Source organism: Paucibacter sp. KBW04 (assembly GCF_003852425.1).
Taxonomy (GTDB): domain Bacteria; phylum Pseudomonadota; class Gammaproteobacteria; order Burkholderiales; family Burkholderiaceae_C; genus Paucibacter_A.
Map to the genome: position 1 here is coordinate 225162 of NZ_QAJN01000010.1, position 57238 is coordinate 282399.

50 protein-coding genes (2 of these 50 only partly in view) are annotated in these 57238 nt (G+C 64.3%); 28 read left to right on the forward strand and 22 right to left on the reverse strand.

Annotated elements, in window-relative coordinates; all coding sequences use genetic code 11:
* Window positions 1-826: the 5' portion of an alpha/beta hydrolase gene (locus DBR47_RS13025; RefSeq protein WP_124451060.1), read on the reverse strand. 83 nt of this gene lie to the left of the window's left edge; 826 of the gene's 909 nt are visible here — the first part of the coding sequence; its start codon is at window positions 824-826; the stop codon falls past the left edge of the window.
* A 122-nt stretch (window positions 827-948) separates the two neighbouring features.
* On the opposite strand from DBR47_RS13025, the gene DBR47_RS13030 reads away from it, so the two are divergent.
* The gene (locus DBR47_RS13030) at window positions 949-2097 is read left to right on the forward strand and encodes an iron-containing alcohol dehydrogenase (protein ID WP_124450685.1); all 1149 of its coding nucleotides are present in this window, start codon (window positions 949-951) and stop codon (window positions 2095-2097) included.
* Between the two features lie 254 nt (window positions 2098-2351).
* On the opposite strand, the gene aceA is transcribed toward DBR47_RS13030, so the two are convergent.
* The 4 genes from aceA to DBR47_RS13050 form a co-directional block, all read right to left on the reverse strand.
* Window positions 2352-3653, reverse strand: a complete 1302-nt coding sequence (gene aceA / locus DBR47_RS13035) for an isocitrate lyase (protein ID WP_370454913.1) — start codon at window positions 3651-3653, stop codon at window positions 2352-2354.
* A 520-nt stretch (window positions 3654-4173) separates the two neighbouring features.
* A complete protein-coding gene (locus tag DBR47_RS13040; RefSeq protein WP_124450687.1) occupies window positions 4174-4776 on the reverse strand; it encodes a MarC family protein in 603 nt (200 codons plus the stop codon).
* 198 nt (window positions 4777-4974) lie between these two features.
* Window positions 4975-5946: a site-specific tyrosine recombinase XerD gene (xerD, locus tag DBR47_RS13045; RefSeq protein WP_124450689.1), complete on the reverse strand. Its 972-nt coding sequence runs from the start codon at window positions 5944-5946 to the stop codon at window positions 4975-4977.
* A complete protein-coding gene (locus DBR47_RS13050; protein WP_231512289.1) occupies window positions 5900-6895 on the reverse strand; it encodes a tripartite tricarboxylate transporter substrate binding protein BugE in 996 nt (331 codons plus the stop codon). Before DBR47_RS13050 ends, xerD begins: the two co-directional genes overlap by 47 nt.
* 177 nt (window positions 6896-7072) lie before the next feature.
* Here DBR47_RS13050 and DBR47_RS13055 point away from each other — a divergent pair, with 177 nt between their 5' ends.
* Window positions 7073-7972, forward strand: a complete 900-nt coding sequence (locus DBR47_RS13055) for an AEC family transporter (protein ID WP_124450691.1) — start codon at window positions 7073-7075, stop codon at window positions 7970-7972.
* On the opposite strand, the gene queG is transcribed toward DBR47_RS13055, so the two are convergent.
* Complete coding sequence (gene queG / locus DBR47_RS13060; protein ID WP_370454914.1) at window positions 7932-9071, reverse strand: tRNA epoxyqueuosine(34) reductase QueG; 1140 nt, start codon at window positions 9069-9071, stop codon at window positions 7932-7934. The genes DBR47_RS13055 and queG overlap by 41 nt on opposite strands.
* Here queG and tsaE point away from each other — a divergent pair.
* Both tsaE and DBR47_RS13070 read left to right on the forward strand, forming a co-directional pair.
* Complete coding sequence (gene tsaE / locus DBR47_RS13065; protein WP_370454915.1) at window positions 9063-9569, forward strand: tRNA (adenosine(37)-N6)-threonylcarbamoyltransferase complex ATPase subunit type 1 TsaE; 507 nt, start codon at window positions 9063-9065, stop codon at window positions 9567-9569. The two genes, queG and tsaE, sit on opposite strands and share 9 nt — an antisense overlap.
* A 14-nt stretch (window positions 9570-9583) precedes the next feature.
* On the forward strand, window positions 9584-11179 hold the full coding sequence (locus DBR47_RS13070) for an N-acetylmuramoyl-L-alanine amidase (RefSeq protein WP_231512290.1): 1596 nt from the start codon (window positions 9584-9586) through the stop codon (window positions 11177-11179).
* A 442-nt stretch (window positions 11180-11621) separates the two neighbouring features.
* Here DBR47_RS13070 and DBR47_RS13080 read toward each other — a convergent pair whose 3' ends face one another.
* The 3 genes from DBR47_RS13080 to DBR47_RS13090 all read right to left on the reverse strand — a co-directional run bounded on the left by DBR47_RS13080 (window position 11622) and on the right by DBR47_RS13090 (window position 16458).
* Complete coding sequence (locus DBR47_RS13080; protein WP_197047045.1) at window positions 11622-15071, reverse strand: S41 family peptidase; 3450 nt, start codon at window positions 15069-15071, stop codon at window positions 11622-11624.
* 28 nt (window positions 15072-15099) lie between these two features.
* Window positions 15100-15741: a VTT domain-containing protein gene (locus DBR47_RS13085; RefSeq protein WP_124450695.1), complete on the reverse strand. Its 642-nt coding sequence runs from the start codon at window positions 15739-15741 to the stop codon at window positions 15100-15102.
* A 63-nt stretch (window positions 15742-15804) separates the two neighbouring features.
* Window positions 15805-16458, reverse strand: a complete 654-nt coding sequence (locus DBR47_RS13090; RefSeq protein WP_124450697.1) for a DedA family protein — start codon at window positions 16456-16458, stop codon at window positions 15805-15807.
* 70 nt (window positions 16459-16528) lie between these two features.
* Between DBR47_RS13090 and mutL the strand changes: the two genes are divergently transcribed.
* The 6 genes from mutL to DBR47_RS13120 all read left to right on the forward strand — a co-directional run bounded on the left by mutL (window position 16529) and on the right by DBR47_RS13120 (window position 25732).
* Window positions 16529-18523, forward strand: coding sequence for a DNA mismatch repair endonuclease MutL (mutL, locus tag DBR47_RS13095; protein WP_124450699.1), 1995 nt, complete (start codon window positions 16529-16531; stop codon window positions 18521-18523).
* Window positions 18524-18584: 61 nt separating this feature from the next.
* Window positions 18585-20435: a pseudouridine synthase gene (locus tag DBR47_RS13100; protein WP_124450701.1), complete on the forward strand. Its 1851-nt coding sequence runs from the start codon at window positions 18585-18587 to the stop codon at window positions 20433-20435.
* A gap of 20 nt (window positions 20436-20455) precedes the next feature.
* The gene (gene miaA, locus DBR47_RS13105) at window positions 20456-21382 is read left to right on the forward strand and encodes a tRNA (adenosine(37)-N6)-dimethylallyltransferase MiaA (protein WP_124451074.1); all 927 of its coding nucleotides are present in this window, start codon (window positions 20456-20458) and stop codon (window positions 21380-21382) included.
* Window positions 21379-22056, forward strand: a complete 678-nt coding sequence (locus DBR47_RS13110; RefSeq protein WP_197047046.1) for an ABC transporter ATP-binding protein — start codon at window positions 21379-21381, stop codon at window positions 22054-22056. Before miaA ends, DBR47_RS13110 begins: the two co-directional genes overlap by 4 nt.
* Window positions 22053-24614: an ABC transporter permease gene (locus DBR47_RS13115; RefSeq protein WP_124450703.1), complete on the forward strand. Its 2562-nt coding sequence runs from the start codon at window positions 22053-22055 to the stop codon at window positions 24612-24614. The genes DBR47_RS13110 and DBR47_RS13115 overlap by 4 nt, the downstream gene beginning before the upstream one ends.
* Complete coding sequence (locus DBR47_RS13120; RefSeq protein WP_124450705.1) at window positions 24611-25732, forward strand: lipocalin-like domain-containing protein; 1122 nt, start codon at window positions 24611-24613, stop codon at window positions 25730-25732. The genes DBR47_RS13115 and DBR47_RS13120 overlap by 4 nt, the downstream gene beginning before the upstream one ends.
* 13 nt (window positions 25733-25745) lie before the next feature.
* Here the strand turns inward: DBR47_RS13120 and DBR47_RS13125 are convergent, their stop codons facing one another.
* The 5 genes from DBR47_RS13125 to DBR47_RS13145 form a co-directional block, all read right to left on the reverse strand.
* Entirely contained in the window at window positions 25746-26552 is an 807-nt protein-coding gene (locus DBR47_RS13125; RefSeq protein ID WP_124450707.1) for a GGDEF domain-containing protein, read from the reverse strand.
* A 141-nt stretch (window positions 26553-26693) separates the two neighbouring features.
* On the reverse strand, window positions 26694-28268 hold the full coding sequence (locus DBR47_RS13130) for a DHA2 family efflux MFS transporter permease subunit (protein ID WP_305037016.1): 1575 nt from the start codon (window positions 28266-28268) through the stop codon (window positions 26694-26696).
* 8 nt (window positions 28269-28276) lie between these two features.
* Entirely contained in the window at window positions 28277-29554 is a 1278-nt protein-coding gene (locus tag DBR47_RS13135) for an efflux RND transporter periplasmic adaptor subunit (RefSeq protein WP_124450709.1), read from the reverse strand.
* Window positions 29555-29603: 49 nt separating this feature from the next.
* Complete coding sequence (locus DBR47_RS13140; RefSeq protein WP_197047047.1) at window positions 29604-31082, reverse strand: efflux transporter outer membrane subunit; 1479 nt, start codon at window positions 31080-31082, stop codon at window positions 29604-29606.
* Window positions 31083-31143: 61 nt separating this feature from the next.
* Window positions 31144-31728, reverse strand: a complete 585-nt coding sequence (locus tag DBR47_RS13145) for a MarR family winged helix-turn-helix transcriptional regulator (RefSeq protein ID WP_231512291.1) — start codon at window positions 31726-31728, stop codon at window positions 31144-31146.
* 172 nt (window positions 31729-31900) lie between these two features.
* Here DBR47_RS13145 and DBR47_RS13150 point away from each other — a divergent pair, with 172 nt between their 5' ends.
* Window positions 31901-33760, forward strand: coding sequence for an ABC transporter transmembrane domain-containing protein (locus DBR47_RS13150; protein WP_124450715.1), 1860 nt, complete (start codon window positions 31901-31903; stop codon window positions 33758-33760).
* Window positions 33761-33784: 24 nt separating this feature from the next.
* On the opposite strand, the gene DBR47_RS13155 is transcribed toward DBR47_RS13150, so the two are convergent.
* From DBR47_RS13155 to DBR47_RS13170, 4 genes are all read right to left on the reverse strand, one after another.
* Window positions 33785-34243 (reverse strand): hypothetical protein, encoded by a 459-nt coding sequence (locus tag DBR47_RS13155; RefSeq protein ID WP_197047048.1) that lies wholly within the window; start codon window positions 34241-34243, stop codon window positions 33785-33787.
* 135 nt (window positions 34244-34378) lie between these two features.
* On the reverse strand, window positions 34379-34993 hold the full coding sequence (locus DBR47_RS13160) for a DUF4136 domain-containing protein (RefSeq protein WP_124450717.1): 615 nt from the start codon (window positions 34991-34993) through the stop codon (window positions 34379-34381).
* Window positions 34994-35067: 74 nt separating this feature from the next.
* Window positions 35068-35682 carry a hypothetical protein gene (locus DBR47_RS13165; protein ID WP_124450718.1) on the reverse strand — a complete coding sequence of 205 codons (615 nt, stop codon included), beginning with the start codon at window positions 35680-35682 and terminating at the stop codon, window positions 35068-35070.
* Between the two features lie 80 nt (window positions 35683-35762).
* Window positions 35763-37505 carry a YbaY family lipoprotein gene (locus DBR47_RS13170; RefSeq protein ID WP_197047049.1) on the reverse strand — a complete coding sequence of 581 codons (1743 nt, stop codon included), beginning with the start codon at window positions 37503-37505 and terminating at the stop codon, window positions 35763-35765.
* A gap of 542 nt (window positions 37506-38047) precedes the next feature.
* On the opposite strand from DBR47_RS13170, the gene DBR47_RS13175 reads away from it, so the two are divergent.
* Genes DBR47_RS13175 through DBR47_RS13185 form a run of 3 tightly spaced genes read left to right on the forward strand, consistent with a single transcriptional unit; the run spans window position 38048 to window position 43813 of the window.
* On the forward strand, window positions 38048-39250 hold the full coding sequence (locus DBR47_RS13175; protein ID WP_197047050.1) for an efflux RND transporter periplasmic adaptor subunit: 1203 nt from the start codon (window positions 38048-38050) through the stop codon (window positions 39248-39250).
* 16 nt (window positions 39251-39266) lie between these two features.
* On the forward strand, window positions 39267-42407 hold the full coding sequence (locus tag DBR47_RS13180; protein WP_124450724.1) for an efflux RND transporter permease subunit: 3141 nt from the start codon (window positions 39267-39269) through the stop codon (window positions 42405-42407).
* Window positions 42404-43813, forward strand: a complete 1410-nt coding sequence (locus DBR47_RS13185) for an efflux transporter outer membrane subunit (RefSeq protein WP_124450726.1) — start codon at window positions 42404-42406, stop codon at window positions 43811-43813. Before DBR47_RS13180 ends, DBR47_RS13185 begins: the two co-directional genes overlap by 4 nt.
* 6 nt (window positions 43814-43819) lie before the next feature.
* Here the strand turns inward: DBR47_RS13185 and DBR47_RS13190 are convergent, their stop codons facing one another.
* Window positions 43820-44164 carry an RT0821/Lpp0805 family surface protein gene (locus tag DBR47_RS13190; RefSeq protein WP_197047051.1) on the reverse strand — a complete coding sequence of 115 codons (345 nt, stop codon included), beginning with the start codon at window positions 44162-44164 and terminating at the stop codon, window positions 43820-43822.
* A 159-nt stretch (window positions 44165-44323) separates the two neighbouring features.
* Here DBR47_RS13190 and DBR47_RS13195 point away from each other — a divergent pair, with 159 nt between their 5' ends.
* Genes DBR47_RS13195 through xth form a run of 4 tightly spaced genes read left to right on the forward strand, consistent with a single transcriptional unit; the run spans window position 44324 to window position 47075 of the window.
* Window positions 44324-45157 carry a thymidylate synthase gene (locus DBR47_RS13195; RefSeq protein ID WP_124450730.1) on the forward strand — a complete coding sequence of 278 codons (834 nt, stop codon included), beginning with the start codon at window positions 44324-44326 and terminating at the stop codon, window positions 45155-45157.
* Window positions 45154-45651, forward strand: a complete 498-nt coding sequence (locus tag DBR47_RS13200; RefSeq protein ID WP_124450732.1) for a dihydrofolate reductase — start codon at window positions 45154-45156, stop codon at window positions 45649-45651. Before DBR47_RS13195 ends, DBR47_RS13200 begins: the two co-directional genes overlap by 4 nt.
* Window positions 45652-45690: 39 nt before the next feature.
* Complete coding sequence (locus DBR47_RS13205) at window positions 45691-46269, forward strand: DUF4337 domain-containing protein (protein WP_124450734.1); 579 nt, start codon at window positions 45691-45693, stop codon at window positions 46267-46269.
* A gap of 41 nt (window positions 46270-46310) precedes the next feature.
* Window positions 46311-47075: an exodeoxyribonuclease III gene (gene xth / locus DBR47_RS13210; protein WP_124450736.1), complete on the forward strand. Its 765-nt coding sequence runs from the start codon at window positions 46311-46313 to the stop codon at window positions 47073-47075.
* A 27-nt stretch (window positions 47076-47102) separates the two neighbouring features.
* Here xth and DBR47_RS13215 read toward each other — a convergent pair whose 3' ends face one another.
* Both DBR47_RS13215 and DBR47_RS13220 read right to left on the reverse strand, forming a co-directional pair.
* A complete protein-coding gene (locus DBR47_RS13215) occupies window positions 47103-47486 on the reverse strand; it encodes a cytochrome c (RefSeq protein WP_124450738.1) in 384 nt (127 codons plus the stop codon).
* A 23-nt stretch (window positions 47487-47509) separates the two neighbouring features.
* Window positions 47510-48757 (reverse strand): sulfite oxidase, encoded by a 1248-nt coding sequence (locus DBR47_RS13220; RefSeq protein ID WP_124450740.1) that lies wholly within the window; start codon window positions 48755-48757, stop codon window positions 47510-47512.
* Between the two features lie 281 nt (window positions 48758-49038).
* On the opposite strand from DBR47_RS13220, the gene DBR47_RS25020 reads away from it, so the two are divergent.
* From DBR47_RS25020 to DBR47_RS13270, 10 genes are all read left to right on the forward strand, one after another.
* Entirely contained in the window at window positions 49039-49503 is a 465-nt protein-coding gene (locus tag DBR47_RS25020) for a type IV pilin protein (protein WP_305037017.1), read from the forward strand.
* Window positions 49497-49973: a prepilin-type N-terminal cleavage/methylation domain-containing protein gene (locus DBR47_RS13230; protein ID WP_124450742.1), complete on the forward strand. Its 477-nt coding sequence runs from the start codon at window positions 49497-49499 to the stop codon at window positions 49971-49973. Before DBR47_RS25020 ends, DBR47_RS13230 begins: the two co-directional genes overlap by 7 nt.
* An 8-nt stretch (window positions 49974-49981) precedes the next feature.
* On the forward strand, window positions 49982-50419 hold the full coding sequence (locus DBR47_RS13235; RefSeq protein ID WP_124450744.1) for a type II secretion system protein: 438 nt from the start codon (window positions 49982-49984) through the stop codon (window positions 50417-50419).
* A gap of 2 nt (window positions 50420-50421) precedes the next feature.
* Window positions 50422-51165: a PilW family protein gene (locus DBR47_RS13240; protein ID WP_124450746.1), complete on the forward strand. Its 744-nt coding sequence runs from the start codon at window positions 50422-50424 to the stop codon at window positions 51163-51165.
* Between the two features lie 3 nt (window positions 51166-51168).
* On the forward strand, window positions 51169-53013 hold the full coding sequence (locus DBR47_RS13245) for a hypothetical protein (RefSeq protein WP_124450748.1): 1845 nt from the start codon (window positions 51169-51171) through the stop codon (window positions 53011-53013).
* A 192-nt stretch (window positions 53014-53205) separates the two neighbouring features.
* Window positions 53206-53652, forward strand: a complete 447-nt coding sequence (locus DBR47_RS13250; protein WP_305037018.1) for a type IV pilin protein — start codon at window positions 53206-53208, stop codon at window positions 53650-53652.
* Entirely contained in the window at window positions 53649-54134 is a 486-nt protein-coding gene (locus DBR47_RS13255) for a prepilin-type N-terminal cleavage/methylation domain-containing protein (protein ID WP_231512292.1), read from the forward strand. Before DBR47_RS13250 ends, DBR47_RS13255 begins: the two co-directional genes overlap by 4 nt.
* A 10-nt stretch (window positions 54135-54144) precedes the next feature.
* Entirely contained in the window at window positions 54145-54537 is a 393-nt protein-coding gene (locus DBR47_RS13260) for a hypothetical protein (RefSeq protein ID WP_124450752.1), read from the forward strand.
* A gap of 10 nt (window positions 54538-54547) precedes the next feature.
* Window positions 54548-55264, forward strand: a complete 717-nt coding sequence (locus DBR47_RS13265) for a PilW family protein (RefSeq protein WP_124450754.1) — start codon at window positions 54548-54550, stop codon at window positions 55262-55264.
* 3 nt (window positions 55265-55267) lie between these two features.
* On the forward strand, window positions 55268-57133 hold the full coding sequence (locus DBR47_RS13270) for a hypothetical protein (RefSeq protein WP_124450756.1): 1866 nt from the start codon (window positions 55268-55270) through the stop codon (window positions 57131-57133).
* Between the two features lie 3 nt (window positions 57134-57136).
* Here DBR47_RS13270 and DBR47_RS13275 read toward each other — a convergent pair whose 3' ends face one another.
* Window positions 57137-57238, reverse strand: the final stretch of a protein-coding gene (locus DBR47_RS13275; protein WP_124450758.1) for a DEAD/DEAH box helicase. 1179 nt of this gene lie beyond the right edge of the window; only the last 102 of its 1281 coding nucleotides appear in the window; its start codon lies beyond the right edge, outside the window; the stop codon is at window positions 57137-57139.

The window sequence follows — 57238 nt, forward strand, 5'->3', positions numbered from 1 at the left end:
TGAAGTCGTGCGTGACGCCACGCACCAGTTCCAGGCTCACAGTATTACCGCTGGCACGCAGGGTATCGGCGTAAACAATACCCTCGTCCACCAGCGGATCGCATTCGGCCAGCAGCAGGCAAGCGGGGGCCAGATCGCTGTGCTCCGCCGCTTCCTGCGGCGCAAAACGCCAGTCGCGCCTGTGGTTCTTGGGGATGTAGTGGTTGAAGAACCAGTCGATAGACGCTGCCTCCAGCAAGAAGCCATTGGCAAACAGCTTGTGCGAGGGCGTGTCGGCATGGGCGCCGGTGCCGGGGGTGATCAAGAGTTGCAAGGCCAGGGGCAGGCCGATGTCGCGCGCATGCAGGGCCGAGACCGCCGCCAGCGTGCCGCCCGCGCTATCGCCGCCCACGGCCAGGCGGGAGCCGTCCAAGCCCAATTGATGCGCATGCTCGGCCAGCCAGCGCGTGGCGGCCCAGCTGTCATCGACCGCGGCCGGGAATGGATGCTCGGGCGCCAGCCGGTAGTCCAGGGACACGACGGCCGCGCCGCTGCGCAAGGCCAGCTGGCGGCACAAGCTGTCATGGGTTTCGATGCCGCCTATGGTGAAGCCACCACCGTGCAGATAGAGCAGCACCGGCAGACGCTCTGCAGAACTGGCGTAGAGGCGCGCCGGCAGCAGGCTGGCCGGGCCGGGGATTTGCACATCCTCGACCCGGGCCAAGGGCGCACGCGGCAGATCCAGGATCTCGGCCCCCATCAAATAGGCGATGCGCGCCTCGCTGGGACTCAGGCTGTGGAAGGGGCGGCGATTGGCCCGGTGTATCCGTTCCAACACACCCGCCATGCGCGGTGTCAACAAGGTGCTACCCAAAGACTCTCTCCATCAACTACGCTCACAGCGGTCTGCAAGCCGGCCTGGCAGTTTGCCAGAGGCTTGTGGTCTAGAACTCGTAAAGGACGCGCGGCATGGCCTTGATTCAGTACCTGACCCAGATCCATTTGGACTTCGGAGCAAGCGCCCTGCTGCCCCAGGAATGCCTGCGTCTGGGCATGTTGCGGCCGCTCATCATCAGCGACGGGGGCGTGCGCGCTGCCGGTGTACTGGACCAGGCCATGGCGGCTTGGATAGAGCCCCGCCCGCCGGTGTTCGACGCCACACCGGCCAACCCCACCGAGGCGGCAGTGCGCGCTGCGGTGGCGCTGTTTCAGCGCGAACATTGCGATGGCTTGGTGGCCATAGGCGGCGGCTCCAGCATGGACCTGGCCAAGGGCGTCGCCCTGGCCGCGACGCACGAAGGCCCTTTGCAGCGCTACGCCACCATCGAGGGTGGCAGCGGCCTGATCACCTCAGCCGTCATACCCGTGGTGGCCGTGCCCACCACCGCAGGCACCGGCAGCGAGGTGGCGCGCGGCGCCATTCTGATCGTCGACGATGGCCGCAAGCTGGGTTTTCACAGCTGGGAGTTGATGCCCAAGCTGGCCATCTGCGACCCTGCCCTGACCCTGGGTCTGCCGCCCGGCCTGACCGCGGCCACCGGCATGGATGCCATCGCGCACTGCATGGAAACATTCATGTCCGCCGCCGTGAACCCGCCCGCCGACGGCATCGCCCTGGACGGCTTGCGCCGTGGCTGGGCCCATATCCTGCGCGCCACCCGTGACGGTCAGGACTGCGAGGCTCGCTGGCAGATGATGAGTTGCAGCATGCAGGGCGCCATGGCTTTTCAGAAAGGCCTGGGCTGCGTGCATTCGCTCAGCCACAGCTTGGGCGGCGTCAACCCGCGTCTGCATCACGGCACGCTGAACGCCCTCTTCCTGCCCGCCGTCGTTCGATTCAACGCCGTCGCGCCCAGCATGGCGGCTGAGAACCGCTTGGCCCGCATGGCCCATGCCATGGGCTTGCCTGGCTGCGATGCCGGCGGCGAGGCGATCGCGCAAGCGATTCTTGCGATGAATGCCGACTTGGGCCTGCCCAAGGGTTTGGCCGCCCTGGGCGTGGGGCCAGAACTGTTCGAGCGCATCATCGACGGCGCCATGGCCGACCATTGCCACAAGACCAATCCGCGCTTGGCCAGCCGCGAAGACTACCGAGCCCTTTTGACCGAATCGCTCTAGTGGCCTGTAAGGTTAAAACGGGAGTGGAAAGGCTTGCGAGATGGGCTGCGTGGCAAGGCGCAAAGCACAGCGATGCCCAGTGGCATCGCGAGCATTTGCAACGCAGCCAAGCGGCTCATGTCGCGAGCAAGGACGCTTCCGATTTCAGCGTTACAGGCCACTAAAACAAAAAGGCCGGCTCGTCTTGTGGCGAGCCGGCCTACAGAGCCCACCCCTGGGATTGCCAGGGGCAGATTTCACTCAGGAATGGTCAATCAACCATGCTTTTTGTCGAAGAACTGCTCGTCTTCGGTTGAGCCCTTGAGTGCAGCGGTAGAGGCATCGCGCTCGATGGTGGTGGTGACGGCGTCGAAGTAACCGGTGCCCACTTCGCGCTGGTGCTTGACGGCCGTGAAGCCCTTCTCGGCGGCGGCGAACTCGGCTTCTTGCAGCTCCACAAAGGCGCTCATATTGTTGCGAGCGTAGCCATAGGCCAGGTTGAACATGCTGTAGTTCAGGCTGTGGAAGCCGGCCAGGGTGATGAACTGGAACTTGTAACCCATGGCGCCCAGCTCGCGCTGGAACTTGGCGATGGTGGCATCGTCCAGGTTCTTCTTCCAGTTGAAGGAAGGCGAGCAGTTGTAAGCCAGCAGCTTGCCGGGGAACTTGGCATGGATGGCGTCGGCAAAAGCCTTGGCAAAAGCCAGGTCGGGCTTGCCGGTTTCGCACCAGATCATGTCGGCGTACTCGGCATAGGCCAGGCCGCGGCTGATGGCTTGCTCCAGACCGTTGCGGGTACGGAAGAAGCCTTCCACGGTGCGCTCGCCGGTGCAGAAAGGCTTGTCGTTGTCGTCGATATCGCTGGTGACCAGATCGCCGGCTTCGGCGTCGGTACGGGCCAACAAGACAGTGGGCGTACCCATCACGTCGGCGGCCAGACGGGCAGCGACCAGCTTGGCCACGGCTTCACGGGTAGGCACCAAGACCTTGCCACCCATATGGCCGCACTTCTTGGCGGCGGCCAATTGGTCCTCGAAGTGAACACCGGCGGCGCCGGCTTCGATCATGGCCTTCATCAGCTCGAAGGCGTTCAGCACGCCGCCGAAACCGGCTTCGGCATCGGCCACGATGGGAGCGAAGTAGTCGATATCGTTCTTGCCTTCGGACCACTGAATCTGGTCGGCACGGGCAAAAGTGGCGTTGATCTTCTTGACGACCTTGGGCACCGAGTCCACCGAGTAGAGGGACTGGTCGGGGTACATCTCGCCATTGCTATTGGCGTCACCGGCCACTTGCCAGCCAGACAGATAGATGGCCTTCAGGCCGGCCTTGACCTGTTGCATGGCCTGGTTGCCGGTCAGGGCGCCCAGGGAGTTGACGAAGGGCTCGGTGTTGACCAGATTCCACAGCTTTTCTGCGCCGCGCTTGGCCAGGGTGTGCTCGATCTTCAGCGAACCGCGCAGGCGCACGACGTCGGCAGCGGTGTAGCCGCGCTTGATGCCCTTCCAACGGGGGTTTTCGGCCCAGTCTTTCTCGAGGGCGGCGATTTGCTGTTCACGGCTCAGATTCGTTGTCATGGTGTGTACTCCTGCAAGGGTAGAGAAGAGAGGAAAGAAGAGATGAAGATCAAGCAATCAAAAAAACTGGCAATCAAACTTTCTGCATCAAAACCAGGGTGCCGCTTGGGCTGAACTCGGGGCACTGGAAACGCGGCGACTGGCCTTGTTTCTAAGCTTTCCTTGTTCCGGCGCTGTGACTCAAGAGTAGTCCTCTCTTCTGCGCTTGTGAAGACTTATGTCTTATATAAGACTCAATTTAATTCATATAAAAATCAACAACTTAAAAACAAATTTTCTGATGGTGAAATGTCATTCACCATAATGAGAAAAAATGTCGCAGCGCAACATCAGATGAACTCACGATGTGGAATGGTCATTTCGTATCGTGAGAACTGAGCCTGACGCACCAGGATTCACCCGCGGTGAAGGCCATGATTTGATCTGTGGCGCCGGTTTTGCGACTGCTCCAGACGCAAAAAAGCCCACCGAAGTGGGCTGTGCAGAAAGGCTCAAGCAGCGGCGCCGACGCCGCCTGCGTTTAAAGCCCGCCGATGAAATAGCGCTTCAGGCCAGCCAGGCACATCTCCACAGCGATGGCGGTCAGCACCAGGCCCATCAATTTCTCCAGCGCCGAAATCACCGAGTCGCCCAACATGCGGCGGATGCGGTCGGCCATCAAGAGCATCAGGCCAGAGACCAGCATGGCGGCCGTCAACGCGGCAATCCATTCCAGGATGCGCTCGGGTTGGCGCGAGGCCAGCAGCAGCACGGTCGCCATGGCCGAGGGGCCGGCCAGCAAGGGCACGGCCAAGGGGAAGATCAGGGGCTCGCGGCCCGGCTCCAGGCCGTAGGCCGACTCGCTGGAAGTGCCAAAGATCATGCGGATGGCGATGATCAGCAGGATCACGCCGCCGGCCACCTCCAGCGAACGCTCGGACAGATGCATGACGCGCAAAAAGCTGTCGCCCAAGAACATAAAGGCAAACAGCACGACAAAGGCAATGCCCACCTCACGGAACGCCACCCAGCGACGTCGTTCCTTGGGCACGGCGCGCATGATGGGGATGAAGATGGGGAGGCTGCCCAGCGGGTCCAAAACCAGCAAAAGCAGGATGAAGGCGGAGAGAAAGCTATGGTCCATGGGGCGCGATTGTCGCGCAGCCACTCGTTTTACCGCAGGGCAAAAGAGTTTGGCTTGTTTGGGCCGAGCGCCGGGCCGCCCCAAGCCGGTCCACCTGAGTCGCTTTGCTGCTCAATGCGGCATTGCGACGCGTCCCCTCGGGGGACCGACCAGTCTGGCCAGCGCTTAGCGTGGCGAGACTGGTCGAGGGGCCTTGCTTCAAGCCCTGGGGTGATGGGCCGTGTGAATCGCCTTCAAACGCTCGCGTGCCACATGGGTGTAGATCTGGGTGGTGGACAAATCAGCATGGCCCAAAAGCAGTTGCACCACCCGCAGATCCGCCCCGTGGTTGAGCAGATGGGTGGCGAAGGCATGGCGCAAGGTGTGGGGTGAGAGCGGGCTGGTGATGCCGGCCACCAATGCGTATTTTTTGACCAGGGTCCAGAACATCTGGCGCGTCATGCACTCGCCGCGCACCGTCACAAAGAGCTCGTCGCAGCGCGAACCTTTCAAAAGCTCGCCCCGGGCCTGCTGCAAATAACGCATCAGCCAGCCGTGGGCAATCTCACCAAAGGGCACGAGCCGCTCTTTCGAGCCCTTGCCGGTAATGCGCAACACCGTTTCCTTGAAGCCCACATGCACGCTCTTGAGTGTCACCAGCTCCGTCACCCGCAGGCCGCTGGCATACATCAGCTCCAGCATGGCGCGGTCGCGCAGGCCCAAAGCGGTGTCGGTATCCGGCGCATTCAGCAAGGCCTCCACCTGGGCCTGGCTCAATAGCTTGGGCACACGCAGGGGCTGCTTGGCGTTGGCCAGGCGCAGGCTGGGGTCCAGGTGAATGCGCTGCTCGCGCAAAGCCCAGCGGAAGAAGCGCTTGAACACGCTCAGGCGGCGGTTGGCGCTGGTGGTTTTGCTGCCCTCGAAACGGCTTTGGGCGTAGGCCTCCAGATCGGCCTCGCTGCAGGCATCCAGATGGCGCTCGGCTTCAAGCGCCAGCCAATCGGCCAGCAGGCCCAGATCGCGTCCGTAAGCCTCCAGGGTGTTGCGGGCCAAGCCATCTTCCAGCCACAACACCTCGACAAATTGATCGATCAGCTGCTGGCTGTGCTGGCGTGGCTGAGAGCACGCCAGGCGCGCTGCTGCTTCACTCGAGTTTGAGTTTTTGCTGTTGGACGACGGTTTTGTAGACATCAAATTCGGCCTTGATCTGGGCCGCAAACTGTTCCGGGGTATTGGCCACGATCAGGGAGCCGGTGTCCTCGATGCGTTTCTTCACTTCGGGGATTTCCAAGGTCTTGCGAGCCGCATTGTGAATCTTGTCGACCACATCCTTGGGCAAGCCCTTGGGGCCGTAGATGCCGTAATAGGCCATGCGGTTGACCGGTTCCAGGCCCACTTCCTTGAAGGTGGGCACATTGGGCAGCTGGGCCAGGCGCTGGGGCGCGGCCACCACGATGGGGATCAGGCGGCCGTCCTTGATGAAGGGCAGGGCCGAAGGCAGATTGTCAAAAATCATCGGCACCTGGCCGGCCACCGTGTCGTTCAGCGCCGGTCCTGCGCCGCGATAGGGGATGTGCAGAACGAAGACTCCGGCCAGGTTTTTGTACAACTCCATCTGCAGATGGCCGATGCCGCCGGTGCCAGAGCTGGCATAGCTGTATTTGCCGGGATTCTTCTTGAGCTCGGCGACAAAGCCTTTGTAGTCCCGCGCCGGGAAGGAGGGGTGAACGGCGATCACATTCGGCGTGGCCGCCAGATTGATGATGGGCGTGAAATCGGTGATGGGGTTGTAGGGGATCTTGGCATTGATGGCCGGATTGGCCGCCGTCGTCGACACCGTGGCCATGCCCAGGGCGTAGCCGTCGGGTGCGGCCTTGGCCGTGTCATTGGCGCCGATCAGGCCGCCACCCCCGGCCTTGTTCTCCACCACCACCGTCTGGCCCAGGGCCAGATGCATGCGCTCGGCCACCACCCGGGCGACGATATCCGTCGTACCACCCGGCGCAAAAGGCACGACCAGGCGCACCGGTTTGCTGGGGTAGGTTTGTTGCGCCCAAGCCGTGGGCAGGGCAAAAGCCGCCAGGTTCAGCAGCAAGGTTTTGATCAGCCAGTCACGCCTGTGTGCCATTCTGAGTGCCATTGGGGGTCTCCGTTGTTTTGTCCTTTGCGGCCGAGCCATGCTAGCGCAGCAAGGCCCCGCTGCGCCTTGGCGTTTGCCTGTGTTCTTCAGCGTTTGCAGCGCGGTTTGCGAAGCTCGCACACCGCGCTGTCCTTTGGAAGACAGCCCAGGCGCCGCAAGACAGGCACACTCTCGCCCATGCTTGATGCCGCCCTCCTCCTGCCCGATTTCTTGCTGATTTTTTGCGGCTTTGTGCTGTGCCGTTACACCGCCCTGAACCGCCCCGTCTGGGATGCGGCCGAGCGCCTGGTGTACTACCTGCTCTTTCCCGTGCTGCTCTTCAACTCCATCGTCAAGACACCCATGCAGCCCGCAGCCACCGCCGGTCTGGCCATAGGCGGGGTGAGCCTGGCCCTGGCCGGGATCGCCCTGGCCTATAGCTTGCGTTGGTGGCCCCGGGTGGATGCGCGCAATCTGGCCTCGGGGGCGCAGTGCGCGTTTCGCTTTAACTCCTTCATCGCCCTGGCCTTGGCCGAGCGTTTGCAGGGTGCGCAAGGCGTGGCCTGGGTGGCTTTGCTGATCGCCTTGTGCGTGCCGCTGTGCAATATCGGCGCCGTCTGGCCCCTGGCCAAACATGGCGGCCAGGGCTATCTGCGCGAACTGAGTCGCAACCCCTTGATTCTGGCCACGCTGGCCGGCTTGAGCGCCAATCTGCTGGGCCTCAAGCTGCCTGACTTGGCCACGCTGACTCTGCAGCGCATTGGCTTGGCCGCCCTGCCCCTGGGTCTGATGGCCGTGGGCGCAGGCCTGCGCTTTGGCGCTTTGCGCGACTCGCCCGGTCTGGCTGCCGCCCTGCTGAGCATCCGCCACGCCGTCTTGCCCCTGCTCGCCTTGGCGCTGGCTGCGCTCTTGCAGTTGCCACCCGCGCAAGGCGCCCTGCTCTTGATCTTTGCGGCCCTGCCCACCGCCTCCAGCGCCTATGTGCTGGCCGTGCGCATGGGCGGTAACGGGCCCTTCGTGGCCGGGCTGGTGACCCTGTCCACCTTGCTGGCCATGGTCACGGTACCGCTTTGGTTAGCTGTGCTGCGCTGGATCTGAGACCTGCGCCCTGTGCCAGCGCCCAGTCAATATGTTCGGCCAGCAGGTCCGAGGCACCGCTGCGCTGGCTTTGCAGAGCCGCGCGAATCTCGGCCGAATCCTCGGCCCGCAAGGCATTGCCCAAGGCCACGGCCAGATTGCGTTGCCAGCGCGCGTGGCCGATGCGGCGTATGGCCGAGCCCTCGGTTTGGCGCAGAAATGTCGCCTCATCCCAGGCCCAAAGCTGCAATAAGCGCGCCCCGGCCAAGCCCGGCCGCACATCGAAATCCGGCAAGGTGGCTTTCTGCGCAAACTTGTTCCAGGGGCAGATCAGCTGACAGTCATCACAGCCGTAGATGCGATTGCCGATCAAGGGCCGCAGCTCCAGCGGGATAGCGCCTTCGTGCTCGATGGTCAGGTAAGACACGCAGCGCCGCGCATCCACGCGGTAGGGCGCCACGATGGCCTGGGTCGGGCAGACATCCACACAAGCCCGGCACTGGCCGCAATGCGCCGTGACCGGCTCGCTCAGCGGCAAGGGCAGGTCCAGATAGATTTCACCCAGAAAAAACATGGAGCCAGCCTGGCGGTGCAAGGTCAGCGTGTGCTTGCCGCGCCAGCCAAGCCCTGAGCGCGCGGCCAGTTCCACCTCCAGCACCGGGGCGGAGTCGGTGAAGGCCCGGTAACCCAGCGGCCCGACGGCCTCGGCCAGGCGTTCGGCCAGCTTTTGCAGGCGGTTGCGCAAGACCTTGTGATAGTCCCGACCACGGGCGTAGATGGAGAGCTGTGCGTGCTGCGGACTCTTCAAGCCCGCCCATTCAATCGCCTGCCAATCCCCTGGGCTGTTGCGCGGCAGATAGTCCATGCGCGCCGTCAGCACCCGCACGGTGCCCGGCACCAGTTCGGCCGGCCGGGCACGCTTGAGGCCGTGGGCCTCCATATAGTGCATGGAGCCATGAAAACCGGCCTCCAACCAGGCCAACAAACCGGGCTCGGCACGCGACAAATCGATATCGGCCACGCCAATCTGTGAGAATCCCAACTCAAGCGCCCAAGCGCGCAACTGGTCCGTCAGGGCCAGGCCTTGGTCTTCCATCAATTCCTTCGGAGCTTGCGTCATTTGCGCATTCTAGAAACCCGCTCTCTGCAGTGGCCCGATGAGGCCGCCACCCAGGCCTTTTGCGCCGCGCTGGCGCGCGGCCTGCAAGCCCATCCCCACTTGATGAATGCCAGCATCGAACTGCATGGCAGCCTTGGTGCCGGCAAGACCAGCTGGGTCCGCCATCTGCTGCGCGCCCTGGGCGTGGAGGGGCGCATCAAGAGCCCCAGCTACGCGGTGATGGAGAGTTATGAGCTGCCGCTAGGTGTCGTCAGCCATTTCGATTTCTACCGTTTTGACGACCCGCGCGAATGGGAGGATGCCGGCTTTCGCGACATCTTCGCCGCGCCCGGCCTCAAGCTCAGCGAGTGGCCGGAAAAGGCCGAGGGCATGCTCCCCGCGCCCGACTTGCAAATCTGGATAGAGACGCAGGCGGACGAGAGCCGCAGCGTCAAACTCGTGGCCGGCACCGCCTTGGGCCAGGCCTTGATTCAAACGCTGGAAGGGGTCAGGTCTTGACAGTCGAGCGCCGCTTGCCACATCCATTCAAGCTGCAACGCCGCCAGGCCTTGCGCGCCATGGGCGCTCTGGCCCTGGTCTTGAAAGCCCCGCAAGTCATCGCCGCCACCAATGCGGTGGGCAAGAACAGCAAAACGGCGGGTGACGGCTCGGGCGCCTTGCTGCCCCTGCCCGCGCAGAAGAAGGCCGCGCCCGCAGCGAGCCCGGCGCCCGCCCCGGCGGCTTCGGCAGCACCTGCGCCGGCCCCCGCCAACAGCAATATCGTTGCCGTGCGCGTCTGGCCAGCCGATGAGTACACCCGCGTCACGCTGGAGTCCGACAAGCCTTTGGCCGCCCAGCACTTTTTGGTCGAAGGCCCGGACCGGCTGGTGATCGACATCGAAGGCCTGGAGCTGAGCCCCGGCCTGCGCGAGCTGCTGGGCAAGGTGCGCGCCGACGACCCCTTCATCGCGGGCGTGCGGGTGGGCCAGAATCGGCCCCGCGTGGTGCGCCTGGTGCTGGACCTCAAACAGCCGGTGGCGCCGCAGATCTTCACCCTGGCGCCGGTGGCGGCCTACCAGAATCGTCTAGTGTTCGACCTCTACCCCAAGGTCGAGGTCGATCCCTTGCTGGCCCTGATCCGCGAGAAGGAAAAGGCCGAAACCGAGGCGGCTCAATCGGTGCAAGATGCCTTGGGCGAGATGATTGCCCGCATCGACAAACCGGCCCTGCCCGCGGCAACGCCCCCAGCCGTCTTGCCGCCTGGCACCAAGCTTCCCAAGCCTGCGCCCGGCCCTAGCCCTGCCGCCTCCGCTGCGGTGCAAACACCCGTCCCCCCGCCGCCGCTGCCCGGCCCCGCCCCCTCACCCGCAAGCACGGCGGCCGAAACCGGCCTGGCTCAAGCCAAGCTGGATCGCCTCATCGTCATCGCCTTGGACCCCGGCCATGGCGGCGAAGACCCCGGCGCCATCGGGCCCTCGGGCCTGAAGGAAAAAGACGTGGTACTGGCCGTGGCCCTGCAGCTACGTGACCGGCTCAATAGCAACCCGAATATCCGGGTGATGATGACCCGCGACGCCGACTTCTTCGTGCCCCTGCACGAGCGGGTGCGCAAGGCGCGCCGGGTGCAGGCCGATTTATTCGTCTCCATCCATGCGGACGCCTTCATCACGCCCAAGGCACGCGGTGCCTCGGTGTTTGCGCTCAGCGACGGCGCGGCCAGCAGCCAGACCGCCCGCTGGATGGCGAACAAGGAGAACGCGGCCGACCTGGTCGGCGGGGTCAACAAAGACATCGCCGTCAAAGACGCGAATGTGCTCAAGGCCATGCTGGACATGAGCACCTCCGCCCAGATCCGCGACAGTCTCAAGCTGGGCTCCGAGGTGCTGGGCCAAATCGGCCGCGTCGGCAATCTGCACAAACGCAGCGTGGAGCAAGCCGGCTTTGCCGTGCTCAAAGCGCCCGACGTGCCCTCCATCCTGGTGGAAACCGCCTTCATCTCCAACCCGGAGGAAGAAGCCAAGCTGCGCGACCCGGATTACCAGGCCAAGCTGGTGGCTGCCCTGGCGACTGGGATTGCGCGTTACTTTGCCAAGAACCCGCCCTTGGCGAGGCATAGACCTCTGTCGTGAAGCCCATGCCCTGGACTTGAGCAAGGCTTGCAAAAGCCCTGTTCAAGCCCTCCCTCATACCTTGCGCAGCTGCCGCTACTGCACCCGAAAGTCATTCAAATCGAACGGGGGACGGCGCTTGTCCGGCCGCAGAGCAATCCAAACCCCGAGGCCAATTGGCCATCCGATGAACATGATCAAGGCTGCGACTAGCAAAGGCGGCCTGCCGCGAGATTTGGCGTCGTGATAGGCCCAAGCACCGCTTTTGAGCCATAGCACCAAAATAACAAGCAATGGCGCGAAGCCAATCAAAGGGGAAAAATCAAAATCCAAATCGAACCTCAAGTCTTATCTGCATGGCGCTGAGCGCGGCCCATTGGGCTGGCGGCAACGAGTCATAACTTTCTGGGCCCAGGCACCACCATCGAGCTTCAAGATGCTGCTTGAGCCGCTCTAGGCAGGCCTACTTGCCCAACTCCGTCGGCATCGCCGGCGCCGTCTTGCGCTGCACCGGCTTGTAGGTCTTCAGTCGCTCCAGGACGTTAGCGATGGCGGCGTCGAGCTGGCTGTCGCGGCCCTTGTTGACCTGCAAGGGGTCCAATTCGACTTCGATGTCCGGGGCCACGCCTTCGTTCTCGACTCGCCATTCGCCGTCCGGCGTGTAGAAGCGGAAGAAGGGCACGACCACATTGCCGCCGTCGATCAAGGGCGGGTTGGCGGAGATGCCGATCAGGCCACCCCAGGTGCGCTTGCCGATCAAGGGGCCCAGACCCAGCCGCTTGAAGCCATAGGGCAGGAAGTCGCCACCGGAGCCGGCATCCTGGTCGATCAGCATGGCTTTGGGGCCGTAGATAGCGCCGCCCGGTGTGTCGTAGACCAGGCCATCACGGTCCTTCCAGCTGGACAGATAGGGGCGGCTCAGCACATCCAGCACATAGTTGGCGGCCTGGCCGCCACCGTTGCGGCGGTCGTCAACGATGATGCCTTCGCGGCCGATCTGGGCGAAGAACATGCGGTTGAAGAAGGTGAAGCCCTCGTCCGCCGTGTCGGGCAGATAGACGTAGGCCAGGCGGCCGCCGCTCTGTGCATCGACATACTGGCGGTTGCGATCAATCCAGTCCCAGCGACGCAGGCTCGCTTCATTGGTAACCGGCACGACCACGGCCTGACGCGGCGTCTTGGCGCTAGGTTCGCTGGCGATGCTCAGGGTCAGCTGCTTGCCCGCCGTGTTTTCCAGCAAGGCAAACAGATTTTGCTTGGCGTCCAGCGGCCGGCCGTTGATGGCCATCAGATAGTCGCCCGGCTTCACACCCAGGCCGGGCGTGGCCAGCGGCGCCTTCATAAAGGGGTTCCAGCGGTCGCCGCCGTAAATCTTGCTGATGCGGTAGTAGCCGCCTTCAACCCGGAAGTCGGCGCCCAGCAGGCCCACGGCCACCTTGGCTTCCTGGTGCACATCGCCACCGCCCACCCGGTTATGGCCGACCTGCAACTCGGCAATCATCTCGACCAGCAAGTCGTTCAAATCCTCGCGCGTTTGCACATGGTCCAGCAGGGGCAGGTAGCGGGCGTAGACAGCCTCCCAATCCAGGCCGTGCAGCTTGGGGTCGTAGAAGAACTCCTTCTCCATCCACCAGGTTTCGTCAAAGATCTGGCGCCATTCTTCACGCGGATTCACCCGCATGCGCAAGGGCGCGGTGTCCACCGGCTTGGCATCGAGCTTTGCGCCTGCGTCGGCCACCTCCAGCCCGCCCTTGGCGGTGTGCAGCAGCAGCTTTTTGCCGTCGGGGCTGATCTCATAGCCTTCCAGGCCTTGGCGCAGGGATTTTGCCTCGCGTTCCTCGAAGTCGAAGCGGTAGAGTGCGGCGCCTTCTTGCCCGCGCTTTTCTGGCGCGTCCAGGCTGGCACCGGCTTGGCCTTGCTCCAGATAGAACAAGGCACCATCGGCGGCCACGCTCAGGGCCGCGTAATTGCGCTCCGGCAGGGGTAGACCCACGATGCGATCGTTCAGGCCATGCGCGTCCACACGGGTGGGCTTGGCGGGCTTGCTTGATTTGGCGGGCTTGTTGCCTGCATCCTTCTCGTCCGCAGGCTTGCCAGTGTCCTTGTTGCTGTTCTTCTCAGCCTCTTTTTTCTCGGCGTCTTTCTTGGCAGCGGTTTCATCCCCGCTCTTGGGCAGCAGGGGTGACTTGCCATCGGCCGCCAACACGGCGGCGTAAAGCCCCAAGCGCTGCGGGCGCTCGCGGGTGGACATGTCCAGGCCGACCTGGGTGAGGCCTGAGTTGGTCGAGGCGGTGAAGTACAGGGCCTCGCCATTGCTCGAGAATACAGGGTTGCTGGCATGGGCCAGACCGTCCCCCACCGCGATCTCCTTGCCGCTGGCGAACTCGTGCAGACGGATCTGGCTGAAGTGGTTTTCACCGCGCACGGTAAAGGCCAGCCAGCGGCTGTCGGGCGAGAAAGCCACGTCGAAAGGGCCGCGCCGCGGGCTGCTGGCAATGCGCTGGGCCGTGCCAAAACCGCTGGCGCCCACGGCGGGGCTGAGGCTCAGGCTGTAGAGATTGAGGTGGTTGTCCTGGTAGATCAGGCGCTGTCCATCCGGCGACCAGGCCAGCAGGGTGAAGTAGCCGTTCTTGCCCAGGGCGAAGCGCTTGGGTTTCTCCAGGCCGGCCTGGTCGCGCAGCACGATATGGTGCTGGCGGCCAGCGCCATCGGCGGCACTGTGTTGTTTGCTGCGGTCAGCCTCATCCGAGATATAGGCCACGCGCAGGCCGTCCGGGCTGCCCAAGGCGTCTTTCTCGCGCACGCCCGCGCTTTCGGTCAGGTTGCGCACCGAACCGTCCTTGACCGGCAGCATGAAGACATCGCCACGGGCGCTGACGATCACCCGTTTACCGGTGGCCGAGAGCTGGGCCGATTCGATGCTGCGGGAGGCGTCCTTCCACTGCGTGCGGGTCTGCGGGCTATTGGGCTTGAGCTGGATATTGAGCAAGCGGCTCTGGCCGCTGCTCAGATCCAACTCATGCAGGAGTCCGGCGGATTCGTAGACGACTTGGCTGCCGTAAGCGGAGGCACTGCGCACATCCCATTGCGTCTGACGGGTCAGCTGGCGCAAGGCCTTGCTGACGGTGTTGTAGGCGAAAAGATTGGCCGCGCCGTCGGCACGATCGGAGATGAAGACCAGCTCCTGCCCCACCCACAGCGGGTTGATGTCGCTGGCGTTGACATGGGGCACGGCCTCCAGCTGCTGGGTGGCCGGGTCGATGATCCAGATCGGCGGCGTGGTGCCGCCGCGATGCTGGCGCCAACCCGAGGCGCCGTTATAGGCTTGTTTATAGGGGCGGTAGGCCAGGCGTTTGCCGTCGGGTGACCAAGCGCCCTCGTAGGCGACGGCCTCCATCACCTTTTGCTCGAACACCGAGACCGCCCCCTCTTCCGCATTCACCTCGAAGAGCTGATTGCTGCGGTTATTGGCGACCTCGCGATTGGAGGCGAACAGAATCTTCTTGCCGTCCGGGCTCCAGCCGTTCACCACATCGGCCGCCGGGTGCCAAGTCAGGCGGCGCGCCTGGCCGCCGCTGATGGGCATCATATAGACATCGGTATTGCCGTCGTAGGCGGCGGAGAAGGCGATCCAGCGCCCATCCGGCGAGATGGCAGGCGCGAACTCGGCTGCCGCATGCTGGGTCAGTTGGCGTGCATTCTGGCCATTGCGATCACTGACCCAGATATCGCCCCCATAGACAAAAGCCAGGTGTTGGGCCGAGACCGAGGGCTGGCGCAGCAGCTGGCTGCCGGCGCTGGCTGCGGCATCGGCCGCGCTGGCGCTAGGCGCAGCCCAGGCAGCGCCGCCGCCCAAGCAAACCGTGGCGGCCAAGCCCAGGCTGAGCATGTGCTTGTTCTTGGTTTTTTTCATCGCGAATCGTCTCCCTTTTTTTGTCGCTTCAGGCCTTGCTCTTTTTGCCGCGCACAAAGCCCAGCAAGAGCAGCAAGCCGGGTATGGCAATCATGGTCCAGAAAATCAGTTGCAGATGCGCTTTGACCACGGGCGCATTGCCGAACACATAACCGGTCAGCGTGACGCTGCCTATCCAGAGCAAGGCGCCGCTGATGTCGTAGAAGGTGAACTTGCGCCGAGTCATGGCCGTCACCCCGGCCACAAAGGGCGCAAAGGTGCGGGCGAAGGGCACGAAGCGGGCCAAGATCAGAGCGATGCCGCCGCGCCGCTCATAAAAATCATGGGCGCGGTCAAAGGCCTCGCGGTTGAAAAAGCGCGAGCTTTCCCACTGAAAGACCTTGGGGCCGAAGAAGCGGCCGATGCTGTAATTGGTCTGGTTGCCGGCCACCGCCGCCACGAGCATCACCGTGAGCGCGGTGCCCAGATGCAAAAGCCCGGCCCCGCAAAGCGTGCCGACGATGAAGAGCAGGGAGTCGCCCGGCAAGAAGGGCATGACGACCAAACCGGTCTCGACAAAGATGATCAGAAACAGCAGGGCGTAGATGCCGTTGCCATACAGGGCCACGAAGTCGGCCAGATGCCGGTCCGCATGCACTAGCGTGTCGAAGAAACTGGCGAGGACTTCCATGCGGGCAGCGCTTCCGTGTAAGCAGTGAAAGATGCCCGACTGTAGCCAAGCTCTTTAGGTCTTTTATTCGGCTTGCTGAGTTTTTTGCCGCCCTGCCCGCCAGCCGCCGATGATGGCGATCAGGCCCGGGATGATGATCATGGCCCAGATGATTTTTTCCAGGTTGTCCTTCACCCAGGGCAGATTGCCGAAGGCATAGCCCATCACCGTGATGCCCACCACCCACAGCAAGGCGCCGACCACGTTGTAGAGGGTGAACTTCTTGCGGTCCATCTCGGCCACACCGGCCACAAAGGGCGCGAAGGTGCGCACAAAAGGCATGAAGCGGGCAATGATGATGGTGACGGCACCATTGCGCTCGTAGAACTCGTGCGCCGTATCAAAAGCGCGGCGATTGAAAAAGCGCGACTGCTCCCACTTAAATACTTTGGGGCCGAAGTAGCGGCCGATGCCGTAATTGCACTGGTCGCCCAGGATGGCCGCCACCAGCAGCACGGCGATGGCCAGCGGTAGATTCATCAGCCCGGCACCGCACAAAGTGCCCACAACGAAGAGCAAGGAGTCGCCCGGCAAGAAGGGCATGACGACCAGTCCCGTCTCCACAAACACGATCAAAAACAGCAAGGCGTAGACCCACATGCCATAGGTCTGAACAAAATCGGCGATGTGCCGATCGACGTGGACGATGAAGTCGATGAAGAAGCTGATGAGTTCCATGGCGGCGGATTATGGCCGCTGTGCGCATGGCCGAAAGAGCCAGACCCGCCAGCCTTCTTACAATACGCACATGGACGTTTCCTCCGCCGTGCATTCCACGCCGACCCCTCCCCCCAGCAGCGCGCCCGCAAACCCCGGCACCTCCACGTCCGAAATTGCGCCAAAGCGCCGCGCCATCCGCGAACTTCCCGATGAGTTGATCAGTCAGATCGCCGCCGGCGAGGTGGTGGAGCGCCCGGCTTCGGTGGTGCGCGAACTGGTGGACAACGCCCTGGACGCCGGGGCCACCCAGATCCAGCTCAAGCTGATGGCCGGCGGCGTGCGCGCCATCGTGGTGGAGGACGACGGCCTGGGCATCCCCATGGAGGAACTGCCCCTGGCCTTGAAGCGCCATGCCACCAGCAAGATCCGCTCGCTGGACGAGTTGGAGTCGGTGGCCACCATGGGTTTCCGGGGTGAGGCCTTGGCCGCCATCTCCTCGGTGGCCGAGATGGCCGTGCTCAGCCGCTTTGAGGGCGCGCCCCATGCCCACCGGCTGGACGCTCGCAGCGGCGAGCTGCAGCCCGCGGCCCGTTCGCGCGGCACCAGCGTGGAGGTGCGCGAGCTTTTCTTCAGCACCCCGGCCCGCCGCAAATTCTTGAAGACCGACGCCACCGAGCTGGCGCATTGCGTGGAAGCGGTGCGCCGCCACGCCCTGGCCCGGCCCGATGTGGGCTTCGCCATCTGGCATGAAGGCAAGCTGGTGGAGCAGTGGCGAGCGAATACGTCTGAAGCCCGCTTGAATGATGTGCTGGGCGCAGACTTTATAGCCGAGAGCCGGCCCGTTTATGCCGAGAGCGGCCCCTTGCGCATCTACGGTCGCGCCGGCCTGCCCGAGGCGGCGCGCAGCCGGGCGGACATGCAGTACGTTTACGTCAACGGCCGCTATGTACGCGACAAGCTGATCGCCCACGGCATACGCTCGGCCTATGAGGACGTGTTGCACGGCCACCGCCAGCCCTGCTATGTGCTCTTCATCGAGATCGCGCCCGACCGGGTGGATGTGAATGTGCATCCCACCAAGATCGAGGTGCGTTTCCGCGATGGCCGCGAGATCCACCAAAAAGTGCGTTATGCGGTGCAGGACGCGCTGGCCTTGTCGCGCTCGGCCGCCGCTGAGAATGCCGCCCCCGCGGGGCTCAGCGCCATGCAAGAGGCCCAGCAGGCCGCCGCCCAGGTGGAAGGCAACCGCCCCTCGCCGGGCAATCCACCGGCCTGGTTCCAAGCCGGCACGGCCGCCGAGCGCACGCCGCCAAGCTACGGCCCAGGTGCCAGCACTTGGCAAGCCCCCATCCCCGCCAGCAGCCAAGCCTCCTTAGGCCTGGCCGAGGTGGCCACGCTCTACGGTGGGCGCGATTACAGCGGTGAAATGCTGCGCAGCGCCGAGGTCAATGCAGCGCCTGTCCCGGCGCCACTGCCCCATCAAACCCTGCCCCAGCATGACTGGCCTCTGGGCCGCGCTGTCGCGCAAATCCAGGGCGTCTACATCCTGGCCGAGAACGCCCTGGGGCTGATTGTTGTGGACATGCATGCCGCGCACGAGCGGGTGGTTTACGAGCGCCTGAAGGCCAGCTTGGCCGCCAAGGCGATTGAATCGCAACCCCTGCTGATCCCCGTCACCTTTGCTGCCACGGCGCAAGAGATTGCCGCGGCCGAGGCCCATGCCGAAACCCTGGCCCGACTGGGCCTGGATGTGGCGCCGCTGTCGGCCAAGGTACTGGCGGTGCGCGCCCGTCCGGCTGCGCTGGCCGGAGGTGATGTGGTGGAGTTGGCCCGCCATGTGCTGGCCGAGCTCTCGCAGTTCGAGGCCAGCCATGCCATCGAGCGGGCGCAGCATGAAATTCTGGCCACCATGGCCTGTCACGGCGCCGTGCGCGCCAACCGCCAGCTGACCCTGGATGAAATGAATGCGCTCTTGCGCGATATGGAGCGCACGGAACGGGCCGATCAATGCAATCATGGTCGGCCGACCTGGCGCCAACTCACCATGCGTGAGTTGGACGCGCTGTTTTTGCGTGGGCGTTGAGCGTTAATTGCTCAGCGTCTCACGGCTTGTTTTGTTGGTGAATGGAATCCCCGGAGGCACGATGGCCACTTTAAAGTTGAATAAAAAGAAGAATGCAGGCCCGCCCGGTTCCAGCAATCGCAACGCCGAGGGTGAGCGCCGTGCGCCCATCCGCGGCAAAGGCGTGTCACGCCCGCGCCAAAGCTTGGAAGCTGCCAAGACGGAGCGCGAGCAACGCCAGGCCCAGTACGAGCAAAGCCGCCCGGCACGCGGCGGTTTTTCGGGCGAGCGCGGCCCCGATCGCGGCAATGAACGTGGGAATGATCGCGGCCGTGGCCCTGGCTTTGCCGGCGGCCCGCGTGGTGACTCACGTGATGCACGCAATGCTCGCCCTGACGCACGCGGCCCAGGCCAACGCCCGCCCTCGCGCGAAGGCTGGCGTCAAGACGGCCCGCGCCAGGATGGCCCGCGCTACGAAGGTCGATTCGAAGGTCGGCATGAGAGCCGCCCTGAGCATCGCCATCAAGAGCCCCGCTTTGAAGGGCGCAATGACAACCGTGGCGAAGGCCGCGGTGGCTATGAGCCCCGCCGCGATCAAGGCGGCTACCAAGGTCGGCCGCAAGAACATCAGCCCTCACGCGATCCTCGCTTTTCGCGTGACTCCCGCGATGGCCGCGACAACCGCGACTCCCGTGGCCCCGGCGGCTACGGCCCGCGCGGTGATGAGCGCCGCCCGGCTTACGGCCAACAAGGTCCGCGCCGCGCTCCCGATGATCGTGGCGGCCCGCGCCAGGATTCGCGCTATGACTCGCGCGAGCAGCGCCCGCCCTATCAGCAAGCTGATCGCGGCCAAGGCTCTTGGCAAGGCCAGGGTCAGCCGCGCCAGGACGCTTACCGCGACCAGCGCCAGGATCAACGCCGCTCCTCCGGCCCCCGCCCTTACCAAGGCCAGCCGGGCCTTGGCCCGCGTGATGCACGCGGCCCGGGCTACAACCGCGCAGCCGAACAAGCCGGCCAGAACCTGCCTGCCCATCTGCGTGAAGCCGCCGCCAAGCTGGCCCGCCAGCTCGGTGACGAGCACGACGATGATGACGAAGACGATGTGAAGCAGGGTTACGGCCACGGCTTTGGCAGCAATGCCAATGCCGAGGGTGTGCGCCTGTCCAAGCAGATGGGGGTGCTGGGCCTGGCCTCGCGTCGCGAAGCCGACGAGTGGATCGCGGCCGGCTGGGTGCGTGTGGACGGAAAGTTAGCCATTCTGGGCCAACGCGTCTCACCCGACGCCAAGATCGAGATCGACCCGCTGGCGCACAAGCAGCAAGCTCAGCGCGTCACCATCTTGCTCAACAAGCCCATAGGCTATGTTTCCGGCCAGGCCGAAGACGGCTATGAGCCCGCCTCGGTGCTGATCCGCAGCGAGAACCACTGGGCGGAAGACAGCTCCGGCATCAAGTACCACATCGGCCACACCCGCGGCCTGGCGCCTGCGGGCCGCCTGGACATCGACTCCACCGGCTTGCTGGTGCTGACGCAGGACGGTCGCGTCGCCAAGGTTTTGATCGGTGAAGAGTCGGCGGTCGAGAAGGAATATCTGGTGCGGGTCGAGTACCACGGCCGCGACGGCCAAGGCCCCGCGCCCGAGTTGAAAGACGGCCCGACCAGTGGCCAGCTGCCCGCCGCCGATCTGGCCTTGCTCAACCACGGCCTGGAGCTGGACGGTGTGCAACTCAAGCCTGCCAAGGTCGGTTGGCAAAACGACGACCAGCTGCGTTTTGTGCTGCGTGAAGGCCGCAAGCGCCAGATCCGCCGCATGTGCGAGCAGGTGGGGCTCAAGGTGGTGGGCCTGAAGCGTGTACGCATCGGCCGCATCAATCTGGGCAATCTGCCGGTCGGCCAGTGGCGCTTCCTGACGCCTTGGGAGCGTTTTGATTGAGCTCGGGAGAATTGACTCTGATCCCGGTTTTTAAGAGTCCGATCTGCCTGGCCGGTCCAACCGGCACGGGCAAGACCGCAGCGGCCCTGGCCCTGGCCGAGCTGCTGCCGGTGGAGATCATCAGCGTGGATTCGGCCCTGGTGTATCGGGGCATGGACATCGGCACGGCCAAGCCCACGGCGGCGGAATTGGCCGCCGTGCCGCATCATTTGATCGACATCATCGAGCCCACCGAGGCCTATTCGGCCGCCCAGTTCGTGGCCTCGGCCCGGCAGCTGGCGGACGAAATCCTGGCCCGAGGCCGCCTGCCCTTGCTGGTGGGCGGCACCATGCTTTACTTCAAGGCCTTGTTCGAGGGCTTGAGCGAGATGCCCCAGGCCGACGAGGCCTTGCGCCACAAGCTCGATGCCCAGGCGGCCGAGATAGGTTGGCCGGCCATGCATGCCGAGCTGGCAAGACTTGACCCCATCACGGCGGCCCGCCTGGCGCCCGGGGACTCGCAGCGAATCCAGCGGGCGCTGGAGGTCTGCCTCCTGAGCGGCAAGCCCATGAGCGAGCTGCACCAATGCCGCAGCGAGGGCGTGGACTGGCCCCTGCTCTCGCTGGAGCCGCAAGACCGCGCCTGGTTGCACAAGCGCCTGGATCAGCGTTTCGCGCAGATGTTGGAGGCCGGCCTGGTCGAAGAAGTCAAGCGCTTGCGCGCTCGCGGTGACTTGAGCCTGGACCTGCCCTCCATGCGCTGTGTGGGCTATCGCCAGGCCTGGGAAGCGCTGGACAGCGCCGATTTCAAGCCCCTGCAAGAACGCGGCGCCGCCGCCACCCGCCAGCTGGCCAAACGCCAGCTGACCTGGTTGCGCAGCATGCCGCAGCGCCAGGTGATTGACTGCGATCACCCTCAAGCGCAGCTGCATCTGCTGGCTGCCGTGCAGAGGTTGCTGCAAGCATGAGCGTGCTGCGCGCCCAGGGTCTGGCCAAGTCCTACGGTGAGACGCCGGTGTTTCAGGGCCTGAATCTGGACTTGCAGCGCGGTGAGTTGGTGGCCTTGTTGGGTGAGTCGGGCAGTGGCAAGTCCAGCCTGCTCAACTGCCTGGCTGGGCTGGATGAGCCCGATAGCGGCGAGATCATGATCGAGGGTCAGGTCTTGCATGGCTTGGGCGAAGCAGGTCTGGCCCGTATGCGCCGCGCCAAGCTGGGCTTTGTGTTTCAAGCATTTCATGTGCTGCCGCATTTGAGCGTGGCGCAGAACGTTGCCCTGCCCTTGCTGCTCTTGCAGCGGCCCGACCCGGCGCGCGTGCAAGCCATATTGGCGTCCGTGGGCTTGGACGGCTTGGGCCAGCGCATGCCGCGCCAACTCTCGGGCGGCCAGCTGCAGCGGGTGGCCATCGCCCGCGCCCTGGTGCACAAGCCGGCCCTGATCCTGGCGGACGAGCCCACCGGCAATCTCGACGCCCGCCATGCCCGCGAGGTGCTGGATTTGCTGCTGCATCAGGTGCGGGCCGAAGGGGCGGCCTGCGTGCTGGTGACTCATTCCGAGCTGGCCGCCGCCCGCGCCGATCGCGCCCTGCGCCTGGACGAGCAAGGCCTGAATCCGTGGCATCTACCGGCATCCTCCGCTCATTGAACTGGTTTGCCCAACTGTCCTGGCCGGCCTTGCGCCACCAGGCCGGGCGCCAGCTCTTGGCCTTGCTGGCGATTGTGCTGGGCGTGGCCTTGGGCCTAGCCGTCCACCTGCTCAATAGCACGGCCTTGGCCGAGTTCGGCAGTGCAGCGGCCAGCCTGCAGGGCAAGCCCGATCTGGTCTTGCGCGGCAATACCGGCGAGGGCGTGCCGGAGTCGCTCTACCTCAAGATCGCCGCCGATCCCGGCGTGGCCCTGGCCTCCCCCATCATCGAAGGCCAGGCCCTGGCGCAAGACGCGCAGGGCAAGCCCTTCAGCTTGCGTCTGATCGGCTGGGATGTGCTGCAAGGCGCGGCCCTCAATCCGGCCCTGTTGCCGCAGGCGGGAGGGGCCAGCTTGCTGGGCGGCTTGGACCCCGCGCAGATTTCCCTCAACCCGGCCGCACAGAAAAAGCTCGAAGCCCAGGCGCCCAGCCTGGGCTTGCGCGCCGCCAGCGTGGCCACGGGTCAGGCACAAAGCCAGGTGTTTCAGATCGGCCCCGGCAACGCGGCAGCGGGTGCGCCGCTGGCGGTGCTGGACATCGCGGCAGCCCAGGTTTTGCTGGGCAAGCTGGGCCGGCTGGACCGGGTGGACATTCGCTTGAGCGCCGGCCTCAGCCCCAGGCAATGGCTGGCCGGCCAAGCCCTGCCGCCGGGCTTCAGCGCCGCGCCGCCGCCGGATGAAGCGCAGCGCCTGAGCCAAATCACCCAGGCCTACCGGGTCAATCTGGGGGTGCTCTCGCTGATGGCCTTGTTCACCGGCAGTTTCCTGGTGTTCGCGGTGATGTCTTTGTCGGTTGCCCAGCGTCTGCCGCAATGGGCACTCTTGGGCGTGCTGGGCATGACGGCTGCCGAGCGCGCCCGCCTGGTGCTGATCGAGGCCGCGCTGCTGGGCAGCGTGGGCAGCTTGCTGGGCCTGGCCCTGGGCTGGGGCTTGGCCCAGCTGGCCCTGCAGGTGTTAGGCGCCAATCTGGGCCTGGGGCAGATGAGCGCCGGCCTGGCCCTGCATCAGCTGCCTTGGGGGGCGGCCCTGCTGTTTGGGGCCTTGGGCCTGGCGATCAGTCTGGCCAGCGCCGCCCTGCCCGCTCTGGCCGTGCGCCGCATGCCGGTGGCCCAGGTGCTCAAGGGCTTGGGTGCAGACAGCGCTGTGCCGCTGCCGAACTGGCTGGGCCCGCTCTTGCTCGTCCTGGGCTTGGGCCTGGCCTTGCTGCCGCCGCTACCGAATACCTGGCCGGGCGCCGAGCTGCCCTGGGCGGCCTATGCAGGCATGCTCTGCCTGCTGCTGGGCGGCATCGCCTGTGTGCCGGCCTTGCTGCGCGCCAGCCTGGGCCTGCTGCGCCATTGGCCGGGCGCCGATCGCCATGCCTTGATCTTGCTGGTGGAAGAGCGCGCCCGCGACCAGGCGGGCGAGGCCCGCCGGGCCCTGGCCGGGGTGCTGGTCAGCCTGGCCTTGTCGGTCGCGATGTTGGTGATGGTGGGCAGCTTTCGGGATTCCCTGAACCTCTGGCTCAGCCAGATGCTGCCGGCCGATCTCTATCTGCGCTCCAGCCTGCGGGTCAATAGCGGTGCTGCTGCCGAGGGCCTGTCCGCGCCGCTGCCACCAGCCTTTCTGGCGGCCGTGCAGAACAGCGGCCTGGCCCAGCGCATCGCGCCGCAGCGCAGCGATGAGGTCTTGATGCAAGGCCAGCGCTTTGCCCTGCTGGCGCGAGACATCGACGAAAACCAGTTACCGCTGGCGCAAGCCCTGGCGCCCAAGGCCGGGGGGCAAGACCTGACCCCCGTCTACCTCAGCGAAGCTCTGCGCGACACCTTGCAACTCCAGCCCGGCGACAGGACCGAGCTGCGCCTGCGCGCCGATCTGCCGCCCTTGCAGGTGCAGGTACGCGGCATCTGGCGCGACTATGCCCGCCAAAGCGGCGCGCTGCTGATGCCACTGGCGGCCTACCAGGCCTGGACGCAGGATGCACGCATCACCGAGTTGCAACTCTGGCTGGCGCCGGGCCAGGACAGCGAGGCCGCTATTCCCGCCCTGCGCGCCCTGGCCGCCCAGGGCGATGATGTGGAGATCGCTGCCAGCGCGGATTTGCGCGCCCTGTCCATGAAGATTTTTGACCGCAGCTTTGCCGTCACCGTCTGGCTGCAGGCCGTCACCCTGGCCATCGGCCTGTTCGGCATCGCCGCCAGCCAGTCGGCCCAGGTGCTGGCGCGCAAGCGCGAGTTCGGCCTGCTGCTGCATCTGGGCTTTACCCGCGCGGGCGTCTTGCGCCTGCTGACGCTGGAGTCCGCTTTGCTTTGCGCTGTGGGCTGCTTGGCGGGCCTTGCGCTTGGCCTGGGCTTGAGTGCGGTGCTGATCTGGGTGGTGAACCCGCAAAGCTTTCACTGGAGCATGGACATGTCGCTGCCCTGGCCCCGTTTGCTGGCCCTGCTCTTGGCCGTGTTTGCCGCCGGCGTCGTGGCGGCGCTCTTGGCCGGGCGCCGCGCCGCCAGTTTCGCCGCCGTGCAATCGGTCAAGGAGGACTGGTGATCGCCCGCCGCCATCTGCTGGCCCTGGCCGCCCTGGCGGCTGGGCCCGGCCTCGCTGCCCAAAGCCCGAGACTGCAGTTCCCGCGTGATTTCGGCGCCCATACACAGACTCGCCTGGAGTGGTGGTATCTGACCGGGGTCTTGTTCGCCGAGGATCAGGTGCCCGACCCGCAGGCTCAGCCCTTGTTTGGCTATCAGCTGACCTTCTTCCGCCTCAAAGGCCCGGCCGCTGCGGAGCACCCCAGCGCCTTGGCCGCCCGCCAGCTGATGATCGGCCATGTGGCCTTGAGCGATTTGCGCCAAGGCCGGCTGCTGCACGACCAACGTCTGTCCCGCGTTCTGCCCGGCCTGGCCCAGGCCAGCGAGGCCGATTGCAGCCTGCAGATGCGCGACTGGCGGCTGCGCCGTGAGCCAGGTGAGTCGGCGGCCTTGAGCCGCTACCAGGCTTTTTTCCAGAGCCAAGCCTTTGCCCTCGATCTGCAGTTGCAAAGCCAGCAGCCGCCGCTCTTGCAGGGTGATGAGGGCATTTCCAGAAAGGGGCCGGGTGCCGCTCAGTTCAGCCATTACTACAGCCAGGTGCAGCTGCTAACCCAGGCCAAGCTGCGCCTGGACGGGCGTGAGCAGCGCTTGCGAGGCCTGTCATGGCTGGATCAGGAATGGAGCGATCAGCTGCTGGGCCCTGCGGACCAGGCCCATGATCAAGCGGTAGGTTGGGACTGGGCCGGCCTCAATCTCTTTGACGGCAGTGCCCTGACGGTGTTTCGCCTGCGCCGGGCCGACGGCTCGGTGCTCTGGAGCGGCGGCAGCTGGCGTAGCCCACAGGGCCAGACGCGCAACTTCGCGCCGCATGAGTTGCAGATGGAGGCCCTGCGGCATTGGCGCAGCCCGAGCAGCGCCGCCAGCTACCCAGTTGAGTGGCGGCTGCGTACGCCGGTGGGCGAGTTCAGGCTGGATGCCCTGCTCGATGCGCAAGAGGTGGATGCCCGCCTGAGCACCGGCATGCGCTACTGGGAAGGCGCGGCCGCCCTGCGCGCGGAGGCCTCAATCAAGCAGGCGCCGGCCCTGGGCCTGGGCTATCTGGAGATGACGGGCTATGCCGGTCCTATGCGCTTGGGCTGAAGCGAGCCGAGCCTCAGAAATTGAAGTGCGTCGGCTTGCCCGGCGGTGAGTTTTCGGCCGCGCGCACGCAGTTGCGACCGGCCTTGCGGGCTTTATCCAGGGCCAATTCGGCCTGCACGATGAGTTGGTCCAGGCTCAGGCTGGCCGGGCTCAAGGCCGCCACACCCAGGCTGCAACTGACGGGGATGAAGTAGCCGTTCCAGGCGAAGTCCAGGCCTTCCACTCGCTCACGGATGCGGTCGGCCACATCCAGCGCGCCGAGCGGGTCGGTGTGGGGCAGAAAGAGGATGAACTCCTGGCCGCCGTAGCGAGCCAGCACGTCGGCCTGGCGCAGGGTCTCGGCAATCGCCTCGGCGATCTGGCGCAAAAGCATCTCGGCGCAAGATCGGCCAAAGGCCTGACCGACGCGGCGGAAATGATCCACATCGATCAGGACCAGGGCGCAGTCCATCTCATAGCGCCGGGCCAGCGAGCACTCGCGCTCCACCAGGCCCAGAAAATGTCGTTGATTGAAAACGCCGGTCGCTTCGTCTTGGGTGCCGTAGCGGTTCAGGCTGCGTTGCAAGCGCTGGGCATAGTCCAGGGCGCTGAGGCTGAGCTGGCCCAGGGCCAGGCTGAAGCTCAGGGCACAGACGGTGGCACAAGCGGCCGCCACCCAACGATTGCCCTGACCGAGCAGGGAAATCACAAACTGCGACAAGGCCAGCGAGATCAGCAAACTGAGCAGGCAGAACAGCAGCAGGGCCGGCTTGGCCCCCAATTTCTGCACCCATTCACTCGCTCGCAACAACCAGCGCGGCGGATCCAACTCTTGACGCATTCCGCAACAACCTCAACGACCACCGTGCGCTTATTGCACCATGGTCCAAGCCCTGTTGAGGCCCTACCCCCCCAAAGCGGGGACAGGGTTTGAGCCGAGTCGGAAGCAGGGGCCAAGCCGTTGGGCCGCCCCCTGCCAAGCTCAGTGAGCGCCGCCCGCGTCTATCGTGGTGCCGGCCAGCTTGGGCGGTCTTTGGGTCAGCCAGATGGCGCCGATCAGGAGCACAAAGATCAGGGCCGAGGCCAGAAAAATATCGTCCGCCGCGCGTGTGAAGGCCTGTTGATCGATCAAACGGTTGATCTGGGCCCAGGCCTGCTCATTGCTGAGACCGGCCGCACGCAGCCCCGCCAAGGTCTCGCCCGCGATCGGGTTGCCCAGGCTCAGGCCCTCCACCATATGCTGGTGATGCAGAGTGGCGCGGCTCTCCCACAAGGTGGTGGCGATGGAGGTGCCCATGGCCCCGGCGGTAATACGCACAAAGTTCGACAGGCCGGCGGCGGCCGGTAGACGGTCGGGCGTGATGCCGCTGAGGGTCAAGGTGGTGAGCGGGATGAAGAAAAAGGCCAGGGCCGCACCTTGCAGAATCGTCGGGATCATGATGGTCGCGAAGTCGGTCTGCGTGGTGAAGTTGGCCCGCATGCCCAACACCACGGTGAACATCACAAAGGCGAAGCTGGCCATCAGGCGAGGGTCAAAGCGGGCGACGTTTTTGCCCACCACGGGGGAGAGCAGAATCGCCAGCACGCCCACCGGCGCCAAGGCCATGCCGGCGTCGGTGGCGGTATAGCCCATGTACTGCTGCAACCACAGCGGCAGCAAGACCACATTGCCGAAGAAGAGGCCGTAGGCCACCGACAGCGTGGCCGCACCGAAGACGAAGTTGCGGCGCGCGAACAGGCGCAGATCCACCACCGGATGCTCGTCGGTCAGCTCCCAGGCAACGAAGAAGGCAAAGCCCACGGCCGCCGTCAAGGCCAGGATCTGGATCTCGCCGCTGGCGAACCAGTCCAGCTCCTTGCCCTTGTCCAGCATGATTTGCAGGGCACCCACCCAGATCACCAGCAGGGCCAGGCCCACGCCGTCTATGGGTAGCTTGCGTATCACCGTCTCGCGTTCACGGTAAATGCTCCAGGTCAGAGCGGCCGCGAACAAGCCCACCGGCACATTGATGTAGAAGATCCAGGGCCAGGACACGTTGTCGGTGATCCAACCGCCCAAGAGCGGCCCCACCACCGGCGCGACCAGGGTCGTCATGCCCCAAAGCGCCAGCGCCGTGCCGGCCTTGGCGCGCGAGTAGCTGGCCAAGAGCAGGGTTTGCGAGAGCGGAATCATGGGGCCGGCCACCAGGCCTTGCAGCACCCGGCAGGCCACCAGCATCTCCAGCGAATGGGCAAAGCCGCAGAGCCATGAGGCCAGCACAAATAGCAACACGCTGGTGGTGAACAGGCGCACCGCGCCAAAGCGCTGGGTCAGCCAACCGGTCAGCGGCACCGAGATGGCATTGGCCACGCCAAAGCTGGTGATGACCCAGGTGCCCTGTACCGGGCTCACGCCCAGATCACCCGAGATGGCCGGCAAGGACACATTGGCGATGGACGAGTCCAGCACATTCATGAAGGTGGCCAGGGACAGGGCCACCGTGCCCAGTACCAGTTGCCCGCCCTTCAAGGGCTCGGGCAGCTCGGGCGGGGCAAAGTTTTTGGAAGGGGCGCTCACGGCAAGGCTCAGGCGCGGGGCTGGGTGGCAGGCTTGCTTGCGGCCTTGCTCATTGCCTTGTTCACGGTCTTGGCAGGGCTGCCCAGATTGGCGCGGATGATCCGCGCCACATCGGCGTCAGCCGCGGCATTGGCCTGGTCGTAAACCGCGGTCTGGGCGGCCGGCTCCTTGCGTTGGGCCTCCACCAGACTCTTGCCGCTCTGGTCCTGCACATCGACCGTGACGTTCATGGACAGGCCCACACGCAAGGGATGTTCGGCCACCTGCTTGGCGTCCAGCGCAATCCGCACCGGCACACGCTGCACCACCTTGATCCAGTTGCCGGTGGCGTTCTGCGCTGGCAAGAGCGCGAAGGCCGCGCCGGTGCCTGCGGACAGGCCAACGATCTGGCCCTGGAACTCGACCTTGTTGCCGTAGACATCAGCGACCAGCTTGGCCTTTTGACCGATGCGCAGCTTGGCGACCTGGCCTTCCTTGAAATTGGCATCCACCCAGGCCTGCTGCAGACCGACCACGGCCATCAGCGGCGCACCGGCGGCCACACGCTGACCTAACTGCACACTACGGCGGGCCACCCAGCCGTCCACCGGCGCTGGCAACTCGGTGCGCTGCTGGGCCAGAAAGGCCTCGCGCACCCGGGCGGCGGCGCGTTGCACATTCGGATGTTCGGCCACACTGGTGCCATCGGTCAGGACCTGGTTGGAGGAGAGCTGTTCTTGCGCGGCTTGCAAGGCGGACTGCGCTGCCGTGACGGCGGCCTTGGCCGTGCTGACCTGGGCATTGGCGTGGTCAAACTCCTCGCGACCGACGGCGCCGCTGGCCAGCAAGGGCGCGCGGCGCTGCACATCGGCGTTCAGGCGGGCCAACTCGTTTTGGGCGCGCTGCACATCGGCCTCGCGGCTGCGGATCTGCGAGGCCAGGGTGGCGTTATTGGCGTACAGGGTGCGCACCTCACGCACGGTCTGGGCCAGCTGGCTCTCGGCCTGCTCCAGGGCCACGCGGGCATCGGCCGGGTCCAGGCTCACCAGGGGCTGGCCGGCCTTGACGAAGTCGGTGTTGTCCACATGGATGGCGCGCACCGTGCCGCCCACCAAGGGCGTGATCTGCACCACATTGGCATTGACGTAGGCGTTGTCGGTTTGCTCGACCCGGCTGCCCACCACCCATTGATAGACGCCGTAGGCGCCCAGGCCTAACAAGACAGCCAAGCTGATCACGGTCAGGGCTTTTTTGCGGGGGGAGTTGCCCTTGGCGGCGGTCGTGTCTTTGGTTTCAGAAGCGCTCATGGCCTGCTTTCGTCGAAGGTGTTCTTGAATTGATTTTTGTGAGACTGGTTCACTGGGCCGTGGCGGCGTCTTGCCAGCCGCCACCCAGGGCGCGGATCAGACCCACTTGCGCTTCCAGGGTCTGGCCGCGCAGCTCCAGGCTTTGGCGCTCCTGCTGCAAGACGCTGCCTTGGGCATTCAGCAAGGCCAGCTTGGAGCCCAGGCCGGCATTGAAGCGCTGGGCCACCAGGTCGCGGGAGGCGCGGGCATTGCCCAGCAAGGCTTCTTGTTCCTGCTGCTGTCGCTGCAAAGACTGCAAGCTGCTGAGCTGGCCGCTGGCTTCGCGCACCGCCTCCAGCACCGCCGCGTTATAGGCCGCGACCGAGGCATCCAACTCGGCCGCCGAGCCCTTGAACTGGGCGCGCAGGCGGCCCGTGTCGAAGAGCGGCAGGCGCAGCGAGGGGCCAAAACCGAATTGCAGGCTGCCGGCCTTGAGCAGCTGATCCAGGCCTATGGAACTGAAGCCGGCAAAGGCCGAGAGGTTCAGATTGGGATAGAACTGCGAGCGTGCCAAGGCCAGCTGCTGGGTGCTGGCCTCCACCCGCCAACGGGCGGCCACCACATCTGGGCGACGGCCCAGCAGATCCAGGCCCAGGGACTGGCCCTCGTTCGAGGCAGCTTGCAAGCTCAGCGGCTTGGGCAGCTCGGGCTTCAGCGTCCCAAGCTGCTCGGCGCTCTGGGCACTCAAACTGGCCAATTGCTGGCGCAGCAAGGCGGCTTGTTCATCCAGCACCCAGGCTTGGCGGCGCAGCTCGGGCAGCGGGGACTCGGCCGTGCGCTGCTCCAAGCTGGTGTCCAGGCCAGCTGCCACCCGCTGGCGCACCAGGGCCAGGCTTTGCTCTCGCTGGCTCAGCTGTTGAGCCAGCAAGTCTTTTTGCGCCAGCACCCGGGCCAGGGAGAGATAGCTGCGCGTCAGCTGGGCCGCGAGCATCAGCTGGGCGGCCTCGCTCTCGGCCTCGGCCGCACGGGCCTGACCCAGGGCGGCGTTCAGCTCGGCCTCATGGCGGCCAAAGAAGTCCCAGTCATAGCTGATGCCGGCCTGCACCGTGGCCATGGTGCGCAGGCTGCCGGCGATCGGTGGCGGATAAAGGCTGTGCTCGGGGTAGCGTTGGTAGGTGGCGTCCATTCCGGCACCGACCAGGGGCTTGTCGCTGGCGAGAGCGTTCTCCACCAGGGCACTGGCGCGCTCCACCCGGGCGCGCACCTGGGCCAGGCTGGGCGATTGCGCCAGGGCGCGGGCGAGCAAGGCGTCCAGCTGTGGGTCCTTGAAACGGGTCCACCAGGACTTGGCGGCATCGGCACCAAAGGGCTGGAGCTCGCCCTTCGCCTGCTTCAGCCCCAGCTGTTCGGGCGGCAAAAGGCTGGCCCCGGGCTTGAGCGTAGGCACTGGCGCGCAGGCCGAGAGCCCCAGCAGACCGAGCGTCAGCATCAGCAAGGGCAGCTTGAGAGAGAGAGGGGGCGAGGCGATGGGCATGGCTGGTTTCGTCATGGAGAGCGGGGGTTGTGCAGAGGGCGTGTCCGGCTTGGCCTGGGTGGCCGAACGCGCTGTTTCAGTCTTCGGAATCGGCGTCATCACACAGGGGAAAGCTGCGCCCGGCTCTGGCTGCGCCCGAGGCCTCCATCAAGGCCTCGCCGTTATCAATCATTCTTTGCAGCAGGCTGAGCAAGAGCCGCCATTCGGCATGGCTGAAGCCGCTCAGATGGGCGTTCAGGACATCGGACAAGACGGTTTGCAAGTCGGTGGTGAGGCGCAAGCCTTCGTCGCTCAAGGCGAGCAGCACCACACGGCGGTCTTGTTCCGAGCGCTCGCGCTGGATCAAGCCCTTGGCTTCCAGACGATCCAGCAGGCGGGTGAAGGCGCCAGCGTCCACATCAAGCTCACGCACCAGCTGGGCCGTGCTGCAGGCACCGCCATGGCGCAACATCATCAGCGGCACCCATTGCGCATGGGTCAGTCCGGCATCTTGCAAGCGCAGACCAACCTGCCGGGTGATCGAAGACTTGAGCTTGTGCATCATCCAGCCCACGCTCTCGGAGCGCTGGTAGCTCTCTGGGCGATAGAACTTGATCTCGCTTTTTGCGGCGGCAGGCTCGGTAGCTTCGGGCGGCTTTGGTCGGGACTTGGATGTGGGCACGACGGCATCTCTTGCGAAGTTTGTCGACCGGCCTTCGCACATTTGGGCGATAGGTCGTCGTTTTTCGGAACACGCAATTTATTTGCCTAGGCAATGATTGTCAAGGCAATAAATAATTGACCCGCCTGCGCGCCTTGCTTTTTGCGTACAAGACCACAGCTAGCCCAACCATATGCCTGCAAACATTCCGCCCACAGCCCAAGCGGCACCCCAGCCTTCTACCTCGCCCCAAGGTTCTGCAGCCCTGCGGCCTAGTGGCAAGGAGCCCGCCAAAGGCAGCCCTCGCTCGCTCAGCGGGCTCTGGCCTTTTTTGCAGCCCTACCGCCTGCGCATCGCCGCCGCCCTCTTCTTTCTGACCCTGGCGGCTTTGGCCACCCTGGCATTCCCGCAGGCTTTGCGCGGACTGGTGGATGAAGGCATGGCCAGCGGCCAGGCGGGTGATCGCCTGATGGCCATGCGCGAGCATTTCTTGGCGCTGTTTGCCGTGGGTGCGGCCTTAGGGCTTTTCTCGGCCCTGCGCTTTTATATGGTGACCTGGTTGGGCGAGCGGGTCACGGCCGATCTGCGCAACGCGGTCTATCGCCATGTGCTCAAGCAAAGCCCGGAGTTCTTTGAGACCACCCAGACCGGCGAGGTGCTCAGCCGCATCACCACCGATACCACCGTGGTGCAAACCGTGGTGGGCTCCAGCCTCAGCATGGGCTTGCGCAGCACGGTGATGGGCCTGGGCGCGATGCTGATGCTGATCGCCACCAACCCGCTGGTGATGACTCAGGTGCTGGGCATTTTGATCATCGTGGTTTCACCCGCGATTTACTTTGGACGGCGGGTACGCAAGCTCAGCCGCGCCAGCCAGGATAGAGTCGCCGACACCAGTGCCATCGCGGCCGAGGTGCTCAATGCCGTGCCGGTGGTGCAGAGCTATACGCAAGAAGATGGCGAGACTCGCCGCTTCGCCCAAGCCAGTGAGAACGCCTTTGACACGGCCCGCAAGCGCACCAAGATGCGAGCCGGCCTGGTGGCCTTCATCATCACCGCCACCTTTGGCGCCTTGCTCTGGGGCTTGTACCAGGGCACGCAGGCGGTGCTGGCGGGCCATATCACCGCCGGTCATCTGGGCCAGACCGTCGTCTACGTGATTCTCTTGGTCAGCAGCGTGACGGTCTTGGCCGAGGTTTACGGCGATGTCTTGCGCGCGGCCGGTGCGACCGAGCGCTTGATGGAATTGCTGTCCAGCCGCTCACCGGTGGCCGAACCCGCGCAGCCCCAGGCCCTGCCTCGCGTCGCGGGCGGCAGCGCCTTGAGCTTGCAAGGCCTGCAATTCAATTACCCCTCGCGCCCTTCGCAGGCGGCGCTGAGCGACTTCAATCTGGAGATCAGGGCCGGCGAGACCGTCGCCCTGGTGGGCCCCAGCGGCGCGGGCAAGAGCACGGTGTTCCAACTGCTGCTGCGCTTTTACGACGCGCAGGCTGGCAGCATCTTGCTGAACGGGGTGAACACGCGTGACTTGAGCCTGCATGATTTGCGCGGCAATATCGGACTGGTACCGCAGGACAGCGTGGTGTTCTCCAGCAGCGCGATGGAGAACATCCGCTATGGCCGGCCCGAGGCCACGGACGAAGAGGTGGTGGCTGCGGCCAAGGCCGCTTTTGCCGATGAATTCATCCGCGCCCTGCCCGAGGGCTACCAGACCTTTTTGGGCGAGCGCGGGGTGCGCCTCTCGGGTGGCCAGCGGCAGCGCATCAGCATCGCCCGCGCCATGTTGAAGAATCCGCCCCTGCTGCTGCTGGACGAGGCCACCAGCGCCTTGGATGCCGAGAGCGAACGCATGGTCCAAGCGGCCCTGGAAGCGGCCATGCAGGATCGCACCACCTTGGTCATCGCGCACCGCCTGGCCACGGTGCAACGCGCCGACCGCATCGTGGTGATGGAGCATGGCCGCATTGTCGAGATGGGCACGCATGCCGAGTTGAGCGCGCAGAACGGGCTTTACGCCCGGCTGGCGGCCTTGCAGTTCGATCTGAAAAGCTGAGCGCCTCAGCCCTTCAGAATTGGCTCAGTAACCCGGCAGAGGCGTGGGTGCCGAAGCCGGAGCGGAGGCCGGCGCTTCCGCTCCCGGCCCGGTCTGCACCACGACGCCCGGGGTCAGCGAGACCTCGCTGGTCTGGGTGACCTTGGTGACGTAGTAGCGCGTTTCGCCAAAGCAGGAGGTGGGCAGGCCGACCTTTTGCTCGTAGTGCAGGCTGACCCGCTTGCCCATCAACTGGGTCAGCTCTTCGGCCACAGTCTCATCGGCCACGGTGAAGTTGAACTTCTCCACCGTCGAGGTGCCGGGCAAGGACACCAGGGCCACCTCGCCCTCCCAGGTCTTGCAGATCCAGCCCTTGCGCGAGAGCTTCTGGATCCAACCGGCGCGCTCGCCGGTGGAATAGCTCCAGTTCAGCGCGGCGGCAAAATAAGCCCAGATCAGCAGAACCAGGATCAGCAAGGCCAGGAAAATTCGTTTGAAGGTCATGTTTGCTTGTGGACGGGGTCAAGAACTGTGCGCATTGGACCAGGATTTGCTCGCAAAGCCCGCAAGTCATCGGCAAGTCCCGCAAAAAAGCGGCCCACCGGCATGACCGGAGGGCCGCTCAGGCGCAAGCAATGCTTACTTGGCTGGTGCAGCGGCAGGCGCCGGTGCAGGCAGGGGGAACTTGGCAAAGGCGGCAGCGATGGCGGCATCGATGCCGGGCTTGACCTGCTCGACGTCCTTGGCCGTGACCGAATCAGACACCACCGCTTCCCACACCATCTGCTTGCGTGCGGCATCGATCACATCGATGTTCAGCGTGCCTTCCTTGTACTGGGTGACGGTGGTCTCGTCGCGGTACAGAGGCCAGGTGCTGTACATGCCCGCGCGATAGCCGTAATAACCGATGCCCATGGTGGGCACAGGCGTGGTGGTGACGCGGGTCTTGTCGTTCAGCGTGGCGTTGAAATTAACCAACAAATCGGGTTTGGCCGCATCCAGCTTGAAGCCGCGGGCTTCCAACTCGCGTTGGGTGGCCGCCTTCAGATGCTGGGACACGATGCTTTGATAACCCGAACGGTCGGTGCCCAAGGGGCTGACGAAGGCAAAGCTCTTGTAGCTGCTGAAGTTGGCGCTCTTGTCATAGTCGGCCCGCACATCGGGACCGGTCGCGCAGGCCGCCAAGCCGGCCACCAGGCCCAGGGCCAGGCTCAGGCGCAACAAGGACTGGGTCGACAACAAACGATGACTCATGGTTCTCTCTCCTATTTGATGTAAACGAGGCAGGCCCGGCGCCGGCAGCGCCCGGCCTCTTGCCCGCTGCCGAATTACTTGCGCTTGCGATGCTCGACGCTGACGGCCGCTGCCTCCACAAACACGGCGCGCACTTCCTGGCCGACCTTGATCTTGGCCAGATCCACATTGTCGGGCGCGGAGACGATGAAGCTGCGCTTGACGCCGCGCAGCTTGACGGTACGGGCCTTGAGGTCGATTGCCTCGACCACGGCCAGGGCCTGGATCTTGCGGCCCGAGCTGGCCGAGGGCAGTCCGCCCACGGTGCCGGTGCTGTTGGTGACCGACTCGACCTTCTCACGAATGCCGGTTTCCTTGGCCACCGGTTCCAGTTCCATGGCCACGGCCGCCGCATAGCGGATGGCCAGGTCGTCACCCACCCGCACCTGGTCGAAGTTGCTGATGCTGGCGGGCACATCCACCGTCACCAGCTGACCCTTGGAGTTGCGCAAGACGGCCACACGATTGGCCTGGTCCAGTTCCACCACCTTGGCATGCAGCACGACCTCGGCCGCCTTCATGCGCGCATTCGGAGCGCTGGCGGTGGCCACGGCGGTGGCGGGCGGCTGTTGAGCCATCGCCAAAACAGGCGCCAACACCAGGCCGGTGGCCAGCACCATGGACTTGACCGAACCCGAAATCTTTGTCATCGCAAACTCCCTTTTGTGAATCAATGGATCAAACAAGGCAACACCATAAACCAGCTGAGCAACAGCTGGATGAAATCGACTCAGCGCAGATAGACCGACTCGAAGCGAGCCAGCACCCGATTGCCGGCGAGCAAGCTCAGCTGCTCACCCTCAATGCTGAAACCCGTGGTCTCGGCCAGCAGGGCATGGACTTTTTGCTCCATGGCCATGGCCTCGGGGCTGCAAGCCATCATGGTGCCGGCCATGCGGGAAAAGCTCAGTCCGGCAGCACCCGTCTGCTTGAAGCTGCCCATCATGCGATTGCAGCCGGAGCTACCGCTGACGCGGTGGTTCTCCTTGTGCAAGGTAATCTGCACCTCGCGGACCTGATCGGCAGGGCTGGCGGGCTTCTTGCCGTTCAGCTCGACCAGCTTCCAGTAAGTCCCGGTCAGGCTGGCCTTGCTGGCGCCTGCGGCCGCCTTGCCTTTTTCGCTCGCAGCGCCCTGAGCGGCGGCTTGGGCCGGCTGGCTCGTGAGATTGGCGCAACGGGCGCCGCTGGCTTCGGCGGCGAGGAATTTATCGACCTGCAGATGCTCGCCTTGCTTGTTGTCCATGCCGGCGGTGTTCAGCAAACGCCCTTCGAGCTTGACCAGCACCGGTGCACCCGGCGCCTTTGCAAACTGGCCATAGCTGCGCTGCAGATTGGCAAAGTCACCGGCCATGGTGACGGGCCAGGACAGGCCGCTCACACAGTCGGTAAAGCGAGCTGCGTCGGCCATATAAACAAACTCGCCCTGCCACTTCAGCGGCTCGCTGATCTCGTCCACCTTGGCCGTGCGACGAAGCTCGTAATTGAGCTTGGAAACAATGGGCTTGCCCTGCTGGTCCAGCAGACGCAGCGTCGGCTCGGCGGCCGGCCCGTCTTTGACCAGGGTCTTTGCCTTGGCCGTTTTGCTGGCCGGGCTCAGTGCCCACATCTGACGGCCCGAAGCACTTTGCAACACCAGCTTTTGCCCACCCGCCTCGGCCATCCAACGACCCTGCTCGGACAGCGGCGCGCCACTCTTGCCGAGGTAGACGCTGCGCAAGCGGTACAGCCCGTCGGGCCTCAGGGTAAGGGTCTGGGCCACACCCGCACAGTCGGCGCAAGGCAGCACACCCGCGAAGCTCGCCGGCAAGGCGAAAGGCGGCAGCGTCGGGGCCAGGGTGGCAGCAGCGCCGCCGCTCACGCCAGTTCCAACTCCGGCGCCTGCCCCCTTGCCGGCGCTCTCCGGCTTGGCTGCCGTCGGTGCCGAACCCACGGCTTGCAGCAGCAGATCCACCTGATTGCCCTGGCCCTGGGTCAGCACACCGTTGTGCTCGGTGCTGATGAAGGCCAGGCGATCGCCAATCATGATGCGGGCACTGACGGCGTAGCGATGACGCTCGTCGATGGCGCTCTTGGGCACTTTCAGATTGAAACGCAAGGGCACTTGGCGGCCACCGAACTCCTCGCGGCTCTCTGCCAAGACCTTGGCCGGAGCGTCCATCAAGGACACATCGGCCACCTGCACCTGCAGCACCGCATTGGGCGGCATGGCCATGCGTTGGCGGTAGGCCACCGTGCCTTGCACCGTGAGCATCTCATCAGACATGGGCTTCATCGTGACCGCCTCCGCGGGCTTGGCAGCGCCCTGCGCCGTGGGTGAGGCCTGAGCATGGCTTTGGCTGGCAAAGCCAAAAGTCAGCGCCCCCAGCAGCCCCAGACTCAAGAGCGACAACAAAGGCCCTTGCTGCTTGCGCGCAAAACGGCTGAGGCTCGCGGCTTGGCTGAGGGCGGGTGAAGATTTTTGGAATTGAGTCATATCGCTACTCCTTTTTGCAAGGGACTCTTGAGTTATAGCCCAAGTTCGCGGCCTGTCAGAGGCAAGCATTGGCACGAGGCTGTGCCCCCCCTAGCTTGCATGCCCTGAGAGCGCAGGCTTGTGTCGGTGAATGCGGCGCGCAGGATTACGCTCGCTTACAAAACAGCGCCGCACAGGGTGCGGCCCGACAAAGATGAAGCCCGGCAGGCTGCTCAATTCAAGCAGGCGAGCGAACCGGCCTCGGCTTTTTTAGGGGGTCAGGTCTTGCCCCCAAGGGTTTGCAGCAGGCAATTAGCCCTAAAAAAGCAGATGGTGTCGCTATAGTTGTTTTCAAGTCCTGGCCTGTTTTCAAGAAGTGCTCCCATGCAGATCCCATGATGCAACAGGCCTTGCGCTCGGTTCTTGTCGTGGGTCAAGCTGCTCGCAGTCCAGCCCTTCGCGTGCCACGGGCATGCGCAATTGACTAGCAAAGATTGGACTCGGCGATGTTGAAAAAGCCTTGCTTCTCTTGTTCAGCAACGCCTTTTGACCGGAGCGCCCAGATGTCGGCATTTCGTGCGAGCAAAGCGTCCGCGCTGCTGTTAACGCTAGGCCTAGGCCTCACCCTTGCACTCACCGCCTGCCAAAAGCAAGCCGCACCGCAGGCCGCGTCCGCAGCAGCCGTGCCGGTCAAAGTGGTGGTGTCGCGCGCTGTGACCGTGCCGGTGGTGAATGAATTCGTCGGGCGGGTGGCGGCCTATCGCTCGGTCGAGCTGCGGGCCCGGGTCGAGGGCATTCTGGAGCAGCGCCATTTTGTCGAAGGCGCCGAGGTGAAGAAGGGTCAGCTGCTCTACACCATAGACGCCACGCCCTACCGCATCGCCCTCAACGATGCGCAAGCCGATCTGGCCCGTGCCAAGGCCAATCTGGCCAGCGCCAAATCGCGCGAGACCCGGCTAGCGCCCCTGGTGAAAGAGAACGCCATCAGCCAGCAGGATTACGACGACGCGCTCACCGCGGTGAAGCAGAACGAGGCCTTGCTGGCCGTCTCCCAGGCCAAGGTCGAACGCACCCAGACCGATCTGGGCTACACCCGCGTGCTGGCCACCGAGAGCGGAAAAATTGGTGCCACCCTGGTGCCCGAAGGCCGTTTGGTCGGCAAGGGCGAGGCCACCCACCTTGCCACCATCGACCGCTTGGACCAGGTCTATGTCAACTTCTCGGTCGCCGACCGTGACGCCCTGATCCTGCGGCGGGAGCTGAGCAGCGGCGCCGTCAAGGCGGGTGCAGGCAGCTCGCAAGCCCGCATCTTTCTGCCCGATGGCAGCGAGTTTGAACGCAGCGGCAAGCTGGACTTTTCCGAGTCCCAGGTCAACCCCAGCACCGGCACCATTGCCCTGCGCGTCATCATGCCCAACCCGGGCCAGAAGCTTTTGCCCGGCATGTATGTGCGGGTGGTCTACACCGCGGGTTCACGGCCGAACACGGTGCTGATCCCGCAAAAAGCGGTCAGCAAAACGCCGACCGGCCATGTGGCCTGGGTGGTGAATGCCGAGCACAAGGTGGAGCGCCGCGATCTGGTGGTGGGCGAATGGTTCAAGAACGACTGGATCATCGAGCGCGGCCTGGGCGAGGGCGAGACCGTGGTGGTCGAAGGCCTGCAGCGCCTGCAGCAAGGCACGGTGGTCGCGCCCAGCCCCTGGCAGAGTGAGCCGGCGGGGCCCGGCGCGGCCTCTGCCCCACCCACCCCTGCCGCTTCACGCTGAAGGCGAGGAGCTCATCATGGGATTCTTCGTCAGACGCCCGGTCCTCGCGACCGTCATCGCCCTGCTCTTCGTGCTGATCGGCGTGCTGGCCAGCTCCAAGCTGGCGGTGGAGCAGTACCCCAGCGTGGCACCGCCCCAGGTGCAGATCACCGCCGTCTACCCCGGCGCCAGCCCCGAGACCCTGGAGACCACCGTCGCCGCGCCGCTGGAGCGCGAGATGAACGGCATTGCCGGCCTGCTCTATATGCAGTCCACCAGCTCGGCCAGCGGCCTGATGCAGCTGCAGGTCTTCTTCGAGCCCGGCACCGATCTAGACCTGGCCGCCGTTGAGGTCAATAACCGCAGCAAGCGGGTCGAGTCCTTGCTGCCCCAAGAGGTCTTGCGCAATGGCTTGCGGGTGGACAAGACCAATCCCCAGATCTTGCAGGTGCTGGTGATGCAGTCGGACGACCCGCGTTTCGACCGTACCTACATCGCCAATCTGGCCAATAGCCAGGTCATCAACGAGCTCAAGCGCCTGCCCGGCGCGGGCGATGTGACCTTGTTCGCCGCGCCCTATGCCATGCGCTTGTGGCTGGACCCGGACCGCCTGGCCAAGTACCGGCTGACGGTGACGGATGTGGCCAATGCGGTGCGCGAGCAAAACCAAAACTTCCCGGTCGGCGAGATCGGTCAGGCACCGGCCGACCAAGGCCAGTCCCTGACCTTTCCGGTGCAGACTGGTGGCGGATTGACCGAGGTGGAGGAGTTTCGCAATATCGTCATCCGCGCCCTGGCCGACGGCTCGGTGGTGAGGGTGCGCGATGTGGCGCGGGTGGAGTTGGGCGCGGACGACTACCAGTTTGAGTCCCGCCTCAATGGCAAGGACGCGGTGGCCCTGGGCGTTTATCTGCGGCCGGGTGCCAATGCCCTGGTGCTGGCCGATGCGCTCGCGAAACGCATGAATGAGCTGACGGCCGCCTTCCCGCGCGAGATCAAATGGTCGGTCACCTACGACACGACCAAGTTTGTCCATGCCTCGGTGGAACTGGTCAAGCACACCTTCATCGAAGCCTTTGTGCTGGTCCTGATCGTGGTCTACCTCTTTTTGGGCAGTATGCGGGCCACCGTCATTCCCCTGCTGGCCATTCCGGTGTCCATCATCGGCACCATGGCCGGCCTGCTGCTGGCGGGTTTCTCAATCAATATGCTGACGCTGTTTGGCCTGGTGCTGGCCATAGGCATCGTGGTGGACGATGCCATTGTGGTGGTGGAGGCGGTCGAGAAGATCATGCACGACGAGCATCTGGACGCCACCAGCGCCGCCATCAAGGCCATGCAGGGGATTGGCGGCGCCATCGTGGGCGTGACGGCGGTGATCTGCGCCGTCTTCGTGCCCATCGCTTTTCTGGGCGGCGTCACCGGCACGCTGTACAAGCAATTCGCCATCACCATCACCTTTGCCACCCTGCTCTCGGCCATCACCGCCCTGACGCTGACGCCGGCCCTGTGCGCCTTGATCCTCAAGCCGGGCATGCAGAAGATTCGCCCGATTCAAGCCTTCGACCGCCTGTTCGAAAAGGTGGTGGGCGGCTATGTGAGCGGGGTCCAGCTCCTCTTGGGCCGCAAGATCGTGGCGACCCTGGTTTACGCCCTGCTGATCGCCGGCGTGGCCTTTTTGTTCAAGATCATTCCCGGCGGCTTTGTGCCCGAGGAGGACAAGGGCACCATCTACGTCGTGGTGGACCTGCCAGCTGGCGCCTCGGCCGAACGCACCCGCGAGGCGCTCAAAAAGGCCGAGGCCATTCTGGCCAAGGAGGACACGGTGCAAGAGGCCACCGCCATCCTGGGCTTCTCCATCTTCTACCGCTACGCCAACCAAGCCTTTATCTTCGCCACCCTCAAACCCTGGGACGAACGCAGCACGCCCGAGACCCATGTCTTTGGCGTGCTCAAGCGCCTCAACCAGCAACTCGCCAGCATAGGCGAGGCCCGGGTGTTCGCCTTGAATGAGCCGCCCATCTCGGGCATGGGTTCTACCGCCGGCTTTGATTACCGTCTGCTGTCGCTGGACGGCGACCGGGCCAATCTGGCCGCTGCCGCTCGCGCCCTCACCGGCGCGGCGGCCAAGGACCCAGTCTTGCAAGGCGTGCGCAGCGTGGCCGCACCCGAGGTGCAGACCCTGTTCCTGGACGTGGATCGCAACAAGGCCAAGTCCCTGGGCGTGTCCCTGCAAGAGCTGTACGCCACCGTGGGCAGCTTGCTGGGCTCCAGCTTCGTCAATCAGTTCACCGCCTTCGGGACCAATCTCAAGGTCAAGATGCAGGCCGAGCAAAGCTACCGCTCCGACCCGGCTGCCTTGCAGCGTTTCCAAATCCGCAATGCCCAGAATGAGCTGGTGCCGCTGGCCGCACTGATGCGCACCGAATGGCGTTCCGCCCCCATCGCACTGACCCGTTACAACGGCTACCCCTCCATACAGCTCAATGGCGCGGCGGCGGCAGGTCGCAGCTCGGGCGAAGCCCTGGATGCGATGGAGGCCATCTCGGCCCAGCAGCTGCCGCAGGGCACCTCCTTCGAATGGTCGGGCCAGTCCTTGCAGGAGCGGGTGGGCGGCTCGCAGGCGGCGGGCATCTTCTTGTTGTCTCTGGTCTTCGTCTTCCTCTTCCTGGCCGCCTTGTATGAGAGCTGGTCGCTGCCGGTGGCCGTGTTCCTGATCGTGCCCATCGCCATCCTGGGCGCCTTGCTCGCGCTCTTGCTGCGCGGCTCACCCAACGATGTGTTCTTCCAGGTCAGCCTGATCACCCTGGTGGGTCTGGCGGGCAAGAACGGCATCCTGATCGTGGAGTTCGCCAAGCAGCAGTACGAAGCCGGCATGGGCGTGGTGGAGGCGGCGATCGAGGCCGGCCGCCAGCGCTTGCGGCCGATCGTGATGACCTCGCTGGCCTTCATCCTGGGCGTGATGCCCTTGGTCAAGGCCTCGGGCGCGGGCGCGGCCACACAGCACTCGGTGGGCACCGGCATCTTGGGTGGCATGTTGGCGGCCACCTTGATCGGCGTCTTCTTCACCCCGCTGTTCTACATCCTGATGATGAGTCTGTTCAGCAAAAAGAAGAAAAAAGAGCGGCAAGCCGAGCCGCCGACCGGAGAGCCCAGCAGCCAGGAGATGCAGCCATGAGCGCCGCCCGCCTCAGCCTGCTGGCCGCCACCTTGCTGCTGGCCTCCTGCGCAAGCCCCGGCCCCGCCGCCGTGCAAGAAGCAGCCGAGCTCCCCGCCCTGCCCTCGCATTGGTTAGCGCCGGCACGGGCCGAGAGCAGTTTGTCTGATCAGCACTATGCCGATCTCTTCAAGGACGCCGAGCTGGAACAGCTGATCCAGGAAGGCCTGCGCAATAACCGCGATCTGCGCACGGCGGCCCGCCGGGTTCAACTCGCGCAAGCCCAGCTAGGCCTGCAAAACTCGGCCCGCTGGCCCCACCTGGGCCTGGGCGCGGGCGGCACGCGGCAGAAGGCGCCTTCCGCCCTGAGCGGGGGCGAGAACGCCAGCTCCACGGTCTATAACGCCGGCTTGGCCTTGCCGGCCTGGGAGCTCGATTTATGGGGCCGCTTGGTCGATCTTTCCAAGGCGGCCCAGCTCAGCGTGGAGGCCAATGCCGCCCTGCAGCAGTTTGTGCAAGTGGGCTTGATCAGCCGCGTCGCTGCGGGCTGGCTGAACCTGCTGGAGATTGACCAGTCCCTGGCCATCTCGACCCGCACCGAACAGTCGCGCGCCGATTCCCTGCGCATCATGAATCTGCGTTTCAAGGCGGGCGTGGTGTCCATGGTGGATATCAGCCAGGCCGAGACCTCGCTGGCCCAGGCCCAAGCCGCCAAGGCCCAGCTGCTGCAGCGCCGCGGCTTGCAGGAGAACGCCTTGTCGCTGCTCTTGGGTCGCAACCCGGGCCCGATCCGGCCCAGCCGCGGCCTGGCTTCCTATCCCTTGCCCGAGGAGCTGCCGGCCGGCCTGCCCAGCGACTTGCTGCTGCGCCGCCCCGATGTGCGCGCCGCCGAGAAGGCGGTGGCCGCCAGCCGGGCCAGTGTCAGCGCGGCTCGCAAGGCCTTTTTGCCCAGCATCTCGCTGAGCGGTTTTCTCGGCTTTGTCAGCCCGCAGCTGAGCAGCTTGCTGCAAAACGATCGTTCGGCCTACACCGTCTCACCGAGCCTGACCCTGCCCTTGTTCACCGGCGGTGCCTTGCAAAGCGGCCTGGCCATCGCGGAGGCTCAGCAAGGCCTGGCCTTGGAGGACTATGCCCGCACCGCGCAGGCCGCCCTGCGCGAGGTGGAGGACGCTTTGATCAGCTTCCAGCAACTGCGCCAACAGCGCCTGGCCATGGATCGCATCGTCGCCGCCGGGCGTGAGCGCCTGCGCCTGGTGGAGCTGCGCTACAAGAACGGCATCTCCAGCTACTTTGAGGTGCTGGACTCACAACGCCAGCTCTTTGACGCTGAGCTGCAACAGGCCCAGCTGAGCAGCGGCACTTATGCCAGCGTGATTGAGCTTTACCGTGCCTTGGGCGGCGGTTGGAATGCGGCGCCCAAGTCCTGAATAGCGCTAGTTAGGATCCAGATCCAAGCCCACCAGCTTCCACTGGCCGGCCGGTTTTTCGCAGAATTTGTAGTCGGCCTGATCCATGCGTTTGCCGAACTCGTTGCGGATGCGCAGCTTGCGGCAAGCCAGGCCTGCCGCCTCGTAGCGAGCCAGGGCAGTGACCTGGCCGGAGGCGCGGGTCTTCTCGTTATTCCAGTTGATGACGGTGCCATCTTGTTCGGCAGCCAAGGCTTGGTCGACGGCGTTTTTCATCAAGGCGTTGTCGGCCGCATTGAAGCGGGTCACCACGGTGTTCTTCAGAATGGCCATCTCACCGGCGGCCTGGGCGGAGCCTGCGGTCAGGGTCATGACAAGAACAAGGGAGGAGCAGGACAGGACGGAACGGAGCATGGTCATTTTGATGTGGGCGCCTGTGAGGATGTTGGGCCGATGATTTCTTTGACCCAAGGATAGCGCCAATCACCCGCGCGTCCGATGAGGGGGCGCCGTCTTCTAGAATCCAGGCCCATGAGCAGCACAATCCTCCCACCCCATCTGCGTCCGGTGCGCAGCCAGTTTGAAGACCTGATGCGCCATGTGGACAGCCACGGCGTTAGCAAGACCGACCGCACCGGCACCGGCACCCGCTCGGTGTTTGGCCACCAGATGCGCTTCGACCTGAATGAAGGCTTCCCCCTGGTGACCACCAAAAAAGTCCACCTCAAGTCCATCATTCTGGAGCTGCTGTGGTTTCTGCGCGGCGACAGCAATGTGGCCTGGCTGCAAGAGCGCGGCTGCACCATCTGGGACGAATGGGCGCGCGAGGACGGCAGCCTAGGCCCTGTCTACGGCGTGCAATGGCGCTCCTGGCCCAAGGCCGGTGGCGGCCATGTGGATCAGATCGCCGAGGTGGTCAAGCAGCTTAAAACTAACCCCGACTCGCGCCGCATCATCGTCAGCGCCTGGAATGTGGCCGAGCTGGACCAGATGGCCTTGATGCCTTGCCATGCTTTCTTCCAGTTTTACGTGGCCGAGGGCAAGCTGTCTTGCCAGCTCTACCAGCGCAGCGCCGATATCTTTTTGGGCGTGCCCTTCAATATCGCCAGCTACGCCTTGCTGACCCAAATGCTGGCCCAGCAATGCGATCTGGCCCTGGGCGACTTCATCTGGACCGGCGGCGACTGCCACCTCTACAGCAATCACACCGAGCAGGTCAAAACCCAGCTGGCGCGCCAGCCCTTTGCCTACCCCACCATGATGATCAAGCGCCGGCCGCCCAGCATCTTCGACTATGAGTTCGAAGACTTTGAGCTGCAGGACTATCAACACCACCCCGCCATCAAGGCGCCGGTGGCGGTATGAGCGGCCCGCAGATCAGCCTGGTCGCTGGTGTGGCTCGCAATCAGGCGATTGGCCTGAACAACGAGTTGCTGTGGCGCCTGCCCGCCGATATGGCCCGCTTCAAGGCCCTGACCCTGGGCGCCCCCGTCATCATGGGACGCAAGACCTGGGACTCTTTGCCGGCCAAGTTCCGCCCCCTGCCCGGCCGCCGCAATCTGGTGCTGTCACGGCAAAGCGGCTTGCAGCTGGAAGGCGCCGAGTGTTTCACAACACTGGAGGTGGCGCTGGCGGCTTGCGCCGATGCGGAGCGGGTCTCCGTCATCGGCGGCGCCGAGATTTATGCCCTGGCCCTGCCCTTGGCCCACCGCCTGGAGTTGACCGAGGTCTTGGCCGAGTTTGAGGCCGACAGCTTCTTCCCCGACTGGCCGCGCGAGCAGTTTGTAGAACTCAGCCGCGAAGCACACAGCAGCCCCGACGGCTTGCGCTTCGACTTCGTCAGCTATCAGCGCCGCTGAGCTTTCATAACAGCCCTCACACAAAAACAGGAGCACCCAATGTCCGGAGCAGGTTTTCACGTCCACGGCCCGCATGACCATGAGTTGGAGCATGCGGCTCAACACGAACCCCAGGGCCTGGCTGGACGCCTGGCCGTAGTGACGGCCGTGCTGGCCACTTTTGGCGCCATGTTTGGCTATATGGGCGGCGCCACCCAGGCCAATGCGGGCTTGTACAAGAACGAAGCCGCGATCAAGAAAACCGAGGCCGCCAATCAATGGGCGTTGTATCAGTCCAAAAGCGGCAAGCAAAACCTGGCCGAGCTGGCCTCGGTGCTGGTGAACGACGAGGCCAGGAAGAGCAAATACCTGGAAGAGATCGAACGCTACAAAGGCGAGAAGGCCGAGATCAAGCAAAAGGCCGAGGGCCTGGAGGCCGAGTCGGCAGAATGGGACCACAAGAGTGAAGCCCAGATGCATGAGCATCACCGCTGGGCGCAGGCCACGACGGCCTTGCAGGTCTCTATCGCCCTGGCCGCGATCGCCTTGCTGACGAAAAAGACGTGGATGGCCTGGGGCACGCTGGCCGTGGGCTCGGTGGGCGTGGCCGTGGGTGTGGCCGCCTGGTTCCACCTTTGATTGATAGACCGACAGACCCAAGAAATCTCAAGAGCATGACCATGAAACTCGCGACCTGGAACGTCAACTCCCTGGCCGTGCGCCTGCCGCAGGTGCTGGACTGGCTGGCGGCCAATCCGGTCGATGTGCTGGTGCTGCAAGAGACCAAGCTGACCGACGATAAATTTCCTACCCTGGACATCGGCGCCGCCGGCTACCAGGTGCAATGGTTTGGCCAGAAGACCTATAACGGCGTGGCCCTGCTCAGTCGCGAACCGGCCCTGGAGGTGGTGAAAAACATCCCTGGCCTGGCGGATGAGCAGGCCCGGGTGATCGCCGGCACGGTGGCCGGCGTGCGCTGTATTGGCGCCTATTTCCCGAATGGCCAGGCGCCGGACAGCGATAAATTCGTCTACAAAATGGGCTGGCTGGATGCCTTGCGCGCTTGGGTGGCCGATGAACTGACACGGCACGACAAGCTGGTGCTGATGGGCGACTTCAATATCACGCCCGATGACCGCGACGTCTACGACCCGGTGGCCTGGGCGGGCCAGATCCACTGCACGCCCGAGGAGCGCGCACATTTCCAGGGCTTGCTGGATCTTGGCCTGGTGGACGCCTTCCGCCTCTTCGAGCAAGCGCCCAAGAGCTGGAGCTGGTGGGATTACCGCAATCTGGCCTTCCGCAAAAACCAGGGCCTGCGCATCGACCATATCCTGGTCAGCGAGGCGCTCAAGAGCGGGGTCAGGTCTTGCGTGATCGACAAACTGCCGCGTAAGAACGAGCGGCCCAGCGACCACGCACCGGTGGTGGTGGAGCTGGTCTAAAGAGCCGTGTGCGATTCAGGCGCTGCCTTATTTGGCGGCGCGTGAAACGTAGACAGACAAGGCCTTGATCTCGGCCTCGCTGAGTTGCGGGAAGGCCGGCATATTGCCCAAGCCATTGCGCAAGGCTCGGGTGACGCGGTCGGCGTCGGGCTTGATTTCGTCCAGCACCGGGCCCACCGCGCCCTCGCTTTGCGCGTCTTTGAGGGTGTGGCAGAGCGCGCAGGCGGGCGTGGCGTTCTTGGTGAACAAGAGCTTGCCCAGCTCCATCTGCGCTTTCAGCTGCTTGGCCTCGTCTGCTGGTGCTTGGGCGCTGGCCGGCAGAGCTTGCAGCAAGCCCAGCCCGGTGACAGCGGCCAAAACAAGACCGACGGCGCGCCCGCGGACGGCCGCCTTCTTCAGGGAAATCAACATGGCAAGGGCGGGTCTGCGCGGGCTCAAGCCAGGGTCACGCTGACGGCGTGGTCGGCCCAGCTATTGTTGTTGTAGCCGCCCACGTTTTCCATGCGCTGCTCGGGCTGCACATTGCCGGCCGTGTCGGTGGCGCGGCTGACCAGGGTGTGGCTGCCCGCCCCCAATTTGGCGGCCAGGGCGAACTGGCGCCAGGCGTACTTGCCCATGTCCGGGCCCACCAGGCGGGCATCGCGCCAGGTCTTGCCGCCGTCGACAGACACTTCCACCCGCTTGATGCCATGCAGGCCGCCAAAGGCCACACCCTGGATCTGCACCGGGCCGGCCACACCGGGGCGCTCGGCCAGGGGGCTGTTGATCCAGGACTTGACCACCATCTCCAGCACCGAGGGCTGGCTGGGGTCGGCCTTGCTGCCGGGAGGCGAGATGCGATAGCCGTGGGCCATGATCTTGGCATCCGACTCTTGCGCGGTGAAGGCCAGGCGCTTGACGTATTTGATCTGGTTGACACCTTGGTAACCCGGCACGATCAAGCGCAGGGGGCCGCCATGGGCCAGGGGAATGGGTTGGCCATTCATTTCCCAGGCCAGCATGGCTTCAGCCATGGCATGGGCGGGCAAGGAACGTTCCACCACAATTGTTTTGGGGTCAATGCCGGCGGGCAGCACTTCGCCGCCGGTGCCGGTCATGAAGTTGTTGCCTGGCAGCACACCGCCCAGCAAGTCCACCACTTGGCGAACCGGCACGCCGGTCCAGACCACATTGCCCGCCGCACCCACCGTCCAAGGCGTGCCGCTGGGCTTGCTGGGGAAGAAGCCCCGGCCATTGCCCGAGCATTGCAAGACCATGGTGACGGTCTCGACACCCAGGGTCTTGAGCTCGCGCAGGCTCAGACTGCGCGGCGACTTCACGCCTTCCACGCTGACTTGCCAGGCGTCGCGGTCCTCCAGGATGCTGGCATTGGGCGCCGGCAGGTTGTTGCGCACATAGAGCTGCTCGGACGGGGTGATCAAACCCATGCCAAAGGCCGAGCGCTTGGTTTCCAGTGTGTTGCTGCTGTGCTGGATCAAGGCGCTGGCGTCCTTCCAGGCCGCATATGGCGGCAAGGGCTTGACACCCGCGGCTGCCACGGGGGCTGCAGAGGCGGCAGGAGCGGCGGCTTGGGCGCGCGCAGCCTGGCTGAACGAGCCCATGCCCACGGCGGCGAGCGCGGTGGCGCTGCCGGCCAAGATCTGGCGCCGGGCAAGAACAGGGGCGTGGGTGGGCTTGGACATGGGAATCTCCAGAGAATTTTTAGGGTGCCTGGATGGTAGCGCCACCATGAGCGAGCCTGACTCAGGTCAAGCCCTGGCGATTGCGCCCTGCGCCCATTCAACAAATGGGGCGCTATGCGAACAAGGGAAATGGTGAATGAGAGCAAAGCGGGATAGCCGCTCTTGCTCAGCCTCGTTACAAGACGTATCCTTTTCAATACCAAAAACAATATTGGTATCTGGTTGGTTTCTCACTGGTTATCAGACGAAGCGCGGCTGGGAGGCTGCCCAAAAGGCTTGACGTGTCCAAAATTCGCTTAACCATCGCTGGGGCAACAGCGTCAGAGATTCGCTCGCCCCGCCACCCTCGCGCGGCCCAAGGCTTCACCCTGGTGGAACTGATGATCGCCGTGCTCGTGACCGGCATCCTGGCCGCCGTGGCGATTCCCGCCTACACCCAGTACGTCAATACCAGTCGCGCCCGCGGTGCCAGCGCCGATCTGGCCGCGCTGGCCTTGAATCTTGAGAACCGCTTTCAGCTGCAGCTGAGCTACCCCGTTATTCCTGCAGGCACCCCCAACTCCACGGCCGAGTTCGCGGCCTGGGCGCCGACCCAAAGCAATTACTTCAACTACGCGGTGCGCAGCGAGGCCAATGCCTTTACCTTGACGGCGACGGGCACCGGCGCAATGGCCGACTGCGAACTCAGCCTGAACAATGCCAATGTCCGCCAAGCCACCCAGGCCTGCGGTTTCCTTACATGGTGAGGCGCGCGCGCAGGGAGCAAACCGGCGTGACCCTGATCGAGTTGATGGTCTGCATCCTGATCACCCTGTTGCTGGCGGCAGCGGCCACGCCTTTTGCCCTGGCTTGGTCGCACCAATCCTCGGTGCGGCAGACCCAGGCTCAGCTGCAACAAGGGCTCTCCCAGCTCAAAGCCATTGCCTTGCGCAACCCGATGGCGGCGCGCACGCCCAATGCCTCGGCCACCTTGGTCACCCGCGCTGGCCAACTCTGCCTTCACGCCGGTGAACCGGCCGCCCTCACTTGCGAGGGCGCGCTGTGGCAGTCCCTGATTCCGGCGGCGGTGACCGTGGCCAGAGAGCCGAATAACTGTGTCGCACTCGACAGCAATGGCCTGCCGATCGACGTCCAGATCGACGCCCAAACCTGCCGCTTGCAACCCACTTTCCTGATCCGTCGCGGCAATGAACAGATCGAACTGATCTTCAACTGAAACAAGTCATGGCATTGAAACGCTACCCAAAGAAATTCACCCTGCACAGCGCGCAAGGCCAGGCCGGCATTGCCCTGACCGAAGCCTTGATTTCCATGGTCTTGCTCGGCATCGTAGGCCTGGGCCTGGTCTATGCGCTGGGCCGTGGCCTGGTGGCGCAAAAATTTCAGAAGGCGCAAAGCCTGGCGGTACAAGTGATACGCGCCGATCTGCAAGCCCAAGGGGTGGCCAACGGTTGCCCCGTGGCCGGCAACGCCGTGGTCAATCGCCCAAATCTGAATTTGGGCAATGGTGTGGGCCTGGACGGCATGACCAAGACCTGCAGGATTGCCCCTGTGAACATCAATCTGGGCGGGGTTGTCAGAGAGATCCAAATGACCCAGGTGAGCTACCGAGTCCCTGCACAAACACTGCTGGGCCCAGGCACCCTGCTGCTCTCCAATTGAAGATGCATAGGGTTATCAAGCTGGGCGCCGATGCGCCCCAATCGCGCCACAAGCAGCAGGGTCTGAGCCTGGTCGGCTTGATGGTCGGCCTGGTCATTTCCATGCTGGCCATTCTGGCGGCGATGACGCTCTACCGGAGCACCGTCAGGACGGTGTATGGCGAACAAGGTTTGGTGCGCGGGGCCGTTCAGGATGGGCAACTCGCTTCGGGCCTGCTGAGCGCACAAGTGGCATTGCAACAGGCGGGCTTTGGCATCAACGGCGCCGCGCCGGGCGTGCATATCTTGCTGCTCCGCAATGCCAGCCTCACGGCAGATGGGCGCAGCCTCAGGGGCGATGTGCAAGCAATCAACAATGCAGCTCAGGTGGGCAACGCCCTGGTCTGGGCCTATGACGACAACCCGGACAATGCCGTCAATACGCCGCGTTGCCAGGCGCTTTACTCGGACTCCGAGAGCCGTGCGCTGTTTCTGCTCCGCTCCAACGCCGCTTGCGAGCCCTTGCTGGGGCAGTGGAACGCGATGGTCTGGGAGCGCCACACCTTGATCGCAGCCACGACCCTGCCTCAGCCCGTGGGCTTGAGCGCTCGTAGCGGCGCCAACTGCTGGCCTTTCGGCAGCCTGCCCCAGAACATCACCGGAACTGCCCCTTCGGCAGCCGCGGTCGAGGTGCAGCTGAGCTACACCGGCAGTGTGGTGGCCGCTCCCAATATCTACACCAGCTGTCTGGCCAACTTTCCAGCCTGAGCCATGCACCCACTCCTGACTAGCTCGCGCGCGCAACAGCGCGGCATCTCCACCCTGCTCTTCGTCCTGCTCACCAGCCTGTCATTGGGTGGCATGGTGTTTGGTGCCATCTCCTATGTGCGCGGCCTGCAATCCCAGGCCATCACCGTGCATGCCCTGACCCAGGCCCAGCTGCGCGCCTGGAACGGCGCGGAGGCCTTGCGTCAGTACCTTTTGCAACTCACCCTGCCCGAACTCGGCAATCTGGCCATCAACGCCCAAGCCCAGTTTGCGGGCATGGAGGGTGTCAACGCCACCCTGACTCAGGCTCCGGTCGCCGACGCCGTCAATTGCCCCGATGGGCTCGTCCTGGCATTCGACATCGTAGGCAATAGCGCCGGCGGCTCCAGCGCCGTGTTGGACACTCATTTCTGTGTTGTGCCGGGGGTGGTGGTGAATGGGGGGCCGAAGGCGGCCATCAATATCCGCGGCGATTTGGGGCTTGGAGGAAATATCGAAGTCTTGGGCGGCGATGGCAACGCCCGCGTCAATGTGGACGGCAAGGTCACCGGGGGCGGCAGCATCAGCGGCATTGAGTTCCTCTATGCCAAGGGCGCCATCGAATTGCAAGGCAGCACCTCGAATGGCACGCTGTTCTCGGAGCAATCCATCACCCTCTCGGGCAGCGGCGACTACAACAAATTGCAGGCCATAGGCGATATCAAGCTGTCGGGCAGCGTGAAGGCCAATGCCACCCACAGCAATACCGCCACCTTGCTGAGCGGCAATACCGTCACCGACCTCAAGTCCATAGGCCCCGTGACTTTGGCGGGCGACGCCAAGGTGGAGAGCTTGATGACCAAGGCCTTTGTCGATCACAGAGGTGCGATCGTCAGTGGACGGGCCTTGGTCCAAGGCGACTATCAAAAAAATGGCTGGGGTAGCGTGGCCAGCGGCAGCTACGGCGGCACCGTGACCGGCACGGGCGGCGCCACCATCACGATGAATCGGATAGCCGGGTTGCAGGTCAACATCCCCGTCTTGACGCCCGAAACCATTCAAGCCCCGACCTTTGACGCCTACCCCTACAAGGCTGCCGCCAACTACGTTTTTGAGCGCGTCGCCAATGCAACCAAGGTGACCGTACGTTCGGTCACCGGTATCCCCAACGGCAGCTACTACCTGGTGGGAGAGGGAAGTCGCCAGGACTATCTGTGCAAGACCAATAGCTTTGACGCCAGCACCTGCCTGGTGAAGATCTGCGCGGGCAACTCGGACAACAACTCCTGTTTTGCCTACAACAACGGCACTTGGAGCATCACCAGCAATGTCAGCGACGGTGCCATGGCACCTGGCGTGCTGTGGTTTGATGGCAATGTGGTCGCCGGCAATGGCACCTATTACAACTCCTGGATTGCCACCGGCAATATCAGCACCCAGGGCAACCACACCAGCTACGCCGTGAACTACGCGGACTACGCCTTGATTTGCGCTGGAAGCCGCTACGCCAGCACCTTGCCAAGTAATTTTTGCAGCGGCGGCAGGTTCAAAGCCCAGAGCGTGGGCAATATTTGCTTCGGCGCCGGTGGCTTGCTGAACGGCACTTATCGCGGCGGGCGTATCAGCTTGGGCGCCAATGTCAGGGTCTATGGCGATGTGCTGGCCGGTGATGTGCTCGACACCAGCGGCAGCACCGTCATTCATGGCTATATCGCGGCGGCTGATCTGGGCTCTTTCGTGGGCGGCAACCGACTCGGTGCGAGCACCACCATTGATCTGCGCAACCTGCCCCCCAATTTCACCCCCGGCGGTGGCCAGGAGATCAACATCCCGCCTGAGGTGACTCTGCGCTGGTCCCGCTACCGCTAGAGTTTTAGCAATCGGCAGCCCATCAGAGCACAGCCGCTTGCCCCCTTAAGGCCCAAAAGCCGCCCAACAAGGCCTGTATCGTGACTTGTTGCGCACAGGCTTTTCGGGGCTCAAAAATACAATTGGTATCAAACTGGTTACAAAAAGCTTCTGAAGGAGCGTCCGACCAGTAAGACCACCAAAGGTATTCACTTGCAGTCCCATCGCAGTACAAACGCCCTCAGCGGCCGTCGTTTTCAAGCCCGCCACGCCGGTTTCACCCTGATCGAATTGATGATCGCGGTCGTGGTGATTGGTATTTTGTCGGCCGTCGCCCTGCCCTCCTACCAGCAGTACATCAAGAAGAGCCGCGCCCAAAGTGCGGGCGCCGATTTGGCGGCGTTGTCTCTCAATCTGGAGAATCGCTACCAGTTGCAGCTCCGCTACCCGGTGATCGCCGAAGGCGCAGCCAACTCCACCAGCAGCTTCAGCGCCTGGTCGGCCACCCAAGGCGAGCATTTCGATTACTCGGTCAGCAGCGACGCCAGCAGCTATCTGCTGCGCGCCGTCGGCAAGGGTGCCATGGCCAATTGCAGCCTGAGCCTGAACCATCGCAATGTGCGTACCGTCAGCAGCGCCTGCGGCCTGACTCGCTGGTGAAGCCTGTGTGCAATGCGGGCCCGCGCTGTCAAGGCGGTCTGTCCCTGATTGAAACCATGGTGTGTGTGGCCTTGATGATGATCTTGGCCGCCGCCGCCACGCCATTTGCCCTGGCCTGGGCGGACCAAGCCGCCGTGCGCCAAACCCATGCGCAGCTGCGCCAAGGCATGAGCCAACTCAAGGCCACGGCCTTGCAAAACCCAGCCGGCATGCGGGTCGAAGAAAGCGCCGCCGTTTTGCTCAGCCTGCCCGGTCGCCTGTGCGTACAAGCCGGCGCGCCCCAGGCCATGAGTTGCGAGAACGCGGTATGGCAGGCCACCGTGCCGGCGCAAATCAACATTGCGGGCGCCAGCACTCATTGCTTAGCCCTGGGCAATAGCGGCCTGCCGGTTGAGGCGAGCTTGGCCGACAAGGCTTGCGCCTCGCAGATGAACTACCGCGTCAGCCGCGGCAAAGAGATCAGCAGTGGCACATTCAACTGAAACAAAGCGATTGAAGACCCAGCGCGGCCTCGCCCTGAGCGAGGCGCTGATCGCGCTGGTGCTGCTGGGTGTGATCGGCCTGGGCCTGGTTTACGCCCTGGGTCGCGGTCTGGTCGCGCAAAAGTACCAGAAGGCGCAGAGTCTGGCCGTGCAAAGCATTCGCGCGGAAGTCCAGGACAAAGGCCTGGCCGCAGGCTGTGCGCCCAGCGGCAGTAGCACGGTCCGTCAGTCCAACATCATGGGCGATGAGCTGTACCTGGGTGAGCTAAGGAAAGACTGCAGCATAGGCACCGTGACGGTGAAGGTGGGCGGCCTGTCTGCGGCGGTCAAGCTTCCTAGCGTCAGCTACCAGATGCAGGCCGAAACCCTGCTAGGCCCCGGCACCTTGATCGTCAAGAACTGAGGGCAAGAGGATGAAAAAACAGCAAAGACAAGGCCAAGAAGGCCTCAGTCTGATCGGCCTGATGGTGGGCCTGTTGATCTCGATGTTGGCGATCTTGGCCGCCGTCACCCTGTACAAAAACACGGTCAAAACGGTGTACGGCGAGAAGGGCCTGGTGCGCAACGCGGTGCAAGACGGGCAATTGGCAGCAGGCCTGATGAGTGCGCAAATCGCCTTGCAGTCCGCGGGCTACGGCCTCGACCTGGCCAGCAGTGACAAGCATCTGCTGCTGCTGGCCAGCGCCAGTCTCAACAGCCAGGGCAGCCGGCTGAGCGGCACCCCGCTGGCTTTGGGAGAGGATGAGCAAAGCAGCAATGCCTTGATCTGGATGTTTGACGCCGACCCCTCGCCCGATCGCGCCCAGCTGCGCTGCCAAGCCCTGCTGTCCAACCCCGAGACCGGGGCTTTGAAGCTGCTGCAGTCGCAGGGCAATTGCCAGCCCCTGGGCGTGCAATGGAACAAGATCAGCTGGCGCAAGACGGTGCTGATTGAGCCCGACATCCTGGCCACGCCGGTGCAATTGAGCGTTGCCAGAGACCTGCATTGCTGGCCCTTCGGCAGCCTGCCGCAAGCCATCAGCCAGGTCAGCGAACCCCGCGCTTCGGTCGCCGTGCGCCTGCACTATGTGGGCAGCGTGGAACAAGCCAGCAACACCTATACCAGCTGCCTGGCCAATCTGGGCGCTTGAGCCATGACTAGAAATTCGCACACCACGCCAGCCCGACGCCAGCGTGGCATTTCCTCCCTGCTTTTCATCCTGCTCACCGGCCTCTCCTTGGGTGCCATGGTGTTTGCAGGCATCTCCTATGTGCGCGGTTTGCAGGCGCAATCGGTCACCGTCCACGCCATGACCCAGGCGCAGATGAAGGCCTGGAGCGGTGCGGAGGCGCTGCGCCAGTTCCTGTTCCACCTCAAGGCCAAGGATTTGGAGCAGCTGAGCCTGGGTTCACCCGTGCAATTCGCAGGGCTGGAGGGGGTGGAGGCCAAGGTTTCGCGCGCGCCCAGCGATGACCCCATCAATTGCAAGGACGGCAAGGTCGTCGGCTTTGAGATCAGCGGCAGCAGCGGCGGTGCGAGCACCCTGCTGGCCAATGACTTTTGCCTCAAGCCCGCCAAATCCACAGTCAGCAGCCCCAAGGCGGTGATCAATATCCGCGGTGACCTCAGTCTGCGCGGCAATATCGAGGTGCTGGGCGGGGACAAGGCCAAGGTGCTGGTGGACGGCAAGGTCGTGGGCAGCGGCAGCCTGAGCGGCATCTCCTTCTTGCAGGCCAAGGGCGATGTCGAGCTCTCGGGCAGCAGCTCGAACGGGATTGTGTTCTCAGAGCAAAACATACTGCTCTCCGGCAGCGGCAGCTATAACGCGCTGCAAGCCATGGGCAATATCCAGCTCAGCGGCACGGTCAGCGCCGCCAGCGCCATTGCCAACGGGGCCATTTCTCTGCGCGGCAATCAGGTCACCGATTTGCGCGCCATCGGTCCGGTGACACTGGCTGGTGACGCCACGGTCGGCATGCTCAGGACGAAATCAAACGTCCATCACCAGGGCGTGAAGCTGGTCAACCAAGCCTTTGTGGAGGGCGACTATCTGCATGAGCGCTACGGCCCGGTCAACGGCGGCCAGTACCGCGGCCAGCTGAGCGGCCCCAGCCGCGCCGAGAACCGCATGACGCGTAACCCCAATCTGCTGCTCGACATCCCAGCGCTGACACCGGCCACCCTGGACACACCGACCTTCGACGCCTACCCCTACAAATCGATGGCGAACTATGTGTTCGAGCGGCAAGGCGGCGACACCAAGGTCACGGTTCGCTCGGTCAGCCATGTGCTAGACGGCACTTACTTCCTTGTGGGCAGCGGCGGCAATCAAGACTATCTCTGCACCAGCAATCGCTACAGCCCCAGCAGCTGCGTGGCCAAGATCTGCACCGGCTACTCGGACTACAACTCCTGCTTCCAATTCGATGCGGCGAGCCAAACCTGGAAGATCAACGGTGCCAAAGATGCGAACAAAAGCATCAGCACCATGGTCCCGGGCGTGCTGTGGTTTGAAGGCAATGTAGAAGCCGGAACCGGCAACTATCACAACACCTGGCTGGCGACCGGCAACCTCAAGACTCAGGGCGAGCACCTGAGCTACTCGGTCAACTACGCCGACTACGCCTGGGTCTGCAAGAGCAGCCGCTACAGCCGCTTGGCGCCCAGCAATTTCTGCTTGCCGGGCCAGGCCGAGTTGCAAAGCGTCAGCGCCGGCAATATCTGCTTTGGCGCCGGCGGCGTGAAAGACGGCAACTACCTTGGCGGCAAGATCACCCTGGCCGCCAGTGCCGAAGTCTTTGGCGATGTGGTGGCCGGCGACATCCTGGAAACCGGTGGCTCCACCGTCATCCACGGGTTTATCTCCGCCGCCAATCTGGGTAGCACGGGCGATGGCAGCAGCCTCAAGGCCAGCACCCGGGTGGACTTGAGTAACCTTCCCAAGAGCTTTCAACCCGGCGAACACAAGCCCGCTGCGAGCAGCCTGCTCGTGACCCTGCTCTGGTCACGCTATCAATAAGGCTTATTGGCCGGAGGCTTGGGCCACGGCGGCGGCTGCTGCCGCCTCGCGCAGCTTGTCTTTCTTGCTCTTGCGCCGGCCCTTCACACCGCCATTGCCCTTGGC

Coding starts and splice junctions, on each gene's coding strand:
- DBR47_RS13030 (WP_124450685.1), top strand. CDS start 949: ATGGCCTTGATTCAGTACCTGACCCAGATCCATTTGGACTTCGGAGCA.
- aceA (WP_370454913.1), bottom strand. CDS start 3,653: ATGACAACGAATCTGAGCCGTGAACAGCAAATCGCCGCCCTCGAGAAA.
- DBR47_RS13040 (WP_124450687.1), bottom strand. CDS start 4,776: ATGGACCATAGCTTTCTCTCCGCCTTCATCCTGCTTTTGCTGGTTTTG.
- xerD (WP_124450689.1), bottom strand. CDS start 5,946: ATGTCTACAAAACCGTCGTCCAACAGCAAAAACTCAAACTCGAGTGAA.
- DBR47_RS13050 (WP_231512289.1), bottom strand. CDS start 6,895: ATGGCACTCAGAATGGCACACAGGCGTGACTGGCTGATCAAAACCTTG.
- DBR47_RS13055 (WP_124450691.1), top strand. CDS start 7,073: ATGCTTGATGCCGCCCTCCTCCTGCCCGATTTCTTGCTGATTTTTTGC.
- queG (WP_370454914.1), bottom strand. CDS start 9,071: ATGACGCAAGCTCCGAAGGAATTGATGGAAGACCAAGGCCTGGCCCTG.
- DBR47_RS13080 (WP_197047045.1), bottom strand. CDS start 15,071: ATGAAAAAAACCAAGAACAAGCACATGCTCAGCCTGGGCTTGGCCGCC.
- DBR47_RS13085 (WP_124450695.1), bottom strand. CDS start 15,741: ATGGAAGTCCTCGCCAGTTTCTTCGACACGCTAGTGCATGCGGACCGG.
- DBR47_RS13090 (WP_124450697.1), bottom strand. CDS start 16,458: ATGGAACTCATCAGCTTCTTCATCGACTTCATCGTCCACGTCGATCGG.
- mutL (WP_124450699.1), top strand. CDS start 16,529: ATGGACGTTTCCTCCGCCGTGCATTCCACGCCGACCCCTCCCCCCAGC.
- DBR47_RS13100 (WP_124450701.1), top strand. CDS start 18,585: ATGGCCACTTTAAAGTTGAATAAAAAGAAGAATGCAGGCCCGCCCGGT.
- DBR47_RS13110 (WP_197047046.1), top strand. CDS start 21,379: ATGAGCGTGCTGCGCGCCCAGGGTCTGGCCAAGTCCTACGGTGAGACG.
- DBR47_RS13125 (WP_124450707.1), bottom strand. CDS start 26,552: ATGCGTCAAGAGTTGGATCCGCCGCGCTGGTTGTTGCGAGCGAGTGAA.
- DBR47_RS13135 (WP_124450709.1), bottom strand. CDS start 29,554: ATGAGCGCTTCTGAAACCAAAGACACGACCGCCGCCAAGGGCAACTCC.
- DBR47_RS13140 (WP_197047047.1), bottom strand. CDS start 31,082: ATGACGAAACCAGCCATGCCCATCGCCTCGCCCCCTCTCTCTCTCAAG.
- DBR47_RS13150 (WP_124450715.1), top strand. CDS start 31,901: ATGCCTGCAAACATTCCGCCCACAGCCCAAGCGGCACCCCAGCCTTCT.
- DBR47_RS13155 (WP_197047048.1), bottom strand. CDS start 34,243: ATGACCTTCAAACGAATTTTCCTGGCCTTGCTGATCCTGGTTCTGCTG.
- DBR47_RS13160 (WP_124450717.1), bottom strand. CDS start 34,993: ATGAGTCATCGTTTGTTGTCGACCCAGTCCTTGTTGCGCCTGAGCCTG.
- DBR47_RS13165 (WP_124450718.1), bottom strand. CDS start 35,682: ATGACAAAGATTTCGGGTTCGGTCAAGTCCATGGTGCTGGCCACCGGC.
- DBR47_RS13170 (WP_197047049.1), bottom strand. CDS start 37,505: ATGACTCAATTCCAAAAATCTTCACCCGCCCTCAGCCAAGCCGCGAGC.
- DBR47_RS13175 (WP_197047050.1), top strand. CDS start 38,048: ATGTCGGCATTTCGTGCGAGCAAAGCGTCCGCGCTGCTGTTAACGCTA.
- DBR47_RS13180 (WP_124450724.1), top strand. CDS start 39,267: ATGGGATTCTTCGTCAGACGCCCGGTCCTCGCGACCGTCATCGCCCTG.
- DBR47_RS13185 (WP_124450726.1), top strand. CDS start 42,404: ATGAGCGCCGCCCGCCTCAGCCTGCTGGCCGCCACCTTGCTGCTGGCC.
- DBR47_RS13190 (WP_197047051.1), bottom strand. CDS start 44,164: ATGACCCTGACCGCAGGCTCCGCCCAGGCCGCCGGTGAGATGGCCATT.
- DBR47_RS13195 (WP_124450730.1), top strand. CDS start 44,324: ATGAGCAGCACAATCCTCCCACCCCATCTGCGTCCGGTGCGCAGCCAG.
- DBR47_RS13200 (WP_124450732.1), top strand. CDS start 45,154: ATGAGCGGCCCGCAGATCAGCCTGGTCGCTGGTGTGGCTCGCAATCAG.
- DBR47_RS13205 (WP_124450734.1), top strand. CDS start 45,691: ATGTCCGGAGCAGGTTTTCACGTCCACGGCCCGCATGACCATGAGTTG.
- xth (WP_124450736.1), top strand. CDS start 46,311: ATGAAACTCGCGACCTGGAACGTCAACTCCCTGGCCGTGCGCCTGCCG.
- DBR47_RS13215 (WP_124450738.1), bottom strand. CDS start 47,486: ATGTTGATTTCCCTGAAGAAGGCGGCCGTCCGCGGGCGCGCCGTCGGT.
- DBR47_RS13220 (WP_124450740.1), bottom strand. CDS start 48,757: ATGTCCAAGCCCACCCACGCCCCTGTTCTTGCCCGGCGCCAGATCTTG.
- DBR47_RS13230 (WP_124450742.1), top strand. CDS start 49,497: ATGGTGAGGCGCGCGCGCAGGGAGCAAACCGGCGTGACCCTGATCGAG.
- DBR47_RS13235 (WP_124450744.1), top strand. CDS start 49,982: ATGGCATTGAAACGCTACCCAAAGAAATTCACCCTGCACAGCGCGCAA.
- DBR47_RS13240 (WP_124450746.1), top strand. CDS start 50,422: ATGCATAGGGTTATCAAGCTGGGCGCCGATGCGCCCCAATCGCGCCAC.
- DBR47_RS13245 (WP_124450748.1), top strand. CDS start 51,169: ATGCACCCACTCCTGACTAGCTCGCGCGCGCAACAGCGCGGCATCTCC.
- DBR47_RS13265 (WP_124450754.1), top strand. CDS start 54,548: ATGAAAAAACAGCAAAGACAAGGCCAAGAAGGCCTCAGTCTGATCGGC.
- DBR47_RS13270 (WP_124450756.1), top strand. CDS start 55,268: ATGACTAGAAATTCGCACACCACGCCAGCCCGACGCCAGCGTGGCATT.